Raw genomic sequence first — 56,269 nt, 5'->3', positions numbered from 1 at the left:
CCGCCGCGGCGCACCTCGTGCGCCTCCTCGTCCAGCACGAGGTCGGCCACCGTGTGCCGGCCCGAGGCCGCGTGCCCGCGCGAGCGGCGCAGCAGGTTGCGGATGCGCGCGACCACCTCCTCCAGGCTGAACGGCTTGGTCACGTAGTCGTCGCCCAGGGCCAGGCCGGTCACCTTGTCCCCGACGGCGTCGCGCGCGGTCAGGAACAGCACCGGCGTCGGGCGCGAGGCCCGCAGCCGCCCGGCCACCTCGAAGCCGTCCAGGTCCGGCAGCATCACGTCCAGGATCACCAGGTCCGGCGCGTGCGCGGCCGCGTTGGCCAGCGCCTCGCGCCCGTCGGCCGCGGTGCTCACCGCGAAGCCGGAGAAGCGCAGGCTGGCCGAGAGCAGCTCGCGGATGTTCGGCTCGTCGTCGACGACCAGCAGATGGGCGAGCGGATCCCGGGTGGTGTCCATAGCGAGTCATCCTCGCCCGGGATCCTGAAAGTACTCCACCAACAGACTGGACGGATCCTGAAAGTTCGCCGCCCGCAGCCGTGGTCGGGCCGCCGATCTGCAGCAAGCTTCGATAAATCGGCCAGGAGCAGGTCAGGATGACCGGCTTGACTGCCGCACACGGTCGCACCCGACCGCACATACGCCTGTCACGTGCTGGAAAAGGTGGTTTGCATGCGGATCCTGGTTCTGGGAGCCGACGGGTACCTCGGTTGGCCCACGGCGCTGCACCTGTCCGCGGCCGGGCACGAGGTGGGCGTGCTGGACAACTTCGCCCGCCGGGCCTACGACGAGGAACTCGGCGTGGAGAGCCTGGTCCCGATCGAGTCCTTCGAGACCCGGATCGAAGCCTGGCGCGAGGTTTCCGGAAAGACCCTCACGCCCTACGTCGGGGACCTGACCGACCCGGAGTTCACCACCGCCGCGGTGCGCGGGTTCCGGCCGGACGCGATCGTGCACTTCGCCGAGCAGCGGGCCGCGCCCTACTCCATGATCGACCAGGCGCACGCGGTCTACACCCAGACCAACAACGTCGTCGGCACGCTGAACCTGCTCTACGCCATCGCCGAGGTCGACCCGGACATCCACCTGGTCAAGCTGGGCACGATGGGCGAGTACGGCACGCCGAACATCGACATCGAGGAGGGCTGGCTGGAGATCACCCACAAGGGGCGGACCGACCGCGTGCTCTACCCGAAGAAGCCGGGGTCGTTCTACCACCTGTCCAAGGTGCACGACAGCCACAACATCGAGTTCGCCTGCCGTATCTGGGGCCTGCGCGCGACCGACCTGAACCAGGGCGTGGTCTACGGCCAGCAGACCGAGCAGACCGACCGCGACCCGCGCCTGGCCACCCGCTTCGACTACGACGCGGTGTTCGGCACGGTGCTCAACCGCTTCGTCATCCAGGCCGTGCTCGGCCGGCCGCTGACCGTCTACGGCGACGGCAGCCAGACCCGCGGGATGCTCGAGATCCGCGACACCGTCGAGTGCATCCGGCTGGCCTGTGAGAATCCGGCCGAGCCGGGCGAGTTCCGGGTCTTCAACCAGATGACCGAGTCCTTCCGGCTCGAGGAGCTCGCCAAGACCGTCGCCGAGGCCTTCCCCGGCGACGTCGAGATCGAGCACCTGGAGAACCCGCGGGTGGAGCAGTCGGAGCACTACTACAACGTGGTGCACACCGGCCTGCCCGGCCTCGGCCTGCGGCCGCACCTGCTGTCCAACACCCTGATCGAGTCGCTCTTCCCGATCGTCGAGGCCAACAGCGAGCGGGTGCAGGACGGCGCCCTGCTTCCGAGCGTGCGCTGGCGCGGAGCGCTGCGCGGCTGAGCCGGAGACCGGTGGGACGGGTGTGCGTGTCGATGCGACGCCGCGTGCGGGCGGCGTCGTGTTGACAAGCGGTCTGACGGCGCGGCAGCCTGCAGCCACGATCTAGAACGCAGGAGCCGCCCGATGGCCGTGCCGACCACGACCCCTGACACCGCGCCCGTCCCCGCCACCGTGCCGGGTGTCGTCACGATCACGCGCACGCCCCGGCAGCTGTGGCTGCCGCTGCTGATCCTGGCGTTGATCGCGGTCGTGCGGCTTCCGGCGTGGTTGCAGCACAGCCCCGACCCGGCGGTCGCCCACCAGAACGCCACGGCGCTGCGGTTCTGGTACCTCACGGTCGTGCCGGTGTACGCGATCGCGCTGTGCGTGAACTTCCTGCCCACCCGGATCGAACTCGGCGAGAGCGCCCTCGTGCTGCGCCGCCCGCTGCGCCGCCGCCGCGTGCTGGAATGGCGCCACATCCAGGCCATCCTGGTGGACCCGCGCAGCTCCCGAAGGCGGGTCGCGGTCTACGGCGACGATGCGGACGGACGTCGCACGCTGCTGCCGGTGCCGTTCAGCGCCGTCATGCTGAAGGATCCGGACTTCGAGGAGAAGTTCCACCTCATCGGCCAGGCCTGGCTGGCCCGCCGCGGCGCCGACTGGGAGCTGCTGCCCCCGCCGAGTGTGCGTCAGGGTATGTAGCTCAGGTATCTCAATTCGATCAGCCCAGCGGTACGACGATCTCCGCGCCGTAGGCGCCGTTCTCCGCCTCGTCCAGCATCACGGCGGCGACGGTGGCGGCGGAGATCCGGGGCAGCAGCCCGGTCCGCCGGTAGTCGGCGAGCCGCGCGACGCCGCGCTTCGGACTGATCGGGCCCTTGCCGAGGTCCGGCGCGTGCACCACCGTCGCGCCCGCCGCCAGCGCGATGCCGTCCGCCTCGGCCTTCTCGGCGAGTTCCTTGCCGACGAACATCCGCATCAACACGTGGTAGACCTTGCCGCCCGCACCGGTGGACGCGCCGGAACCCAGCGCGCCCAGCCACAGGGTGCGTATACGCGTGTCGGCCAGCACCCGGGCCCCGGCGATGAGCGCGCCCGGGCCGTCGCCCTTGCTGATGCCGATGGCCGAGACCACCACCTCGACGTCGCCGAGGTCGGGGAAGGCGTGCGGCGCGCGGACGTCCGCCTGGCGCACCTCGATCTTTCCGGCCGCGGGGGCGGTGAACCGGTCCGGCCGGCGCACCAGCGCCACCACCTCGTGTCCCCGCTCGGCCGCCTGCTCGACCAGCAGGCCGCCGACGTTCCCGGACGCGCCGAGTACCGCGATACGCATGAGGATCCATCCCTTAACTAAACAAGTGTTGGCTAGATAAGTAAACAAGTGTTGCTTACCGGCTGTCAAGCTCGGCCGCTAAGCTGGAGCGCTGTTGTCGAAGGGTTCACGCTGGTCGGAAGGGGCTGGTCATGACGGCGCCGCGCGAGCAGGCCCCGGCCCGCCGCCGCAATCCGCGCGGGCAGGGCCAACTGCTCAAGACACAGCTCGTGGAGGCCGCGGCCAGGCTGCTGGCCACGCTCGACCACCCCGAGACGATCACCTTGCGGCAGGTCGCGCGCGAGGTGGGGGTGGCGCCGGCCAGCATCTACGGCCACTTCCCCGATCTCGGCGCGCTGATCGAGCACGTCCTACGGCTGCGTTACGCCGAACTGGCCGAGCTCATGGACCAGGCCGCGAGCCGCGCCGCGGACCCGCTCGGCGACCTCGTCGCCCGCTGCGCGGCCTACGTGCACTGGGGTGTGGAACAGCCCGGCTCCTACCGGACCCTGATCGGCAGCCGCATGCCGGCCGACCTCGTCCCGCACACCGCGCACGGCGCCGGGGCGCAGCTGCTGGAATCGGTCATCGCCTCGCTGGCCGCCGTCACCGAGGGCGAGGCGGAGGGCGAGGCCGAGGCGGACGCCGATATCCACGGCGCTTCGGACCAGGCCGCCGCCCAGCAGCGGCGGTGGCAGGCCGGGCTCATGCTCTGGACCGCGATGCACGGCCTGGTCAGCCTCTACAACGACCACGGCAACCTGCCGTGGCCGCCCCTGGACGACCTGCTCGCCGACCTGCTCGCCCTGCACACCGCCCGCCCGACGCCGGATATCGCAGCCCTCTTGCGGCTCGTAACAAAATGAGCGCGGCTTGGCTGCGCACGGTATTCGCGCGCCACGTCGACGGGGCGGAATTCCCGTGGCTCCGCAGGGCCAAGCTGGGCAGACTTTAGGAATGGACGATCAAGAATCCAACCTCGACACCAGCGTTGCCCAGGATGTTGCCGCGGCTGCGGGATCGATGATGTCTGATGCGATGCGTGCGGCCCGCCGGATGTCGTTCAACGCCGATGCGCTGACCTACCAACGGGGCAGGCCACGCTACCCGGACGCGATCTTCGAGTTGCTGGCAGAGCGGTGCGGACTGCGGCCCGGCGCGCGGGTGCTGGAGATCGGTGCCGGGACGGGCCTGGCGACCGGGCCGTTGTTGGCGGCCGGCGCGCACGTGGTCGCGGTCGAGCCCGGCGAGAGCCTGGCCGCGATCCTCGCCGCCGATCTCGCGTGCGACCGGCTGGAGATCTCTGTCAGCGACTTTGAGTCCGCAGACCTGCCAGGAGGGTTCGACCTCGCGGTGGCGGCGACGGCGCTGCACTGGCTCGACCCGGCCACATCGACCGCGAAGATCGCCGGGCTGGTGCGTCCGGGTGGCTGGCTGGCGCCGTGGTGGACCGAGTTCGGCGACGCCAAGCGGCCGACGATCTTCCGCGACCGGCTCGATGAGGTCTACCGCGACCTGCTGCCCGCCGATTTCACCAGCTACCGGGACAGCCGCTCGCACGTGCTCGACACCGACCGCTGGCGCAGGCAGTTGACCGCTGGCGGCTACTTCGGCGACGTCTCAGTCGAGTTCTTCGAATGGGATCAGATCCTGACCGCGCAGAGCGCGCGGGACCAGTGGTCCACGTTCCCGAACATCGCCGAACTCGCCCCGCCGAACCGCGCGGAGTTCCTCACTCGCCTCGGTTCGCTCGTTGACGAGCTCGGCGGCCAGGTCGCAGACCCGCGCCTGACGGTCATCTACACCGCTCAACGCGTCCACGGCTCGCCGTGATCCAATTGGACGACGGTCCAGAAGAGCGCTGTGACGTGCGCGACGATCTGCGGGCTCCATCGACTGGAGTCACAGCGACGGTTTCAGCCGTCGCCGGCAGATGACGGCACAGCCGAGGTCGTCATCCACCCATTTCAGCGCAGCAATGGGAAGACCACAGGCGCTTCGGCACCGCCGGGCCGGCCAAGACATCAGCCGACCGAGCGAGAGCCACCCTGCAAACCATCCCGAGATGCCCGCTTAGCCGCTATGGCTCAGCGTCTGACTCGGCGGGCGCTGACCCAGGGGCCTGACGCGTCGGGCTAGCGCCGCCCGTGGGCCAGCAGGATCGCCACGGAGTTCACGGTGGTGTACCCGCGCCATTCCAGTGCCGCCGCCTCGGAGTAGCTCTCGAAGTCGACCGCCCAGCCGCCGTCGTCCAGTTGCCCGCGCTCGAGCCGCTCGAGGTCCCGGGTGACGGCGTCTTCGTCGAGGAGCTTGCGGATCGGGCGCCCGGGCGTGGGGGAGTAGTCGAGCAGACGCAGGGTCTCGTCCTCGGCGCCGCCGGCCACCGGGAGCGCGCCGTCGGCGGGGACGAACCGGGCCAGGTGGTGCAGCAACTCGATCGCCTCCGGCTCGGTGTCGGCGGCGGCGTCGAGGAACCGCAGCGCGAACGAGAGCACGTAGGCGAACGGGACCTCATCGATCGCGGCGATCGCGTCGAAGCAGTAGCGGGTCGCCCGCCCCAGCCACGCGTGCCGCAGGATCCGTGTGTCGAACCGGGCGGCCCGGTGGGCCTGGGCCGCGACCGCCGCGGTGATCTGCAACGACGACGTGCCGGAGTCGGCCTCGGCCCAGAACGGCGCGCAGCCGACCGGGTCCGCGATGGGCAGTGCGAACGGCAGGCCGCCGTCCTCGAGCGCGACCCGGTCGAGCCAGTCCAGCAGCCCCAACGTGGCGTCGGTGGTCTCGGGCCCGGCGTCGGCGACGGCTTCGAGCGCGTGCAGCGCACCGGCCGGCTGGCTCTCGGGCGCGCGCAGGTCGGGCTCGATGCCCCAGCCGAAGCCGCCGTCGGCGTTGCGGTAGCCCTCGAGCGCGGCCAGCACCCCCAGCCCGTGCTCTGTCGTCGTCGCACCGACGACCGCCGCGAAACGCCGGCGGTCGAGTACCCGTCCGTGCCGCGTGAGGAACGCCGCCGCCCGCTCGATGTCGAAGCTCATACGTTCACGCTCCCACATCCGCCCGCACCGGGGCGGGAGCGAAACGGCCCCACGCGGGGCCGGGGCTGCGCCGGACGCGCGGCGGCGAACGCGCGGCGCCGAAGTCACAGCGGCGCGCCGCCGTGTCGGTATCCTGATGCGCGGAGGGGGTGGCTGGACGCATGTCCGAAGTGGGACAGGTGGTCGCCGGCCGTTACCGGCTGCTGCGCGTGTTGGGCGCGGGCGGCATGGGACGCGTCTGGCAGGCGCGGGACACCGCGCTGGAGGTGGACGTCGCCGTCAAGGAGGTCCATCTCGAACCGGGCATCGCGGCGCCGGAGCGGGCCCAGCTGCTCTCGCGGGCGCAGCGGGAGGCGCGCAACGCGGCGCAGTTGCGGGACCACCCGAACGTGGTGGCGGTCTACGACGTGGTCATCGAGGACGAACATCCCTGGATCGTGATGCGGCTGATCCACGGCACCTCGCTGGCCGAGCTGCTCGCCCGGCACGGTGCGCTGCCCGCCGACCTGGCCGTTCAGGCGGCGCGTTCGCTGCTCGAGGCCCTGAGCGCGGCGCACAAGGTGGGCATCGTGCACCGCGACGTGAAGCCGGCCAACGTCCTGCTCACCGAGGACGGCAGGGTACTGCTGACCGACTTCGGCATCGCCAAGCGCTCCGGCGACACGGCGATGACCGGCACCGGCTGGTTCATCGGCTCGATCGAGTACATGGCGCCCGAGCGCATGCGCGGCGAGCAGGACCAGCCGGCCGGCGACCTGTTCTCCCTCGGCGCGACGCTCTACCACGTGGTCACCGGCCACTCCCCGTTCCGGCGCGAGTCCCCGGCCGCCTCGATGTCCGCCGTGCTCACCGGCGCCCCGCAGGCGCCCGCGCCCGGCCTGCCGCTGGCCGGCCTGATCATGGCGCTGCTGGCGAAGAACCCGGCCGAGCGTCCCTCCGCCGCACAGGCCCTCGCGTTGCTCGCGGCGCCCGGCACGGTCCTTGCCCCGCAGCAGCGGCAGCGGCCGCAGGTTCCGTCTCGGCCGACGCCGCCGGTGACAGGCGTGGTCGGTGTGGGCCCGACGGTCACCGCGGCCGCCCCCGTGCCCACCCGGCTGGCCCGGACCATCAAGGCGTACAAGGGAATCGCGGTCGCGCTCGCCTTCGCCCCGGACGCCCGCACCCTCGCCGTCGCGGGCACCGACGGCACGGTCCGGCTCTGGGATCCCGGCAGCGGCGCGCTCATCAATACCCTGACCGGTTCCCGCGACCAGGTCCGCTGCGTCGCCTACAGTCCGGACGGCACTCGGCTCGCCGCCGGCGGGCAGGACGCGATCGTGCGGCTGTGGAACCCGGCCAACGCGCGGCAGAGCACGAAGCACGTGCTGTTGACCGGCCACGCCCGCGCCGTCACCGCGCTCGCGTTCAGCCCCGACTCGAAGGTGCTGGCGAGCGGCGGAGCGGACGGCGCGGTACGTCTGTGGGACGCGCGTACCGGTGTCCTCATCAGGGAGCTGACCGACAGGTTCGGCGAGGTCTACGCCGTCTCCTTCGCCCCGGACGGCGTGTCCGTGGCCGCCACCGGCTCCGGCCGCGGCCTGCTGAGCTGGGACGTGAAGACCGGCACCCGGCTGCGCCACGTGCGGTTCGAGGATGCCGACCTGACCTGCTTCGCGCACGGCCCGGCCGGGGAGCTGATCGTCGGCCACCAGCGCGACGGCCGCCACTACCTCGCCGCGCTGCGCCCGGGCCACCCGCCCACGGCGCTTACCGGGCTGGTCAGGGACCTGTGTTGCTCCCGGCTGAGCCCGGACCGCCGCACCGTGGTGACCGGCGGCACCCTCGGCGGGGTCCAGCTGTGGACCGCGGCGACCCACGGCCTGCTCGCCAAGCTCGACGCGCACCGCGACGCCAAGCACCCGAGTTCCGTCCTCGACGCCGCGCTCAGCGCCGGCAACACCCTGCTCGCGATCAGCGGCGGCGAGCGGCTGTGGATCTACGAACGCCCGTCATGACCGTTTCTTCGCCCGTTGCGACCGTTCCCACTGGTCGTCGCTCAACCGGTCGAAGGCGATCCGGAGCCCGAAGAACCAGACGCACAGCAGCAGCGGCAGATCACAGAACCCGAACATGGCGTATGCCGCGAACTTGCCCTCGAGACCCTGGTGCGGCAGGAAGTCGCCGGTGGACGGATCGATCCAGAGCGGCTGGGAGGTCGAGGCGGCCTGGTACTGCATCTGCGACACCTCGTGCCGCACGCCGTGCCACGTCCAGGTGGCGTCGCAGTAGTTCGTGTAGCCGCTGTCCGGGTCGCCGCCGGCGGTGTAGTCGCTCAACGCCACCGTGACCGAGACCGCGTTCGGATCGTTCGCCGCGTACGTGCTCAGCAACTGGGAGAGCCCGAAACCGAAGAAGACCAGCGCGACCACCACTACCTACGCCGCCGCGTGCACCCGCCCCTCCGCGTCCCACCGGCGCCGCTCGCCCTCGTCCTGCCCGGCCGGACGATGCCGCCGCCGGTCGACCGACGCCGCCACCGCGCAGCCGAGCCCGCCCGCCGCGATCAGCGCCCCGACGCCGAAGCCCGCGTCCGGATCCGGCGTGTAGACCGAGCGCACACAGGCGTACCAGAGCCCGACCACGATCGTGGCCATCCCCGCGGTGAACGCGGCGCGGTCCGCCCGCAGCCGCCAGTCGACTCCCCGCACCCGAGTCATGACCCGGTGATGCCCGCCCGACGCGATCGACTCACCGCGATCTATGATCGAACCATGATGAAAGTGAGCCAGCTGCGCGTCCTGGTCGACGATTTCACTGCCAGCTACCACTTCTACCATCACGTGCTGGGCCTCGAGCCGCAGTCCGCGAACCAGGAATCAGGGCCCTACGCCTGCTTCGAAGACCCGGACGGCGGCGCCGACGTCGCGCTGTTCGAGCGCCGCTTCATGGCCGCGAGCATCGGCGCCCCCTACCCCGAGCGCGGCACCGCCGACCACGCGGTGCTGGTCTTCCGCGTGGACGACGTGGACGACACGTACGCCAAGGCCGTCGCCGCCGGCGCCACGAGCGTCGCCGAGCCCACCGCCCGCCCGGACTGGGGCCTGCGCTCCGCCCACCTGCGCGCGCCCGAGGGAACCCTGATCGAACTCTGCGCCTACTGAAGCCGACGGGGGTGGGGCAGACTCTTGGATATGATCAACGCCATACTTCTGCGCGACCGGCTGCACGCCGCGGGATTCACCGACGTGACGGCGGTCGAGCCGGTCGAGGGCGGGATGGCGGCGCTGGCCGGCATCGCCGATCGGGGCGACGGGGCGGCGCTGTTCGTGAAGTCGTTCGCCGAGGTGCCGTCTGACGACCTGTTCGCGGCCGAGGCGGAGGGGCTCGGGGTGCTGCGCGAGCGGGGCGGGCTGACCACGCCCGAGGTCGTGCTCTCGACCCGCGACGTGCTGGTGCTCTCCCTGCTGCGGGAACGCCCGGCGCACGAGGCCTTCTGGGAGCAGCTCGCCCACGCACTCGCCCGCATGCACACCTCGACCGTGCACGACAGGTTCGGCTGGGAGCGGGACAACTGGCTCGGCCGGTACCGGCAGGAGAACACCTGGACCGCCGACGGATACGAGTTCTTCGCCCGGCACCGGCTGCTGCGCTGGCTCCCCGAGCGCCGGGTCGAGGCCGCGCTGGACCGGGAGGACCGCCGCGCCCTGGAACGCCTCTGCGACCGCCTGCCCGACCTGCTGCCGCCCCGGCCCCCCTGCCTGACCCACGGCGACCTGTGGTCCCACAACATCCTCGCCGCCGACGACGGCCGTCCCGCGGTGATCGACCCGGCGGTCTCCTACATGTGGGCCGAGGTCGACCTGGCCCACCTGTGGTGCTCGCCGCACCCGCCGGAGGCGGCCAGGTTCTTCGCCGTCTACGCGGAGCTGACCGGCCTGGACGACGGCTGGCAGGCCCGGATGCCGCTGATCCAGCTGCGCCAGCACCTCGCCGTGACCGCCATGTTCGACCACGACTGGGGCGCCGCGCAGCAGGTGCGCGCCGCACTCAAGCCGTTCCGCCACTGACCGCGAGGCCGCAGGTGACGAGGTAGCGCCTGCGGGCGTGCTCAGGCTCTGGTGAGCAGGTGCTCGATCTCTTCGATTGCCTGGGCGGTGTCCTGATACTTGACCGCATGCAGGCCCGCTTCGCGTGCGCCGGTAACGCACCGGTCTGCGTCGTCGAGGAATACGGTCTCCTCAGGGCGGACGCCGAGCCGCGCACAGACCAGGGCGTAGATCCGCGGATCGGGTTTACTCATTCCGGCTTCGTGCGAATAGACGATCTCGTCGACGAGGTCCTCGAATCCATACGCCGCCTGCTCGTGCTCCCGGGCACCGACGAAGCTGTTGCTCAGGATCCCCGTGCGATACCGCGGGCGCAGCCGACGGGCATACTCGATCAGTTCCGAGTTCGCGGTGCCCAGGTACTCGCGCCAGATGTCGGCCATGAACTGCGTACGTCGCCGTTCGTCCAGCTCGAGGCGATCTGTGATCGCCTGGTGTACCTCGTCCAGAGTGATGGTGCCGATGCTGCCGCCCACCCAGGCGTCGTGCATGCGTGTGTCGAGCTCTCCAGGGGACAACCCCAAGCGGGTCTCCCACAGTCGGGTGACACCGAGGTCCGGGGTGATCTCCAATACGCCACCGATGTCGAACACCACTGCGCGGATCATCATGCCCCTAACTCGGCGCCACCGGCATCGTGTCGAAGTCGTCGAACAGGTACGCGTAGACCTGCGCGAGGTAGAGCGCGAGCTGGTCCGGGGCTTCGAAGGGTACGTACGTGAGGCTGTACCAGGTCTCCGGGGAGATCGGGCGCTGCTGGACCAGGTGCAGCAGGCCGGCTCCGATGCAGGCGCGGTAGTCGGGCCAGGCGAGGTCGAAGGTGGGGCGCAACAGGCCGAGGTCGTCGACCGCTTCGCAGCCGAGGAGGCCGGCGCAGAAGTTGACGAAGCGGCGGTCCACTTCGGGGGCTTCGAGGCCCAGCGCGGCGAGGGGCACCGAGACCGGGTCGAGGTTGCCGGCCGGGTACGGGTAGAGCGTGGTGTTCCACAGCTCCTCGCCGTCGGCCGGGCCGGCGGCGGCGTTGGCCGTCTCGGCGGGGCGGTAGACGCCGTACACCAGGCCGCCGAGGAAGTCCCCGCGGGTGTAGTTGGTGGATCCGTCCTCGTTGACCGGCATCTGGGTGCTGATGCCGATCGCGGTGGCCTTGTCAAAGTGCAGGCCGGGACCGTAGACGGTGGCGAACGGCAGCACCGGGGCGAGGTCGTGGTGTTCGAGGGCGTACGCGCGGGCCGCGTCGTCGGCCGCGATCAGCGCCTCGTCCGAGTCGAAGCGGGTGGCCCAGGGGCCGACCCGGTGCGGCAGGTCGGCGCGGTTCGACGCGTCGGCGGGGGTGGTGGGCTCGCTCATCGGTTCCGGTCCTCGTCCTGGTGCTGGTCTCCGTCCTGGTCCTCGGGCCCGGCCGGGTCTCCGGCCGAAGCCGAAGCCGCCGCTGCCGAAGCCGCCGCCGCTGCCGCCTCATCCTCGGCCGCCTGCTCGGCCACGGTCAGCACGCACTGGCCGCGGTCGGTGCGCTCGTGCGGGCAGACCTCGTCGCTCGGCGGGGGCGGGATGGGCGCGGGCCGGTCGCCGAAGACGTAGTCGTAGAACGCCTGGAGGTACTCGAGCAGCTGCGCGCGGGTGCAGAAGGAGGTGTCGGTCGCCCAGAACCACTCCCGCGTCGTCGGCGGGTTCGCCAGGATCCAGTCGTAGGCCTGCAGGAAGGCCTCGCGGCGGGCCGGCATGGTGCGGGCCTGCTCACGGATGCGCGCCGCGTCCGTCTCGAAGTCGTTGTACGCCTCGACGCTGTGCACCCACAGCGCCACCCAGCGCTCGGTCTCGATGTTCGGGATCCGCTCGTGCCACTTCACGGGTTCACCGCCTTGTCCGGCTCCGGGTAGATCGTCGTCAGGTTCCAATCTCCGCTGGCCGGATCCTGGTCGTACACGGCAGTGATCTTAGCGCCGCCGAAGTTGACGTCCTTGTAGTTCACCTGGGTCCCGGTCATCGGGTTCGCCGGGTCGATGTACTTCCCGCGCAGGCCGGAGACCCCGTCGGCGCCGATCGCGGTGCCCGCGTCGACGGTGACCACCTGGCGTCCGGCGGCCCCGGCCGGGATGCCGGCGCGGGCCGCGGCGTCGGCCTTGACCATGCTCTCCGGGTCGCCGAAGGCGGTGGAGTACTGGCCGCAGCTGTGGTTCATCGGGTTGCCGGCCGCGTTCGTCTTGTACATGTCCTTGTACTTGAGCGGGTCGGTGTCGGCCAGGCCGCCGGCGCCGGGACGGGCCGGGTCGATCTTCTTGGACGAGACGACGTAGCCGTCGGAGTTGAGCTGGGTGCGCGGCGGGTTGCCCTGCAGCACCGGCTTGCCGAGGCGTTCCTCGAGCTGCTTGTCCGAAGCGTCCAGGTGCCGCGCCGGGCCGTGGCCCTGGTTGCGCAGCTCCGCGACCCGCTTCGGTACCGCCGCCTTCTCGGCCTTGCGGGCCGCCTCCTCCGCGGCCGCCTTGTCCGCCGCCTCCTTGGACGCGGCGTCCTCCGCGGCCGTCGAGGACGCCGTGTCCGCCTCCGCGCTCGTCGGCTTCGGGACGGTCGGGGCCGCGTCGTCCGGGTGCAGCGCGGTCACGTCCCCGGCCAGGCCCGCGTCCTTGTCCACGAGCGCCTGCGAGGTCTCCTCGCCGATCGAGGCGGTGTCCTCGTGGAACTCCGCCATCTTGCCCGAGGAGTCCTTGGCCACGCCGCCTATGGTGTCCTTCAGGGCGGTGGCGAGCTTGCGCTGTTCCTCTCCGTCGGCCATCAGAACTCGATCCCGTCGGCCTGGGACTGGAAGGTCTCGGCGTGCGAGCGCATCGTCGCCGCGTGCTGGCGCAGCAGGCTCACGTGCTGGTCGACCACCTCTTTGTCCAGGCTGATGGAGCCGCCGCCGAGCGGATCGGTCCCGCCCGGGGCGTTGGACCAGTCGAGGCCCTGCAGCATCGTCTCCACCTTCGCCACCAGCGGCTTGCTCGCGGCCTCGATCACCTTGCCCTGCACGTACATCTCCAGGTCCTGGATCAGCGAGTTGCCGATCGCCTCGCCGATCTCCTCCAGCCCGGGCAGCGCGGCCAGGCTCGCCCCGAAGGTCTCCGGCGCCGCGGCCAGCGCGGTGGCGTAGGAGATCGCGAGCTCGATCAGCTGGACCAGTGCCTGCCCCTTCTGCACCACCACGTACGCGGCCCACGCGTCGATCGCGACGGCCATCACGTCGCAGGCCGCGACCAGCTCCTCGACGTGGGTGGAGGACAGGTGCGACCAGCCCGAGGACATCGCCTGCGTCGCCGCGCCCTGATACCCCTGGGCGATCCCGGCGACCGCCTGGGTGGCGTCCTGGTGCGTCTGGTCGACCGCCTTGCCGAACTCCCGGGTGAGCGTGGCCAGATGAGACAGTGAATCTTCATTGATATAAGGCCACTTAATGCCGACCGCGTTCAAGAAGGTCACCACCGGCATCGGCAGATCGTCGATGGCCATACTCGTCCCCTCGTACGTGTACTGACACCGCTGCGCGGCCCGTCCGACCCGACGGACGCGGCGTCAGCCTACCGAGCCCGCGCGAGACGGTACAACGCGCGGGCCCGCGCCGCGCGGCGCTCCGAGATCCCCGACTTGCGTGTGTACGGTGCGCGATCTGTCGTATCCTGGCGCGACCGAGTCACGCCTCGATGATCCGCCCTTTCGTCCCCCGCACCGATCCGCCGACGCCCCGCCGGAAGGGGACGAGGATGAGCGCACCAGCCGCCGAGAGCCTCGACGCGCCCGAACGGCGGGCGGACCGGCGCCGGCTGTCCGCGCCGGCGCTGTTCTTTCTGGCCGCGGGCGGGGTGATCGGCTCCGGCTGGACCCTCGGCGGCCTGCTGGCCGACCAGGGCGCCGGGTCCTGGGCGGTGTTCTCCTGGCTCATCGGCGGCGGGCTGATGCTGGTGATCGCCTCGGTCATGGTGATCCTGAGCACCGTGGCGCCGAAGACCGGCGGGCTGATCTTCCTGCCGCTGCAGGCGAGCGGGCCGGTGCTGGCCACCGTGGTCGCGGCCGGGCTCTGGGTCTTCTACGCGATCAATCCGGCCAGCGAGGCGGTCGCGATGACCCGTGCGCTGAGCGGCTGGACGCAGGCGCGGGGCGTGATCCCGGCCCACGGCAACGGGCTGACCGGGACGGGCCTGGGCTGGGCGGTGGCGCTGATGCTGGCGGTGACCGCGGTGAACCTGCTCGGGCCGCGGCTGTTCCTGGTCGTCAACGGCGTGCTGACGGTGTTCAAGATCCTGGTGCCGGTGCTGATCGTGCTGCTCCTGCTCTACGCCGAGCTGCACCCCTCCGGCCGTGCCATCCACGTCTCCGCGGCGCCCGCGCCGCTGCCCACCGCCTCGGTCGCCTCCTCCGGCGCGAGCTCGAGCTCCGGGCACAACGACCTGGCCACGGTGCTCACCACCGTCACCGCCAACGGCGTGATCTACGCCTACCTGGGTTTCCAGGGGCCGCTCGACTTCGCCGGCAGCGTGCGCCGCAGCGGCCGCGGCGAGGCGGCCCGGATGCGCCGGGCCGTGTACGGCACGGTCTGCGGCTCGATCCTGCTCTACGTCGCGCTGCAGCTCGTGGTCGTCTACCTGCGCCACCACACCGGCTCCGCGCAGACGCCGTACACCGACTTCGCCCAGACGGTGGCGCCGTCCTGGGCCGCCCATCCGATGAGTATCCTGATAAACCTGGACCAGGTGCTCTCCCCGGCCGGCGCCGCGATGGTCTTCACCTACGTGCTCACCCGCGAGGTCGCCGCGCTCAGCCGGGCCCACCTGACCCACCGCGGCCTGCAGATGAGCCGCTACTCGGTGATCGCGGTGCGCGGCGCCCGGCTGCGCCGGCTGGTCGGGGAACGCCTCGACGTGTACTGGCTGATCCTGATCGTGGACTTCGTCATCAGCACCGTGGCCCTGCTGTGCATGGACGGGAACTGGATCGTGCTCGGCTCGATCACCACCGTCCTGGCCCTGGTGGTCTACGTGACGCCCAGTGTGGTGCTGGCCGCGCTCGGCCGCGGCGCCCGCAGGGACACGGTGCGCCGCCGGCACCGGGTGCTGGCCGAGGCCGCGTTCGTCTCCATCGCGGTGATCTTCCTGCTGGCCGGCTGGGACCGGCTGTGGCCGGGCATGACCGCATTGACCGTCGGGTGTGTGCTGCTGTTCGGCATGCCCAAGTGGGCAGACGGACGCCGCTGGTACGACGCCCGGCTGCACGCCCCGCAACTGCTGCGGCTCCGCGGCGAGCACGCGAACTCGGCCCGTTCGGCCTGGCTGCTCTACGGATTCTTCGGCGTGATCACACTCGTCTCGCTGCTCAACGAGTTCGTCTGGCCGACGCACCTGGCCGTGCGGCTGGCCACGGCGGTCCCGGTGGCGGCGCTCGCGGCGGTGGTCTTCCGCGCGCTGGTGGACCTGTCCGAGCAGTACATGGCGGTGCACCCGCCCACGCTGCCGGAGCCGATGCGCGCCCGGGACGCCGCGGACGGCGCCGCCATTCACGGTCTCGAACCCGCGCTGCCGGCCCAGTCCTCGCCGAGCAGCGAGACGGCCCTGCCCTCGCAGCCCGCCCAGGCCTCCGGCTGACGCCGATACCGATGCCGACGCCGTTGCTGACGCGCGGTCAGTCCGTGCTCAGTGCACCGTGTTGACGACCGCGTTCTCCTCGGCCAGGTATCCGTGTGCGCGCAACGCCGCGGCCACCTCGTCCCGGCCGCGCTCGTCCGCCCACCGGCCCATGGTGGCGGCGAGCAGCGCGGGCCAGCGCGGATCCTCGGCGAGCGCGGAGTCCTCGCGCACCCGCCGCACGATCGCGGTCACGTGCGCCGGGGTGACCGCCTGCTCGTTCTCCAGGTAGCGCTCGAGCAGGTCGACGGCGATGGCCGGCTGGTCCGCGGTGAACATCCGGGCCGCGATCGCGCCGAGTATCGCCGCGTTGTCCGCCGGCGTACGGGTCCGGCCCTGCTCCGCCTCGGAACGCGGCGGCAGCGGGTCGCCGTGCTTCGGATCGGCCCGTTCGCGCACCGCCCAGAAGGTCAGCGGCGACGCGGCCCGGCCGAGCTTCTGCAGGCCGAGGAGGTAGCGCACGAAGTGCTCGTCGTCGATCTCCTTGCGGCGCAACTGCTCGCTCAACCGCCCGTTGACCACCTGGGCGGTACGCCGCAGATCCCGGCCGTCCACCTCGCCGAGCAACTCCGCCACCACCTCCCCGGACCGGCCTTGTACGTGCTCGGCGATGGCAACCCGCAGCAGCCTGCGACACTCGTCCGGTGCGTTGGAGGTCTGCAGGATCTTCTGCAGCCGCTGCAGGAACGCGATCGGACGCGGCCCCGGCGCCCCGTTCCCGCCGTCCGCGACGATGTCGGCGAGCAGCAGCCGCAGGCTGGGGTTGAGGGCGTCCGCGGTCTGCCAGTCGACGATGAGCCGGTGCAGCGCCTCGTGCGACGTCCGGCTCGCCGCGTAACCCAGCAGCGAGGCGAAGCAGTCCCTTGAGCTCTGCACCAGGATCTTGCACAGCTCGCCGACCTGGCGCACGCTCCATTCCCGCCCGGCGTTCGCGGCCAGCGACTCGGCGCCGGCCGGCTCGGCCACGAGCAGCGCGGCGACGAGCGGCAGCACGACGTCCTCGTTGCCCTCCTTCAACTGCCGCCGGAAGTAGGACTCGACGATCCGGTCGGACGGGCTGACGTGCGTGAACGCGCGGACGATGCCGTCTGGCTCGGGCGCCGGGGACGCGGCGGCGGCTTTGAGCGCGGTGTCCAGGAGAAGTTCGGCGGCATCCTTGCAGCCCTGGTCGGTCAGCGCGATGTACAGCAGGGCCTTGTCGAGGTTGGTGCGCCCGGACGCGGGCCCGGCGAACGCCGTCAGGGCCTTGTGCACGAGCGAGATCTCCGCGGGCGCGCCCGGGTCCTCGGCCTGCTGGCAGACCTGGATGAACACCGCCACCTCGGGCACGGTGCGCTGGGCCATCACGTCGTGCACGATGCCGTCGGTCAGCCGGGTCGGCCGCGTCTCGGGGTCCGTTCCCGTCTCGGGGTCCGCGCCCGGCTCGGCCGCCGATCTGCGGCCCACGGTCTCGGTCTCGGCCAGTTCCCTGCGCCAGCGCCCTATCGCCAGCTGCGCCGCCTCGCCGACCGGGCGGGTGAGCGCGGCCAGTGCCAGCACGGCCAGGGTGTCGAGCCGGTCGAGCCTGCCCTCGCGGGCCGGGCCCTGCGCCGGCTCCATCTCCAGCAGGTCGTCGGTCTCCCGCAGCAGCGCGAGCGCCTGCAGGATCCGCATGGCCTCGGCCGGGTTCGACGGCGTGCCCCCGCGCACGAAGCGCACCCGGTCGAAGACGTAGGCGATGGAGTTGCTCTTGAGCCGGACCCACGCATACGTGCTGAGGTCGAGTTCGGTCATGCGGCCCGCGTTCGCGGCTGGTGGCTCGAGTTCCAGAACCGGGCGAACTGCTCGGCCTCACGGAAGCGTTCGTCGGCGCCGGTCACGATCTGCTCGGCTTTGCGCCGGGCCAGGTCCTCCGGGCGCTCGGACAGCAGCGCGACCACCCGCCCGGCCTTGACCGGGTCGGTCAGCAGCGGATCGAGGTCGACGCCGGACTCCGTCAGCATCAGGTCCACCCAGCCCTCGGGCTCGGACGGGTTGGGCAGCTCGGCCAGCCGCTCCTCCGCCGTGGACTTGTTGGAGAACAGCGGCATGTACTCGCGGGCGTCGTTGAGCACCATCCGCATCGTGTTGCGGTGCCGCTTGCAGGCGATCATGTCGCGTTCCACCGCGTCCCTGATCATGCCGATCGTCAGTACGTCCACATGGTCCGCGGTGCCCTTCTTCAGCACATTGAGCAGGTGCGCGCTGAACGGGGTGCAGCCACGCAGGTTCTCGTCCAGGATCGGGCTGGTGCAGCCGCCCGCCTCCACCCGGGAGTCCTCGTTGGCCGCGGTGAACACGCAGCTGCTGTTGTGCGCGGCCCGCAGCACGCCGGTCATGATCCCGCCGGAGAGCGTCGGCGCCGCGCCCGCGGCCTCGGCCGGGTCGCCGCCGAGGTGGCCGAGCCGGTCGGAGTAGCAGCAGTCGGCGATCAGGACCTTGCGCTTGGCCTCGCTCTTGCGCATCGCGTAGTAGATGTACCAGCTCGAGAGCCAGGTGTACGGCTCGGCCCGGCGGGAGGAGCCGACCGCGAAGTGCACCTCCGCCCCGCCCGGCACGTCGCTCCAGAAGATGCCGTGGCCGATGTAGACGATCAGCAGGGTGCTGTCCGGATCCCGCCCGGCCTCGGCCGCGGCCCGGGTCACCGCGTCCATGACCTCGATCCCCGAGCCGAGCCGGTCCTCGGTGAGCACCTCGACGTTCTCGGCGCCCCAGCGCGGGTCCTGGCCGAGCACCTCGCCGTACATCCGGGCACTGCGGGCGATCGAGGCGTGGTCCTGCAGGCCCGAGTCCGGGCCGTAGCGGGAGGGGCCGATGATCAGGGCGCGCGAGGGCATCTCAGCCCTCTGGTTCCAGCAGCGGTTCGGCGCCCGCCGCGCCGTCCCCGGCGGCCGGGTTCGGCTCTGCCTGGTCCGGATCGACGGAGCTCAGGTCGACCTGCGTGGCGGGCGGGTCGAAGCGGGTGCCGCGGAAGCGGTCGATCGCCTGGTGCACCCGGTCCACGACCCGGTCGATCACCGGGTCCAGCGCCATCTCCACGCCCTTGCCCACCACGGCCGAGATCAGGATCTCGACCAGGCCGCCGGTCAGATGGCCGTCGTCCTCGGCCGGGCTTTTCTGCTCACTCCACTCGACCCCGGTCTGCTGCCGCAGCTCCCTGAGCAGTTCTTCGGCGTCGTCGAGGCCGAGGTCTCCCGTGACGCGCACGGTGATCTGCGTCGCCATCCCTCGTGCCCCCTTCGGCGCCGCTGATCGGCTTGTCACTCGAGCGTAGTAGGGCAGCTGACGGACAGTCAACGTGCGCCGCGCCGGGCCTCACGGCCAGGCGCGACCGGCTGTGCCAGACTGGCGATGTGGCTGATCACGTGGGCACGGAGGCAGACGTGAACGCAGAGACGGACGTGGACGTCGCCGTGGTCGGCGCCGGTCCGGGCGGCGCGGTCGCGGCGTACGCGGCGGCCCGGCGGGGCCTGCGGGTCGCCCTGATCGACCGCGAGAGCTTCCCGCGCGACAAGACCTGCGGGGACGGCATCGGGCCGGGCGCCGTAAGGGTGCTGCGCGATCTGCACCTGGACTCCGTGCTGGCCGGGCGGCGCCGGATCGAGTCGGTCACCGTGTTCGGGCCGGCCGGCGAGCGCAGCGAGAACCCGGTTCCGGTGCTCGCGGGCAAGTCCACCGACGTGTTCGTGGTGCCGCGGGTGGAGTTCGACGAGCACCTGTTCCGGGCGGCGATCGCGGCCGGGGCCGAGGACGTGAGCGGCACCCGCTATCTCGGCATGTCCGGCGACGCGGGCGGACCGGCCCGTGTCCTCGAGCTGCGCGACGCCGCCGGCACGCACCGGCGGCTGCGTGCGCGCCTGGTGATCGGCGCGGACGGCGCGTACTCGGCGGTGCGCAAGGACCTGGTCGGGCAGGACCGCACCAGCCGCAAGTTCGTCGGCGTCGCGATGCGCGCCTACGCCGCGAGCCGGGACTTCGAGGCGGACGGACCGAGCATGCTGTTCGAGTTCAGCCCGCAGCTGCTGCCGTCCTACGGCTGGATCTTCCCGATCGGCGGCGGCACCGTGAACATCGGCGTCGGGCTGCCCATCGCGCAGCTGCGCGAGCGCGGCGTGGATCTGCGGATGCTGCTCGGCGAGTTCGCCGACCGGCTGCGCGAGCGCGGGGTGGAGGTGGGCGAACTGCGCCGGGAGCGCGCGCACCAGCTGCCCGGGGTGATCGGGATGCCGCGGCTGGCCTTCGAGCGCGCCGCCCTGATCGGCGACGCCGCCTCGATGATCAACCCGGTCAGCGGCGAGGGCATCGCCTACGCCATGACCGCGGCCCGCCGCCTGGTCGAGGCGCTGCCCGCGGACCTCGCCGACGGCGCCGCGCTCGACAGGGCCCTGACCCGGTTCGAGCAGGGCTTCCGGGCCGATCGCCGGCTGCACTTCCTGTCCTGCCGGTTCACCATGGCCCTGCTGCGCCACGGCGCCCCCGCCGCCGTGGTCGTGCGCGCGATCCAGAACGACCCGCGCGTACTCGGCGGCGTGTTCGACATGCTCTTCGGCGACGGCCGCCTGCACGCCGGCACGGCGCTGCGCATCGCCAGGCACGCCGTCGCCGCGTGACGCCCGGCCCTCAGGCCCGCGGCCGCCTGGCGATGATCAGCGTGTCCTGTTTGACGACCGGGTACGGGCCGGGGCCGCAGGCCGCGAGCACCGCCTCGCGCAGGGCGTCCTGGAACTCGCCGTAGCGCTCGCCGAACAGGTGCTCGGCCGAATGCGAGTACGAGCGCTGCAGGCCCAGGACGTATTCGAGGTCGTACTCGACGTCCTCGTCGAACGAGTACGGCTCGACCGCGCCGAAGGGGCCGGCCACGAGCAGGTCGGCGTGGGAGACCGCGGGGTGGCTGTAGGTGCCGGAGCCGGCGCGGCGTTCGGTGCCGAGGAAGCGTTCGCGGACCGCGCGGACCGCCGCGTCCCAGGGATAGGCGACGGTGCGGGCGGATCCGAGCAGCACGATCGCCCCGTGCGGCGGCAGCAGGGCGTCGAGCATGGCCACGACCGCGTCCCGGTCCGTCCAGTGGAACGAGCGGCCGAAGACGGCGTGCTCGACCGGGCCCGGCTCGAGCTTCGGCAGGTCTTCGGCATGGCCCTGATGGAACTCGATGGTGCCGATCCCGGCGCGGGCCGCCGCGGCTTGCGCGACCTCGAGCATCTCGGTGTTCGGATCCACCGCGACGACGCCGCCCACGCGTCGGGCCAGCGGGATCGTCGCGGTGCCGGGGCCGCAGCCGAGGTCGGCGATCCTGGTGTCCGCGGTGAAGGCGAGCCTGCGCGCCGTCAGGTCGAACAGCTCGTCCGGATAGCCGGGGCGGTATTCGGCGTAGGCTTCGGCGGCTCCGGCGAAGAGCCGGGCCGCGTCGTCTCGAGGCATGCGGCGGGCGCGTCCTTTCGGGTTCGTGCTCGTATTCGTGCTTGTGCTCGGGCCCCGGCTCGGGAGACCGGTGTGAGGCCTGTCAACCCATGATGGCCCATCGGCCCGTGCAACACCGCCCGCGCCCGTCGGCGGAATATTGCCGAGCAGGTGGGCGCGGTGCCGGGTAGCCTTCCGGGCATGGCACGCGGCGAGCGCGGGGTGACCCCGCAGAGCGAGGACTTCTCCTCCTGGTACAACGAGACGGTGACCAGGGCCCAGCTGGTGGAGCGGGGCCCGGCCAAGGGCACCATGGTCATCCGACCGTACGGCTACCGGATCTGGGAGCTGCTGCAGGCCGAGCTGGACCGGCGGATCAAGGACACCGGCCATGAGAACGCGTATTTTCCGCTCTTCATCCCGGAGTCCTACCTCAAGCGCGAGGCCGAGCACGTGGAGGGCTTCGCGCCGGAGCTCGCCGTGGTCACCCACGCGGGCGGCAAGGAGCTCGAGGAGCCGCTGATCGTGCGGCCGACCTCGGAGACCATCGTCGGGGAGATGATGGCCAAGTGGATCTCCTCCTACCGGGACCTGCCGCTGCTGCTGAATCAGTGGGCGAACGTGGTGCGCTGGGAGCTGCGCCCCCGGCTGTTCCTGCGCACCACCGAGTTCCTCTGGCAGGAGGGCCACACCGCGCACGCGGACGCGGCGGACGCGCTGCGCGAGACGCTGCAGATGCTCGAGGTCTACACCGAGATCGCCCGGGACATCGCGGCGATTCCGGTGGTGCCGGGGGAGAAGACGCCGGGCGAACGGTTCGCCGGCGCGGTCCAGACCTTCTCCATCGAGGGCATGATGCGCGACGGCAAGGCCCTGCAGGCCGGCACCTCGCACTACCTCGGCACCAACTTCGCCAAGGCCTTCGGCATCCAGTACCTGAACCGGGCCGGGACGCAGGAGCTGTGCCACACCACCTCGTGGGGAATGGCGACCCGGATGATCGGCGCCGCCGTGATGGCCCACGGCGATGACAAGGGCCTGGTACTGCCGCCGAGGATCGCCCCGTACCAGGTCGTCATCGTGCCGATCGCGCGCGGCGAGGCGGCCGAGGAGGTCGACACGGCGGCGCGGGAACTGGCCGGCCGGCTCAAGGCCGCGGGCATCCGCGTGCACGTCGACGACCGGCCGCAGGTCTCGCCCGGCTTCAAGTTCAACGACTGGGAGCTGCGCGGCGCCCCGCTGCGCCTGGAGATCGGCCCGCGCGACCTCGCGGCCGGCACCGCGCTGCTGGCCAGGCGCCTGGACGCGCAGGGCGAGGGCGGCAAGGTCGCCATCGCCCTGGACACCGCACCGCAGACGCTGGCCGCGGCGCTGGAGGAGTTCCAGGCGTTCCTGCTGCGCCGGGCGACGGACTTCCGCGAGTCGCGGACCGCCGCCGTCGAGGCGTGGCCGGAGTTCGCGCAGCAGGTCACCGTCGGCTGGGCCAGTGCCCTGCACTGCGGCCGGCCGGAGTGCGAGGACGAGATCAAGGCGGAGACCGCGGCCACCCCGCGCTGCATTCCGAACGCCGCCCCGGTCGAGTCCGGCATCTGCGTACGCTGCGGCGCGCCGTCGGCCTACGGCAAGCGGGTGCTGTTCGCCCGCGCGTACTGACGGCTACGGACGCCTACTGACGCGGCGTCACCACGCTGGGCCGCGCGCAGGCGCTGGGTGAGGAACAGGGTCGCGCGCTCCAGGGCCTCGTCCGCCTCGTCGAGGAAGCCGGCGAACACCTGGAAGACGTGCGGCACGTCGGCGGTCACGTCCAGGACGACGTCGACCCCGGCCTCCCTCGCCCGCGCGGCCAGCCGGGTGGAGTCGTCGAGCAGGATCTCGTTGGTGCCGACCTGGATCAGCAGCGGGGGGAAGCCGGCCAGGTCGGCGTACACGGCCGGGCTCAGCAGCGGCTGGTGCGGGTCGGCCCCGCCGAGGTACATGGCCCCGGTGTACTCGACGGCCGCGCGGGTGAAGATCGGGTCGGCGTCCTCCTTGGCGTCCATGCTCGCGCCGGTGCGGGTGGAGTCGAGGCCGGGGGAGAAGGCCAGCACGGCGGCCGGCAGCGGGAGCCCGGCGTCGCGGGCGGCGAGGCAGGTGGTGACGGCGAGGCCGCCGCCGGCCGAGTCGCCCGCGAACACGATGGCCGCGGGATCCTCGCCGCGCTCGAGCAGCGCGCGGTAGGCGGCCAGTGTGTCCTCGATCCCGGCCGGGAACGGGTGTTCGGGCGCCAGCCGGTAGTCCACCGAGTACGCCCGGACCCCCGACCCGGACACCAGATGACCCGTCAGCGACAGCGCGGTCTCGGGCGAGCCGGAGACCCAGCCGCCGCCGTGGAAGTACAGGATGGTCCCGGGGCGGCGCGTGCCCTCCGGCTCGACCTCGAGCGCCCGCCGCGGGCCCAGCGCCGTCTCGGTGGTGCGCACGTCGGCCGGGACCGGCATCTGCGCCATCAGTGCCTTGAATCCCTCGCGGATCTCCTGGATCGGCCGGGGGCCGGTGGGCGCGGACGTCGGCCGGCGCAGCATCGCGTCGACCTGGGCGCGCTGTTGCCTGCTCATCGGTACACTCTCCTCAGGCATGCCTCGGAAGTATCTGCTAGAGAACTATATGCCAAGGAATCCAAATGGGCGACACCGAACCCTCCGTACTCTCGGGTTTCTTCGCGGACCTGGTCCGGTGCGAGACGCGGCTCTACAACGCGCTCAACGACCGGCTGCGCGAGCAGCACGGCATCGTGACCTCGCAGTTCGAGTTCCTCAACCATCTGCGTGAGCACCCGGGCGCCCGGGTCGCCGACCTCGCCGCCGAGTTCGCCATCGGCATCGGCGCGACCAGCAAGGGGGCCGACCGGCTGGAGAAGCAGGGCTGGGTCGCCCGGCAGCCCAACCCGCTCGACCGCCGCTCCTCGCTGCTCGTGCTGACCGAGGAAGGCGCGCGGCTGGTCGAGGCGGCGCAGGAGACCTTCACCGAGACGCTCACCGACCTCGTCGCGGGCACGCTCGACCCCAAAGCGATAACCGCGGCCGCGCAGACCTTCGCCACGCTGCGTGCCGCACTCGAGGACAGGGAGATCGGCGCCCCGGCCGGCTGACCCCGAACCGGCTCAGCCGCCGGCAGGCCCGCCGGTTCACCCGTCGGAACGCGCCAGCCTGAGCTGAAGCGCGGGAAAGCGGGGCTCGGCGAACCCGAGCGAGCGGTACAGCGCGATCCCGTCGCCGGTGGCGTTGAGGTTGATCACCCTGGCCTCGGTCTCGTCCCGGAACCAGGCCAGCAGCGCGTCCAGGCACGCCCGCGCGTAGCCGCGCTGACGGCACGCCGGATCGGTGCTCATGTTGAACACGAGGCCCTGGACCCCGCCGGGGTTGCCCGGCCCCGGAGCGTGCCGGTCGCACACGCCGGCCGCGCAGCTGACCACCCCGAGTTCCGGGTGCTCGACGACGAACGCGGCGAACTCGTCCTCGGCCTCGAGCCGCTCGAGGAACCAGACCTCAGCCTTCTCCCGCCAGCTCGGATCGCCCCCGGCGTTGAGCGCCCCCATGTCCGCCAGCATGAGCTCGCGCAGGCGGGTCAGTGCCGCGGCGTCCGCCGCTATCGCCCGGCGCACGACGGGCGGCCGTGCTTGCGTGGTGTCCATGCCGCCATGATCCTGGCCGCCCCCGGCAGCGCATCCGGCGGGGCCCGGGATCGCGGTCCGGTTCGGGCGGGGCCCGCTCAGGCGAGTCTGACCAGGCCGGCGATGACGAAGTAAAGGCCTACGACCGTGGCCGCGCCGACGGCGATGGCGCGGCCGTGTACGGCCAGCCAGCCGTTGGCGGCGTGGAGGGCGGCGGCGGTGCGCTCGGGTGCGAACAGGAACAGCAGGACCGGGATCTCCGCGAGTAGCAGCACCAGTGCCGCGACCAGCAGGACTTCCCAGGTCACGGCCAACGCTCCGGGCCGGCTCTTGGAGATCGAGTGCAGCGACGCGAGGTAGAGCGGGGACGGGGAGCCCACGGTCAGTCCGAGCACGATGACGCCCAGGAAGCCGACCTCGCGGCGCGTCTTGCTGGGCTTGGATTTGCGGCGGGCGATGAACACGGCGAAGGCCAGTACGGCCACGCCTACCGCGACGTCGATTCCGGCCGACGGATCGCGGTGTTTGTGCGGGTCGTCGACGCCGGTGCCGCTGAGCGCGAGTACGACCGCGAAGCCCACGGCCAGCGTCAGCGTTCCCGCGCTGATCAGGAAGATCAGCGCGAGTCTGCGCGCGTTCGGCTGGCTGAGCAGGCCCGCGACGACCAGCAGGGTCCACGGCGAGAACGCGGCGACCAGCGCGGTGGTGACCGCCTCCCAGGACATCGCTCACGCCGCCGAGGACGTGCGCCGGTCCGGCTGCGGCGGCAGCGACGGCAGCGGCGGCAGCGGTGAGAACGGAGGGAGGGGAGGGAGCGGCAGTTCGGTACTCCCCACGGCACTCCCTGAGACGGTCGAAGTGGTCGAAGTGGTCGAAGCGGTCGAAATGAGGACGGCGTTCGCCCCTTCCACTATCCGGCTCGCCGCTCGCGCCCGCCCGCCGGATGTGGCACCCGCGTCACCCGGGGCTCGGGGCGTTCACCCGTGCGGACCGTCCGCCCGCCCACCGGGGCGGCCGCCGGGAGACAGTGGACTGGTCATGCGCCCCGGACCAGGGAGGACCCAACCGTGAATCCGGGGAATCCGAAGAAGCCTGAGGCACCGGGCGACGCGCCGCCTCCGGCCGATCCGCTGGCGCCGCTGCGTACCCGGGCCTACGCGGTGCTGCTGATCCTGACCGCGGTGCTCGGGGTGCCGCTCGCGGCCGGAGCGTTCGGCTTCCTCCAGTTGACCGGGCACCTGCAGCACTGGCTCTACAGCTCGCTGCCCGTCGCGCTCGGCTTCCACACGGCGCCGGTCTGGTGGCCGCTGCCGGTGCTGGCCCTGGCCGGGATCGTGGTCGGCGCGTGCATCCGCTACCTGCCCGGCACCAGCGGCCACGAGCCGGCCGAGGGGTTCAAGATGACGGGGGCGCCCGGCGGCGCGGAACTGCCCGGCATCGCCGTCGCGGCGATCGTCTCGATCGGCTTCGGCGCGGTCATCGGGCCGGAGGCGCCGCTGGTCGCGCTCGGCGGCGGGGCGGCCGCGCTGGTGATCCGGCTGCTCAAGCCGGCCGCCGACGCGCGGACGGTCAGCGTGGTCGGGGCCGCCGGGAGCTTCGCCGCGATCAGCACCCTGCTCGGCTCGCCGCTGACCGGCGCGTTCCTGCTGATGGAGGCGTCGGGGCTGAGCGGCGCGACGCTGGAGATCGCGCTGCTGCCCGGTCTCGTGGCCTCCGGGATCGGTGCCCTGATCTTCGTCGGCCTCGGGTCCTGGACCGGCCTCGGGGCCGTCTCGCTGACGATCGCGCATCCGCCGCACGCGTCGAGCCCGACCGCCGCGGAGTTCGGCTGGGCGCTGGTGCTCGGCGTCGGCTGCGCCCTGTTCGGCTTCGCCCTGCGGCGTTGCGCGCTGACGCTGCGTCGGCCGGTGCCGCGCGCGCGGCTGTGGCTGACGCCGGTGGCCGGACTCGCCGTCGCCGGGCTGGCCATCGCGTACGCGGAGGGCACCGGGCACGCCGCGAGCGACGTGCTCTTCTCCGGCCAGAGCGGTCTGAGCCCTCTGATCGCGAACAGCGCGGGCTACTCCGTCGGCGCGCTGGTGCTGCTGCTGGCGTGCAAGGGGCTGGCCTACTCCGTGTCCATGGCGGCGTTCCGCGGTGGCCCGGTGTTCCCTTCCCTGTTCCTCGGCGGCGCCGCGGGCCTGATGCTCTCGCACGCGGCCGGGCTGTCCGAGGCGGCCGGCGTGGCCATGGGCATCGGCGCGATGAGCGTGGCGATGCTCGGGCTGCCGATGACCTCGGTGCTGCTGGCCGCGCTGCTGCTCGGCGGCGCCGGGCTGACCTCGTTGCCGCTGGTCATCGTCGCGGTGGTGGTCAGCCACGTCCTGTCGGTCCGGCTCGCCGCGCCGCATCCGGCCCCGGCGGCCCCGGCCCCGACCCCGGTCAGAAGCGGTGCGCCGTGACCTCGGCGAGGTAGCCGGAGCGGGCCTCCTCGTCCAGGAAGGAGGCCTTGAACGAGTTGGCCGCGAGCAGCCGCAGCGTCTCCGGGTCGAGGTCGAGCGCGGGCTCGGCGGCGAGGGCGTGGAAGTTGTCCGCGACGTAGCCGCCGAAGTAGGCCGGGTCGTCGGAGTTGACGGTGACCAGCAGCCCGGCGTCGAGCATGCGCGGGAGCGGGTGCTGGGCCAGGGTGTCGACGACGCGCAGGCGCACGTTGGACAGCGGGCACACGGTCAGCGGGATCTGCTCCGCGGCCAGGCGCTCGACCAACCGCGGGTCCTCGAGGCAGCGCACGCCGTGGTCGACCCGTTCGACCTGGAGCAGGTCGAGGGCGTCGGTGATGTTCGAGGCGGGGCCCTCCTCGCCGGCGTGCGCGACGCGGCGCAGGCCGGCCTCGCGGGCGCGCCGGAACAGTTCGGTGAACTTGGCCGGCGGGTGCCCGATCTCGCCGGAGTCGAGGCCGATGCCGATGACGGCCTCGCCGAACCAGGGGCGGGCGGCCTCGAACACCGCCAGCGCGTCCTGCTCGCTCTGGTCACGCAGGAAGCACATGATCAGACGGGTGCTCACCCCGTGCCGCTCCCGTGCCCCGGACAGCGCCGCCCGCAGTCCCCTGACCACGGTGTCGAGGTCCACGCCGCGGTGGATGTGGGCCTGCGGGTCGAAGAAGATCTCCGCGTGCCGCACACCCTGCGCCGCGGCCCGGGCCAGGTAGGCCTCTGCGAGCTCGGTGAAGTCCGACTCCGTGCGCAGGACCGCCATCAGCGCGTAGTACAGGTCAAGGAACGACTGCAGGTTCTCGAACCGGTAGGCGGCCCGCAGCTGGTCCGCGTTCGCGAAGGGCAGTTCCACGCCGTTGCGGTGCGCCAGCTCCAACGCCAGCTCGGGCTCGAGTGTGCCCTCGATGTGCAGGTGTAGCTCGGCCTTGGGCAGGGTGGCGAAGGGGCTGGTGGGCGGCATGGCATCAGAGGGGGCGCTGGTCACGGATCGAGCCTAGCTCAGGCTCGAGCAAGGGCTCCGGCTCCCTGGCCAGCACGGCGAGGTCGCGCAGCGCCTCCGAGTAGACGCGGGTGGGGATGGAGCCGAGCGGCAGCGGGATCCGGGCGGAGTTGCCGATGCGGTAGAACCAGGCCGTGTCCAGGTTGACCAGGCCGGCCCGGGTGACGCAGGCGAGTGAGACCGCGAGGTGGGAGTCGGGGAATTCGCGGTAGACGTAGCGCGTGGTCTCCGCGTCCGGCGCGTTGCCGCCCTTCGTGCGAGAGGACCAGCCGATCCGGCGCCGGGCGAGCGTGAGCGCCGACGGGGTGAACCTGAGCCCGAGGCACTGGTCCAACTCCACCGCGTTCGGCTCGGGGGCGACCAGGGTGAAGTCGCGCTCGATCTGCTGGAAGGGCTGGACCAGTCCGAAGACCGGGTCCGCGAGCAGGGTGCGCCAGGCCGCGAGCTCCTCCGGCGGGGCCTCGCTCGGGTGCCACAGCCGCACGGTGACGGGACCGGTGGGCCGGTCGGCGGGCTGCGCCGTGCCGTTCACCGCCCGGATCTGCCCGTCCCAGCTCGGCAGAACGCTCATGGTGCGCTCGCCGGGCAGCCGCCACACCCACACCGTGCGCGAGGCGACCGCGCGGGTGATCGGGTTGCGCAGGTACAGCTGCCGCCAGTCCTCGAGCTCCCAGTCCCGATCCGTGGCCAGCAGCCCCTCGATCCGGGCGACCTCGTCGCGGTACGTGGCGGCCACGGCCCGCGCCTCGGTCCTCGCGGTCTCCTCGGCCATGACGTTCTCCACGTTCGGGGGATGGTCGCGGATCAGCGTGACCTCGCCGTCGGGGGCGATGCGTAGGACGTATTTTCGCCACTTGACGATCAACTCGCGTTCGCCGTCGGCATCGAGTTCGTGCTCGGCGACGCGCAGTTCGGCCAGTCGGCTCGGCGGGGTCTCGTGGCCGATCGAGGCGAGGCTCAGGCTCCAGGCCAGCTGCTCGCGCAGGGCGGAGTTGGACGCCAGCGGGACGGCGGCGCCGAGCTCGGCGACCGCGCGGTGGCCGCCGTCGAGCGCGAGCGCGGTCTGCGCCGCCTCCATGATCCGCGCGCCCGAGTCCAGCGTCCACGGTTGTCTCAGGCTCCTGCGCAGGACGCGGCCGAGCCACGGGAGGACTTCGGGGCCGCCGAGCCGGGCCGCGGCCCAGATCGTGTTGACCGCCCGCGCCGTGTTGGCCCGCCCGACCAGCACCGGGCGCCCGTCGGCCTGCTCGCCCGGCACCTCGTACGGCGCGCCCTCGGCCAGCGCCTCGAGCAGGGCGAACAGCGTGTCGCGGGCCGGGCGGTTCTCCCGCCGTGCGAGCTCTTCCACCGCGTCCTGCCATACCTGGACCCGGTGCGGGCTGCGCCCCCGGTCCTTGTCCAGCAGCTGACTGAGGATCCTGAGCCGCTCCTGGTCCAGGTGCCGCACCCGCGCCGCGCGCGACCAGCCGTCCCCGTACTCGAGCAGCGGGTTGTCCTCGAGCAGTGCGAAACGCTCTTCCACCGCGTCAGCCAGGTCGCGGCGCCGCCGCCCGGGTATGTGCACGATCCGAGGCTACGCCGGGCCCGCGCCGGTCGGGGCGTAGGGTGATCTCGCCAGAGTACGGTCGAGGAAGGCAGGCGGGCATGGGGCGCATCTCCGGGCGGATCGCGGGAATCAGCGAATCGGCGACGCTGGCGGTGGACGCCACGGCCAAGGCGATGAAGGCGGCCGGACGGCCGGTGCTCTCCTTCGGCGTGGGCGAGCCGGACTTCCCGACGCCCGAGCCGATCGTGGAGGCGGCCCGGCAGGCGTGCGCGAATCCGCGCTTCCACAAGTACACCCCGGCCGGCGGGCTGCCGGAGCTGCGGGAGGCGATCGCGGCCAAGACGCTGCGCGACTCCGGGTTCGAAGTCGGGGCCGCCCAGGTGCTGGTGACCAACGGCGGCAAGCAGGCCGTGTACGAGGTCTTCGCCACCCTGCTCGACCCCGGTGACGAGGTCATCGTGATCAGCCCGTACTGGACCACCTATCCCGAGTCGATCCGGCTGGCCGGCGGCGTGCCGGTGTACGTCGAGACCGACGAGACGACCGGGTATCTCGCCTCCGTCGAACAGCTCGAGGCCGCGCGCACGCCGCGTACCAAGGTGCTGCTGTTCGTCTCGCCGTCCAACCCGACCGGCGCGGTCTACCCGCCGGAGCAGGTCGAGCGGATCGGGCGCTGGGCCGAGGAGACCGGCCTGTGGGTGGTGACCGACGAGATCTACGAGCACCTGGTCTACGACGGCGTCGAGTTCTCCAGCGTCGCCACCCTGGTGCCCGGCCTGCGCGACCGGGTGGTCATCGTCAACGGCGTGGCGAAGACGTACGCGATGACCGGCTGGCGGGTCGGCTGGGTGATCGGGCCGGCCGACGTGGTCAAGGCGGCCACCAACCTGCAGTCGCACGCCACCTCGAACGTCGCCAACGTCTCCCAGGCCGCCGCGCTGGCGGCGCTCACCCTCGACCTGAGCGCCGAGATCGAGGCCATGCGCACGGCCTTCGACCGCCGCCGCCGGCTCAGCGTCGAGATGCTGGGCGAGATCGACGGCGTGCTCTGCCCCACCCCGCACGGCGCCTTCTACGTGTTCCCGGCCGTCAGGGACCTGCTGGGCAAGCCGCTGCGCGGCCACCGCCCGGACACCACGGCGCAACTGGCCGACCTGGTGCTGCGCGAGGCCGAGGTGGCCCTCGTGCCCGGCGAGGCCTTCGGCGCGCCCGGCTACTTCCGGCTCTCCTACGCCCTGGGCGATGCCGACCTGGCCGAGGGCCTCGGCCGACTCAAGGCGCTGCTCGGCGAAGTGGAGCGGTAGCGGCCCGGCCCGCTCGGCCCGCCGGCTATCCGGCCGAGTCCCGGGCCAGCGCCGCGCGCGCCTCCTCGACGGTGGCGTACGTGGGCAGCAGCGGCTGCGCGCCGCTGAGCGCGAGCAGCAGCTCGACCTGGCGGGGCGGGGCGGCCAGCAGCAGGTGGCCGCCCGCCTCCTCGGCGCGGCGGCGCAGTCGGATCAGGGCATTGAATCCGGAGGAGTCGCAGAAGGTGACCTCGGACAGGTCCAGGATCAGGCTGTGGTGCTCCTCGAGCGCGTGCGCGCCGCGTTGGTAGAGCTCGGGGGCGACGAGCAGGTCGAGCTCGCCCGCCATGGCCAGTTCCGCCGCGTGCTCCCGGGCCCCGGTGGTCTCCTCGATCCGCGCTGCACTGCTCATGGTGGTACTCCCTCGCTGATTCTCGGCGCTGGTACCCGAGAAAGCGCGATTACCCGACCAGCCGCTTTCCATGCGTCCGCGGCCCCGCCGGGCCCGGTCGGGGGGCCTCCTCTTTCGGGTGAACGTCCCGGTCGGTTGTTTCCCCGCGGCCGCCGCGGGCGCATGCTGGGCACAGTACGCGAGCGAACACGCGGAGTGAGGATGACGGAGCAGGACATGGCGGGCCGCGCGGGCCTGGTGGCGCGGCTCGCGTCGATGGCCGAGGCCGTCGCGGGATGCGCCACGATGCAGGCGGCCGGAGAGCAGATCGTGCACGCGGCCGCCGACGTCGTCGACGGCCGCGCCATGGCGGGTCTGGCCACCGTCACGCATGCCGACGGCATCCGCATCCGCGCCTACACCGACGCCGAGGTGCTCCTGCTGGACCAGGCGCAGTCGCACTACCGGGAGGGCCCTGGCCTGGCCGCCGCGTCCGCGCGCGGTCGGGAGATCATCACCGTCGAGGACATGGCGCGGGAACGGCGCTGGCCCCGCTTCGCCTCGGCCGCCTCCCGACTCGGCATCCAGAGCATGGTGGTGTGCAGCCTCCCGCTGCAGGGCGGCGGCAAGGTGGCGCTGAACCTGCACGCGAAGCAGGCCGAGGCCTTCGACGCCGCCGCGGTGGAACGCGCGGCCCTGTTCGCGCTCTACTCCTCGCTCACCTTCGCCAACGCCCGGCTTGCCGAGAACGCGGCGGCGGCGCTGGCCAGCCGGCAGGCGGTCGGCGAGGCCACCGGCATCCTGATGGAGCGTCACCGGATCCTCGCGGCGGAGGCGTTCGAGCGGCTGTCCCGGGTGTCGCAGGATCTGAACGTGAAGTTGTGGCGGGTGGCCGCGTACGTGGCGCGCACCGGCACCGATCCGGCCGGCATCGCCCTGCGGGATCTGCCGCGGGAGTGAACCGACGGACCGTCAGGCATCCCGGGCCGCTATCCTGCTCCCGCGCGGCCGTGCGGGCCGCGGCGAGTCAAAAAGTCGGCTCGGGCACCCTTCATGCACGTCCGGGAGACGACCATGCCCAAGCCGGCGCCCACCCTCGCCTATCAAACCGCCCCGCTGCACTCACCGCCCGCCCTCGCCCTGACCGTCGCCGCGTTCGCGGACGCCGACGTGGTGAGCGTGTCCGGCGACGTCGACCTGGCCAGCGCGGAGCAGCTCGGCGCCGCCCTCACCGCGGCCCGCCGCCCCGGCCGGGCGCTGGTCGCGGACCTGAGCGGCATCGCGTTCTTCGACTCCGCCGCCGCGCACGCCCTGCTGGAGGCGCAACGCGCCGCCGCGGCGGCCGGATCCGGCCTGCTGGTCGTCCCGTCCCCGGCGGTCGACCGGGTGCTCGGGCTGACCGGCCTCGACGTGCTGTTCCGGCTGTGCGCGGACCTGACCGAGGCGGTGACGCGCGGACGCGCCGCACTGCGCACCTGACGCCGGGTCATCTCGCCACACGATCCGCGGACCCGTCAGGCGGGCACCGGCGCGAAGTGCCTGAACAGGTCCTCGCCCTCGCGCACGACCGCGTAGCTGGACTCGGGCATCTCGGCCCACGCGCCGGGCAGGTCGCCGATGGGTTCGGACACCACAAGGCGCGTCTCGTCGGAGGCCTCGCGCAGGATCTCCCGGTCCGGATACAGCTTCCTGATCTGCGGGAGGGCGTGGGTGATGAACAGCGACCTGCTCTTGTCGCCGCTCGAGTACCGGAACACCCACAGCGTCGTGCCGTCGGTGGTGGCGATGGTGCCCTGGAACGGGTCGGCGATGCCGTGGGCCCGGCCGAGCCGTTCCACCAGCCCGACCGTGCGCGCGACGGCGGCGGGCGGGTCCTGTTCCAGCCCGAAGGTGAGCGCGGTGTAGAACAGCGCCTCGGAGTCGGTCGTGCCCGCGATCGTGGGGAAGAGCGAGGCGTCCATGGCGAACATCAGGTCGCGCTTGACCTTGGCGAACCCGTCGATGAACCCGTTGTGCATCCACAGCCAGTCGCCGTGCCGGAACGGATGGCAGTTGGTCTGCTGCACGGCCGAGCCGATCGCGGCGCGCAGGTGCGCGAAGAACAGCGGAGCGGTGACGTGCGCGGTGATCTCGCGCAGATTCTGGTCGTTCCAAGCCGGCTCGGTGCTGCGGAAGAGCCCTGGCGTCGAGGTCGGCGAGCCGTCGTACCAACCGATCCCGAAACCGTCGCCGTTGGTGGTCTCGGCGCCGAGCTTCGAGTGCAGACTCTGGTCGATCATCGAGTGCATCGGCGTGTAGAGGACGTGCGAGAGCAGGATGGGGGAACCGGAGTACGCGAGCCAGCGACACACGGCTGCCTCCTCGCCGGGGAGGGACCAGGAGCTACCACCCACTCTGCCCCCGTGCGCGCCGGCACGCGACCTCGGCGCCGTCCCCGCACATCGTGCCGCTCAGAGCGCCTGCGCGGCCGCCGCCTGCAGCGCCCCGTCCGCCTCGGCTGCCCCGTCCGCCTCGCCGCGGCGTGCGACGATCTCGGACCGCCCGGTGCACCAGGCCAGCATCCCCGGCCAACTGCCGTACCCGGCGTTCATGTCGAAGTGCCCCTGGCCTGGCACGACCCTGGTCCGCAGGCCGGGGACGCGGGGGAGCGCGAGGTCTTCGGATACCGGACAGTACGGGTCGCCGTCGGAGCGGACCAGCAGGGTCTCGATCGCGGACGGACCCGAGGAGTTCGGGGTTTTCGGCCACATCTCCGGTGCGAACCGCGCGATCTCGCTGGTCTCGCGCAGGAACGTGCGCCCGGGCGGGGCGACGAGCACCACCCGGTACCCCGCGTCGCCGCCGGTCCCGGGCGGCGAGAGCGCCGGGAGTCCGGCCGCGTCGAGAAGCGTGGTGGCGTGCAGCCAGGCGAGGCAGCCGAGGCTGTGGCACACGACGACCCGTTCCCGGGTCTCGAGACGGCCGGCCGCCTTCACGATCGCGGCCGTCCAGTCCTCGAGTTCCGGGTGATCCGGTTCGGGCAGCTGCGGATATTCCACCGGGTATCCCGAGTTGGCCAGTTCCCCGGCCAACCAGTACTGCCAATGACCGGGCGGCCGACGGTTCTGCCAGCCGTGGAGAATGAGAAAGCTGAGATCATATGACTTCATCACGGAACTCACGTGTGTTCCTTCACTGCCGAGACGGTTCATCCGACCGCACTCACACCTGTCGTACACGGGGTCACGCGCGACGCCGACGAGCCGCCATGGCGCACTCCGGCGTGGGGAAAGTTATCAGCTCGCGATCGGTGACCTCTATGCGGACCTCCTGCTTGAGGCTACGCTGCGACCAGAGACCAGGCGTTGCACCCTGGCAGATGTGGGGGGACGCCACGTCGCAGAGGTGATATGTAGGGGGCGGCATTGGCATATCCGACCGACGGCACCATGATAACCCGACACCTGCGCCGGGGGCATGATGATCGAATACAGAGATCGAATACACTGAACCAGTGGCTCGAGCACCCGAGTCATCTCGAACAGATACTCGAACACGTACGCCGGGGCTTTCTTCCGCTCAAATACGCGTACGCCGGAAGCGCGGCGTTCACCCACGACACCCTGGCCCGCACCACCGGCTACGCCTCGGTGATCGGCGACGCGCGGCACGAGGTGGCCACCCTGCGCCGGGCCAGGCCGCAGTTCCTGCCGGAGCAGATCGTCGAGATCGGCCCGGGCAACGGCACCCACACCACGGCCCTGTTCGACACGGCCGACCAGCTGCTGCCCGGACTCGCCCGGCGGCGGCGCTACCTCGGTCTGGACTTCAGCTCCACCCTCCTCGGGCTGGCCGCCGAGCGGCTCGCCGAGTCCCGGCCCGACCTCGACGTGAGCACGGCGCACTGGGACATGGAGAGCGGGCCCACCACGCGGATCGAGGCCTGGCGGCACGGCACGCAGCCGGTGCTCGCCTGCGTCCTGGGCCACATGCTCGGCAACCTCGCCGACCCCGGGCAGGCCTTGCGAAACCTGGCGTTGAGTCTGCGCGCGGGTGACACGCTGTTGGCGAGCCTTACGCTGTACCGATCGGACAGCGGCGAGGACGCCATACTCGATCCGTATCGGACCGAGGCCTTCACCGACGCCGTGCTGGAACCGCTGCGCGCGGCCGCGTGCGCGCAGACGAATCCCCGGCTCACGCTGCGCCTGGTGGGGCGCACCGTGATCGGAGAGGCGCAGACCGATCCGGGCACCACCGTACGCTGCTTCACCTCCATCCGCTTCCTTCCGGAAGAGGCGCTGTCCCTGCTCTCCTCGCCGACCGGCTGGGGGGTCACGCACTGGGCGACGGACGAGGGCGATGCCCACATGGCCCTGGTCGCCCGGTGTCGGAATCTTCGAGGGGTTGACACACCATGAGTTCCTCCGACGTGAGCACCGCGGCGGACTCCGAGGCCGTGGCCTCGTTCGCGCTGCGGGCCGCTCGCTGGGCCCTGACCGTGCACCGGGCCAATTTCGACGGCGCCGACCAGGAGATCGTGCGGGTGCCGGACACGGCGGCCACCGAGCTCGTACGCCAGGTGGCCACCGAGGTGCGCCGGCTGGTCCAGCAGATCATGCCGCTGTCCGCGGCCACCCTGCCGGTCTCGCGCCGGCCCGGAGCCGCGCGCCGCTGGCGGTTCGAACGCGACCAGGCCGGCATCGTGAGCCTGGCCCAGGCCCTCTCGCGCAGCCTGGTGGAGACCGACTGCCGGGTGGAGAGGGTCTACCTGGTCCCTCCCGGAGGCCTGCAACCGGATCTGGTCAACCGTCAGGTGGACGAGGACGCCAGCATCGGCATCCACTCCAAGTGCGTGCAGCTGGCCGGACTCGGGTCGGAGAGCACCACGAAGATCCCGGTGAGCCTGGTCTGGATCGTGGACGAGGACGCCGTGATGTCCCAGGAGCCGACCGAGGACGGCGCGCCGGTCTGGACGGTGAGCGGACGCGACACCGACGTGCACGACGCCGGCGTGATGTGGCGCGACCTGTGGGAGCACGCCTCCGAGCGGCTGGACGTGACCCCGGCCCGCTCGCTCACCGACCCGCTGCTGGAGAGCGCCGAGCAGATGGCCGCGATAGCGCCGGTGGCGTGCGCGGACAACTACAGCGGGCGCAACTGCAGCTGGTACCACGGTGCCTGGCAGTATCTGCGGCTGTTCGGCATGGTCTCCAATCCCGGCTGGCATGCGGACTTCTTCCGCAATGAGCTGATGCGCCTGCTGGACGAGCACGCCTGGCGCAGCAAGCCGGCCGGCGCGGCCGGGGCCGGGACCTCGCAGGAGCCCGACGGCTCCGGGGAGCGGCCGCGGATCCTGATCACCGGCACGGCGGACTACTCGATGCTGGCGTTCGTCATCGAGGCCTGGCAGCGCAGCCGGCACGAGGCCACCGACCGGCGCCCCGATCCGCGGATCGACGTGCTCGACATCTGCCCCACGCCGCTGCTCGCCTGCCGCTGGTACGCCAACCACGTGGTGCCGTTCCAGATCGGCACGCACGAGGCGGACATCCGCAAGGAGTCCACGGTCAAGACGCTGTGCAGCGAGGTCGACGGCTACCACCTGATCGTCACCGACGCGTTCCTCACCCGGTTCGACGACATCGACGCGTCGGTGGTGCTCAACCGGTGGGCGGACCTGCTGGCGCCGGGAGGCCATGTGGTCACCACGGTGCGGCTGCACCCCGAGGACCAGCCCGGCGACGGACTCGACGAGATCACCGAGTTCACCATGCGGGCCCGGGGGATCGCCCGGCGGTGGAAGCCTCAGCTGCGGTCGAGCATCGACGCGATCTGCGACGACGCGCGCGAGTACGCGCGGCGCATCACCAGCACCGATCTCGGCGGCAAGCAGGAGGTGGTAGGGCTCTTCAACGCGGCCGGCTTCGAGATCATGCAGTGCACGCCGAGCGAGCGGCTGCAGGGCGAACTGCAGTCCACCAAGTACCTGCGCGTCATCGCCCGCAAGCGGGAGAATAACGAAGCGAGGCCGGTGTTCGAAGCCGTGTGAGTACCCCCGGCCCGACGCGCCGCTGCTGAGAATCCGACACACGCTGGCGAAAGGTGGACGCGCCCACGTCTCCGACAAACTCCACGCCCCGCTCGGCGCAGATCTTCATTCAGGAGGTGAAGGTCCAGCGCGAGAAGCGGCTGCAGGAGAACAGCTATCCGGCCGAGTACTGGGAGTCCGAACTCGTCTACGACCTGCGGTCCGCGGGCGCCGGCACGGTGCGCGTGACCCTGCTCGGTTCCGACGGGTTCGAGCTCAGCGCGAGCGTGCCCGTCTCCGTGATCGACGAGGCCCGCGAGGCCGCCGAGGCCGAAGCCGAGGCCGAGCCGGCCGCGGGCAACGGCGCCGAGCGCACCTACTGGGCGCTGGACCTGCTCGGCTGCTACCTGGTGCGGGCCGCCTCGGAGCACGGGGTGAACGGGTACCACTGGGCGCACCACAAGATCGGCAACGGGCTGCCGCGGTTCGAGGACGTGGAGGCCTCGCCGCGCCCGCGCGGGCAGCAGCAGAACGGCCCTGACTCGGTCATCATCGCGCATTCGAAGGCCAACGCCATCGAGCAGCGGCTGCGCGACGGCCGTTCGGTGTTGATCGACGGGCGCACCGGTTCGGGCAAGTCGGGGCAGACGGCGCTGATGGCGTACCGGTGCGGGCGGGACGAGAAGATCCAGCGGATCGACCTGGACCTGATGGACACCGACGACGGCCCCGAGTCGGTGCTCTCGGCGCTGCTCACGCTCCCGGCCCCGGAGGCCGGGTGGTATCTGCTGGTGGTCGAGAACATCCATGCGAGCCTGAGTACGGCCAAGGCCGTGTTCGGGCTCGTGGACGCGTTGCGGGGCAAGGGCCTGCGCATCTCGGTGCTGGCCAACGGCTGGGTGGAGCTGAACGCGACCCGGGAGAAGCTGAAGTTCCTGGGCCGGGCGATGCACGTGCAGACCGAGCCGCACCGGGTGGTGGACGTGTGGGCCGAGCGCGCCGGGGTGAGTCCGGACCGGATGGACGCGTTCCGGCGGATGACCGGGGACGGGCAGGACATCACGCTGGCGAGCCTGGCGCTCGACTATTTCAAGGAGTGCGGCGAGATACCCACGGACGCCGCGTTCACCGAATACACGGCGAAGAAGTTCAAGCTGGACGGGGAGCTCACGCCGGAGTTGCGCGCGTGCCTGTACGAGTTCGCGTGCCTGGGCAGCTTCGACATGGAGATCCCGGCGTGGCTGCGGCGCAAGTACGTGGCGCACGCGTGCCCGTTCGGCGAGCTGATCGAGCGCTGGGACACCAGTTACCGGGTCGGCAGCCGGTCGGTGGCGCGCGAGGTGGCCCGCTACTTCCACCAGCACTGGAAGGACGATCCGGACCATCCCCTGCAGCATCCGGCGGTGCGGGCCTCCAACCAGCTCGACGAGATCGGCGACCGGCTCTACCGGGCCCAGCTCGACCGGCTCGACCTGATCAACCTGACCCGGCAGGGCTCGGGCGAGGTGGGCCAGCTGGTCGCCAAGGTCTGGAGCACCCAGCGGCACATGATCGACCTGCTGGTGCACCGGGCCGAGCAGGACCCGGAGTGGGGCGACAACGCCGCCTGCGCCGCGTTCGCGGCCACCGCGCTCTACCGGCTCGGCCTGACCCGGGCCGCGGACGAGTGCGCGCAGCGGGTGCGCGACCGCTGGGACTATCAGGCCTCGCCGATGCCGCGCTGGCGCGGGGACCGGCCCTCGGCCGAGGCGGCGGACTTCGAGCACCTCAAGAAGCGGATGAAGGTCGAGGACGAGCAGCGGGCCGCGGCCGGCGGGGACCGGCAGTGGCGCGAGGAGATGCGGGCCGAGCGGATCGAGCTGCCGAAGCTGCACCGCACCTGGATGCTGGGCGTGCTGCTGTGCCTGGAGGGCGCGGACCCGGTCTTCCACGACGAGCGGGTCGAGATGCTCTACGACGCCGCCGAAGAGGCCTGGCGCGTGGACGGGTGCTTCTATCCGGAGCGGATCCCGTGGATGACCGCGCGGCTGCTGCTCGGGCTGTGCGCGGTGGGCAAGGCCAACAGCCCGCTGGCCGATAAGGCCGTGGAGTGGCTGGTGAGCTGGCACGAGCCCGGCGGCGGGCGGGCGATGGACTGGTCGAGTGGGACCGGCGACTGGAACACCAAGGTCATGACGAACGCCATGTGCCTCACGGCGCTGCTCAAGCAGGGCCGGCCCGGGCGCTACGACCAGCGGATCAGGGTGGCCTACTCCTCGATGCTGGCGGAGATGGAGAAGCAGACCGACGTCACCCGCGCTCCGGTCGACTACGGGCTGATCATCGAGGCGATCCTGCTGCAGAGCAGCGGCGGCGAGGACCGGGCCAAGGCCTACGACAAGCTGTCCGAACTGCTGGCCTGGATCAGCAGCCGGGACACCTGGGCCCCGCGCCGGACCGAGCACATGGCGATACAGGGCACGGTGGAGAGCACCGAGCTGCCCTTCACCGCCTGGCAGGTGGCCGAGTGCGTCTGGAACCTGGCGACCACGGAGCTGGACAAGCTCTACCGCGAGTTCATCGACGGCCCGCCGGACAGCGCGTCCGAGTCGGGCGCCGAGACGTCCGAGCCGGGGCCGACTCCCGGTCCGACGCAGAGCCCGGAGAACGCCGAGGAGCCGGGCGTGCCCGAGGCCTCCGAGCCCGAGGTCTCCGCGGAGGTGGCGCACAAGGTCCGCCGCGCCGTCACCACGATCCGCGCCACGATCCAGGACGACATGGCCGGCCGGCGCACCGCACTGCGCAGCGTGAAGCGGGCCACGAAGAACCGGCCGGGCGAGCACAACCCGCTGGGCGAGCAGCTGGAGCGGTACGCCCAGTACGACCGGGAACTCGACGACCTGGAGCGGATGATAGAGCTGGGGCCGATCACGCTCGACCTCGTGAACGCGCTCGACGAACTCGGCGTGCGCGTCCTCGGCGGCGCCTACGACCGCTGTCTTCCGCCGCTGTCCGGGTAATCGAGGCGTACTTCCGCACGGCCCGGCGGCCTGGCTAGTGTGGTCGCAGCGTTCTTCCTTCCCCCGTCCTCGACCGACTCCGTAAACGGGTGGCCATGATCCCGGTATCGCTGCTCAACTTCCTGTCCGGCCTCACCGCGGGCGCGGGCATCAACCTTCTGACGTCGATCGAGGGCGGCTCGAACGCGTCGCACAGCGAGATCATGGTGGACTCGGCGGTGTGGGTGGTCGTGGCGATCTTCCTCGCCTACGCGGCGCACCTGACCGAGGCGGTGGAGAAGGAGGCCTCGCTCGTCATCGACGGCAGCCTCACCCCCGACGAGAAGCGCCAGGTGCACGAGGCGCACGCTGCCTCGGTGCGCTGGCGCTACCGGATCTCGCTGATCGTCAGCGGCGCGCTGAGCGTGCTCGCGATCCTGCTCATTCCGGGGATCTGAGCCCGTCCGGGGCGCGCTCGGCCTGGGCGAAGTGCGCGGCGCTGCCCAGCACCAGCCCGCGCAGCAGCCGGTCCCGGTGGAACCGGAACGTGGCCGCGCGCAGCCACTGCGCGCGCTCGGTCCACACGTCGAGGCAGGCGCCGTCGACCGGGTCCCACAGCCGCACCGTGCCGTCGCGGGCGGCCGAGGCAAGCACGTCGCGCCCGCCGAGCCGGCCGAGCGCGACGTGGTGCACCCGCTCGGTATGCCCGACCAGGCGACGCAGCAGCGTGCCGGTGGCCGCGTCGAACAGGCGCAGCCCGCCCGCCTCGTCGCCGACGGCCAGCACGGTCGAGACGCCCTGCGCGGCCGGTATGACAGCTCCCTGATCCGATGGGCCGGGAACGGCGATCTCGGCGATCGCGCACGCGGTCGGGCGGGTGCCGCGCGTGCGCGGGACCTCGCACAGCCGCTCGCGCCCGGGCACCGTGTACACGCTGGTGGCGGTCGCCGAGGTGCACGCGAGCAGCACCCCGGCGGTGGTCTCGGCGCAGGCCAGAGCCGTGATACCGGATCCGCCGGAACCCCCGGTCTCCTCGGGCCGCAGCGGCCGTCCGGCCGGCTCCAGGGTGCCCGGCGCCCAGAACTTCACCGTTCCGTCGGCCCCGCCGCTGGCCAGGACTCCGTTCGGCAGGAAGACCAGAGCGTCGACGACGCCGCGGTGCGCGTCGAAGACGCGGGTGTTCTGGGAGCCGCGGTGGCAGACCGCGATGCGCCCGCCCACCAGCCCGGCGGCCGCGGACGCGCCGTGCGCCGCCGCACTCGCGACGCGGCCGGGCAGCTCCCAGGCCAGCAGCCTCCTGCCGTCGAGCCGGCACAGTTCGAGCGTGCCGGACTCGGTGCCCACGACCACGGACGGCTCGTCGCGGTTGTCGTTGAACGCGACCGTGCGCGCGGTCTTGGCCGGGGTGCGCAGGGAGCTGTGTCCCAGGGCCGAGCCGACCGGCTCGGGCGCGGGGTCCCACAGCCGCACGTCCCGGTCCTTGGCGGCGGCGGTGGCCAGCACCGGACGCTCGTCGATCGCGGCCAGGGACACCGCGGTCACCGCCTCGGCCCGCTCCTGCAGCACCAGGGAGCTGCCGGAGACCGGGTCCCACAGCCTGGTCGTGCCATCCGCCGCCCCGGAGGCCAGCAGCAGGGCGGAGCCGAGCGCCAGCAGTGTCAGGGAGCTGACCTGCTCGGTGTGTCCGGCCAGCTCGCTCTCGCCGCGTGCGGCGTGCCAGAGCCCGATACCCGAGCGCGGCCCGTCGAAGGCGAGGACCGGGCCGTCGGCGGCGACCGCGATGGTCAGGGCGCTGATCTCGTGCGCGGCTCCCACCCGGTGCCGCGGCTCGCCGGACGCCGGATCCCACAGCGTGACGCCGGACTGGTCGGCGGTGGCCAGGTACGCCTCGGCCCCGCGCGCGGACCAGGCCAGGGCGCCGACCCGGCCGGTCTCGAGGGTGCGGATCCGGGCGCCGTCCCGCCAGGCGAGTATCAGTACCTTCTCGGCCTGCGCGACGGCCAGCACCTCGCGCTCGCCGATCCGGGCGAATCCGAGCACTGAGACGCCCTCGCCCACCCGCAGCGGCGGCCGGGCGCTCGCGCCGGTGAGCACGTCGACGAACATGATCTGCGCGCCGAGGACGTAGGCCAGCACCGGGGCCACGCGCGAGCCCGCCGCCCCGAGGTCCTCGTGCGTGCGCACGGTGCCGAACGCGGCGACGCCGCCGGTGGCGTGGATCCGGCCCAGGGTCTGCAGCCGCTCGCCGTTCGCCGGGTCCCACACGTTCACCGTCGCGCCGTCATAGCTCGCCACGAGCGGGCGCTCGTCCGCCCGCAGGAACCCGACCAGGGACGGCACCAGCCCGCTCCCGCCGAGCACCCGGTGGAACGGCGTGGGCACCGAGGTGCTGCCGAGCCCGCGCCAGACCAGGCCGGTCAGGTTCAGCCGGGGGAGCAGCTCGGGCTCGTCCCGGCTGGCGCTCTCCTGCAGCAGCGCCAGCCGGTCCCGCGTCGTCAGGGCACGCATACGGTGGGCGACCCGGCCGAACAGGCGGGCGAAGTCCTCGTGCTGCGGATCGACCTCGCCGATCACCGCGCGCAGCCCGTCCGGATCGGCGTACCCCAGGAAGTGCGGATCGGCCACCAGCGTGCGCAGCATCCCGGCCGCGGCGGCATGCGCGGCCAGATGGCGCCGGACGTACGGATTCGCGCGCTCCCAGACCCGCACGCCGTTCTCCTGGAAGGACGCGAGCAGGGTCTCGGTCATCGCGCTCTGCGCCGCGACGGCGTCGGTCCCGGAGCGCAGGAACCGGGCGAACTGCTCGGCGTAGAGCCGGTAGACGGGCTGCTCGTCCTCGCTGGACTCGATCAGGTAGGCCGAAGCCTTCTCGATCAGTGCGCGCATGCCCTCCGCCGGGAGCGCGGGGCCGTCCGCGCGCATCGTGCCTATCAGCGCCGCCCACAGCGGCGCGGGCAGGCCCTTGCCCTCGGCCCAGGCGAGCGGGACCAGCACGTCGCGCACCAGGGCCTCCTCGGACCCGAAGCGAGCGAGGTCCGCGGCGAAGACCCGGTTGACGTCCTGGGAGAAGAGCTCCTGGCTGTCCGCGGTGGCGAGGTCGGGAATCTCCGGCTGGTGCTCGAGCACCTGGCAGAACGCCCGCGCCAGCAGGAAGATCCCGTCCGCGCGGCGCGCGAGCACCAGCCCGGCCTGCTGCGCCGCGTCGGTCCGCCGCAGCCGCGCGTACGGCGAGTCGGCGTGGTCCATCAGCCGGTACCTGATGTACGCCGCGATGTCCGACTCGCCGTCCGGATCGTCGCGCTCCAGCCGCCACACCCGGTCGGCGCCGGGTTCGAGCACGGCCACCGCCGAGGCCGCGCCGCTGCCGTCGGGCTGGGCCTCCGCGCGCACCCCGACCAGCACCTTGGCGTGGCCGATCTCGGCGAGCGGGCGCAGCAGGTCCGCCGCGATGGCCAGGCGGTCGGCCGGCTTCGCCTCGTCGAGGGCGTCGACCATCACCACCAGCTGCCGTTGCAGGGCACTGGAGCGGGCCGCGACCGCCTGGCACAGTTCGCGCGCGTCCTCGGCCATGACGCCGAGCCCGGCGGCGATGCCCGCGACGCACTCGGCGAGCGTCAGGCCCCTGATGTGCAGTCCGACGTCCAGCGGCCCCCGGCCCGCCCCGGTCGGCCGGGCCAGCGCGCCGGCCTCCTCGGCCAGCCGGCGCGAGCGCGGGTCGGAGAGCACGGCGAGCCGGCCCAGCACCGCCGACTTGCCGCAGCCGGGCGGCCCGGTCAGCACGAAGAGCCCGTGCTGCGGCCGGCCGAGCCAGGCGGTGATCTCCTCGAGCGTGCGGCGGCGGCCGGAGAAGTACCAGCCGCGGTCGCCGAGCACCTCGATGCCCCGGAACTTCAGCATGAAGTGCTCGGACAGCTCGCGGTCGATGATCGGGCGCCGGCCCGCGCGCAGCTGGGTGGGGAAGTCGGGCAGGTGCGGCTTGTAGTACGGGTTGTCCAGCGTCGGCTCGCCCACCCCGCTGGAGAGCCGCTCCAGCGTCTGGCGGCGCTCGGTGGTGTCGTCGAGGATCTGCTGCAGCGCCTCGGAGAACTGGTCGACGGTCAGCCGCCGGGAGCGTTCCAACTCGGCGGATCCGGTGTGCGGGCCGTCCACGAAGCGGATCAGCGCGTCGGCGAAGGCGCCCTGCGCGGCCTGCTCGTCGCGCTGCGCCGTACCGAGCACGGCCAGGCTCATCTGCTTGGCCACGGCCGTCGGCAGGCTCTCGCGCTTCTCCCGGTAACCCCTGATCAGCTCGTCGATGCCGCCGCCCTCGCGGTAGGTGTCGACGAACACGATGATCTGCTCGACCCGCTTGGCCGCGAGCAGCGCGCCCAGCATGTCCGCGCGCACCACGGCGGCCGTCTCCGCGCCCGGCTCGCGCGGCGAGTCCCGGCACACCAGCAGCAGCTGCTCGCGGTGCAGCACGCCGTGCCCGGTCCAGTAGAGCAGCAGCGGCCGGCCCGGCCGCGGCGTCCAGGCCTCGAGCCGGCCCAGCACGTCGGCGGACCGGCCGCCGCCGCGCAGATCGGTACCCTGCGTCGCGAAGCCGAGCCGGTCGAGCCGCGGGATCGCGGCCGCGACCCGCTCGGCGGCCTTCTCCAGCGGGTCGAACCCGGGGACGTCGTCGAGCACGACGCAGACCAGTTCCCCCGGCCCGGCCGGAGGCGGTGAATCCGGCATGCCCGCTCCCTTCGGGATCCTTCGCCGTACGGCGCTCGGGCCTCATCATGGCGCAGCCGGCCGGGCGGGCGGAGCGCGCCACGCGGAATGAGTCCTCTGATTTCCATTTCCGGTTCCCATCCGCCGCATCAGCGCCCCATCACGCCGCGATGGGCCGCCATCACCGGGCGAAGTCGGGGCGAGGTCCGGCGGATGGGGCCGGCTGGTGGACTTCGACGTGGTCGCGGCACTCGCCGCGACGTCCTCGCCCGGATTGGGGGAACCGACCATGTCCGTCGACACCGATTCCGTCGACCAGAGCGCCATCACCCGGATCGGGGTGGTGGGTTCCGGCACGATGGGCGCGGGGATCGCGGAGCTGTGCGCGCTGCGCGGTCTCGACGTGCGCCTGTCCGTCTCCCGCGAGTCCTCGCTGACCGCGGCGCCGCGGCGGATCGCGGCCTCGCTCGAGCGGCAGGTGGCTAAGGGCCGGATCGAGGCCGGCGCCCGAGACGCCGCGCTGGCCCGGATCACGGTCGGCATGGACCTGGCCGACCTGTCCGACCGCGACCTGGTGATTGAGGCCGGGCCGGAGGACGAGGCGGTCAAGCTCGAGCTGTTCACCGCCCTGGACAAGGCCACCGCGCCGTCCGCGATCCTGGCCTCCACCACCTCGTCCATCTCCATCACCCGGCTGGCCGGCGCCACCACCCGGGGCGCGCGGGTTCTCGGCGTGCACTTCTTCAACCCGGTCGGCGTGCTCCCGCTGGTCGAGATCGTGCCGACGCTGCTCAGTGCCCCCGAGGTGGTCGACGAGGTGCAGACCTTCGTCGACACCGTGCTCGGCAAGACCTGCGTGCGGGCCGCCGACAGCAGCGGGTTCATCGTCAATGCCCTGCTGATCCCGTACCTGCTCGCCGCGGTGCGGATGGTCGAGTCCGGCCCGTCCACCGCCGCCGAGATCGACCAGGCCATGGAGCTCGGCTGCGCCCACCCGATGGGGCCGCTGCGGCTGTCCGACCTGATCGGGCTCGACGTGGTGGTGGCCATCGCCGAGTCCCTGCACGCCGAGTTCAAGCAGCCGCAGTACGCCGCGCCGGCGCTGCTGCTGCGGATGGTCGAGGCCGGACTGCTCGGCCGCAAGACCGGGCGCGGCTTCTACTCCCATGCCTGATCCACTCCGCCTACCCCATCTCATCCGTGAGGACCCGCCGTGCACGAATACCTGAACGTGAAGAAGTCCGCCGAGATCAGCGACGTGTTCTGGGACGTGACCGAAAAGGCCGGCCTGTTCGACGTGATCGTCAAGGGCCTCGGCGGCGGGCGGCACCGCTCCGTCGAGACCGGCCGTGAGTTCCTGAACATGTCCTCCTACTCCTACCTCGGCCTCGACACCCACCCCCGGCTGGTGCGGGCCGCCGCGGACGCGGTGCTGGCCGAGGGCGCGCTCAACACCTCGACCTCGCGCATGCGGGTGCGCTTCACCTCGCTGCTCGACGCCGAGGAGGCGATGTCCGAGCTCTTCAACGCGGAGGTGGTCACCGTCGCCTCCTGCGCCGCGGCCGCCTGGGCCGCGCTGCCGCTGGTGGCCTCGGGCCTGTTCACCGACAACGAGCCGCCGCTGATGGTCTTCGACCGCACCGCGCACTTCTGCCTCAACGCCATGAAGCCCTCCGTCGCGGACGAGGCCGAGCTGACCACGGTCCGGCACAACGACGTCGAGGCCCTGGAAGAGCTCTGCAAGACGCACAAGCGGGTGGCCTACGTCGCCGACGGCGTCTACAGCACCGGCGGCCAGGCCCCGGTCAAGGAACTGCTGCGGCTGCAGGAGAAGTACGGCCTGTTCCTGTTCTTCGACGAGGCCCACGGCGTCTCCACGGTCGGCGAGTTCGGCCGCGGCGTGGTGCTCAGCGAGATGGGCGAGATCAACGACCAGACGCTCATCATCACCTCGCTCAACAAGGGCTTCGGCGCGTCTGGCGGCGCGGTCTTCCTGGGCCCGCGCGGCTCGCAGCGGCGGCGCACGGTGGCGATCCGCAACGGCGGCCCGATCATGTGGTCCCAGCGCATCAACACCGCCGGGCTCGGCGCCGTGCTGGCCTCGGTGGAGCTGCACCGCACGGCGGAGCTGACCGAACTGCAGCAGCGGCTGCAGCGCAACATCGCGCTCTTCGACAGCCACATCGAGACCGAGCAGCACGGCGACGGGCTGCCCATCCGGCACGTGAACCTGGGCGACGAGACGCTCACGGTGAAGCTGGCCGAGGCGCTCTACCAGGAGGGCTTCTACACCTCGCCGATCTTCTTCCCGGTGATCGGGCGCGGCAAGGCCGGGCTGCGGCTGATGATGCGCGCGAACATGGAGACGGCCGACATCGAGCGCTTCTGCCTGCTGCTGGCGAAGCTGCGGGCGGAGCTCGACTGACCGTGGCCGCGCTCAGTACGTACATCGACCCGCGCTCGGAGGCCTTCCGGCGCAATCTCGCCGACTTCGACGAGCGCCGCCGCTCGGTGGCCGAGGCCCGCGGCGCCGCCCTGGCCGGCGGCGACGAGCGCTCGCACCGGCGGCACGCCGAGCGCGGGAAGCTCACGGCCCGTCAGCGCCTCGCGCTGCTGCTCGACCCCGGCTCGGCCTTCCTCGAGGTGGGGCAGCTGGCCGCGCACGAGGTGTACGAGCAGCCGGTGCCCTCGGCCGCGCTGGTGACCGGGATCGGCGTGGTGGCCGGGCGCCTGGTGATGGTGTTCGCCAACGACGCCACGGTCAAGGGCGGCTCGTACTTCCCGCTGGGGGTGCAGAAACAGTTGCGCGCCCAGGAGATCGCCCGGCAGAACGGGCTGCCCTGCATCTACCTGGTCGACTCCGGCGGGGTGTACCTGCCGCTGCAGGCCGAGATCTTCCCCGGCCCGAACACGCTCGGCACCATCTTCCGCAACATCGCCGAGATGTCGGCGCTCGGGCTGACCCAGATCGCCGCCGTGATGGGCTCGTGCACGGCGGGCGGGGCGTACATCCCGACCATGTGCGACGAGACCGTCATCGTGCGCGGCAACGGCACCGTCTTCCTCGGCGGCCCGCAGCTGGTCAAGGCGGCCACCGGCGAGGTGGTGGACGCCGAGACGCTCGGCGGCGCCGACCTGCACACCCGGGTGTCCGCGGTGGCCGACCACTACGCCCTCGACGACGAGCACGCCCTGGCCCTGGTGCGCGAGATCGTGGCGCGCAACCCGGGGCCGCGGCTGGCCGAGCCGCCGCGCGAGCCGAGCCCGCCGAAGTACGACCCGGCCGAGCTGGCCGGGATCGTCAGCGCCGGCCTGCGCGAGCCGATCCCGGCCAGGGAGATCCTGGCCCGGCTGCTCGACGGCAGCGAGCTGGCGGAGTACCGGGCGCGCTACGGCACGACCCTGGTCTGCGGCACCGGGCACATCGGCGGCTATCCGGTCGGCGTGCTGATCAACGACGGGGTGCTCTTCTCCGAGAGCGCGCTGAAGGCGGCCAACTTCATCGAGCTCTGCGTCCAGCGCGACATCCCGCTGCTGTTCCTGCACAACATCAACGGGTTCATGGTGGGCGCGCAGTACGAGGCCGAGGGCATCGCCAAGCACGGCGCGAAGCTGGTCAACGCGGTGGCCACGGCCCGGGTGCCCAAGTTCAGCCTCGTGGTCGGCGGCAGTTTCGGCGCGGGCAACTTCGCCATGTGCGGCCGCCCGCTTGGCCCGACGCTGATGGCGATGTGGCCGAGCGCGAAGTCCACCGTGGTCGGCGCGGAGCAGACCGCGACGGTGATGGCGCTGCTGCGGGCCGAGCAGCTGGCCAAGCAGGGCCTCGAACTGTCGGCCGAGGAGGAGGAGTCGATCCGCCGCCCGATCATCGAGGCCTACGACGAGCAGTCCCGCCCGGTGTACTTCGCCGCGCGGCTGTGGGTGGACGCGGTGATCGACCCGGTCGACACCCGGTCCTGGCTCACCCTCGCGCTGGCGATGGCCGCGACCTCCCCGAGACAGGACACGCAGTTCGGCGTGTTCAGGATGTGATGGCGATGCTCAAGCGAGTCCTGATCGCGAACCGCGGCGAGATCGCCCGGCGGATCGCCCGCACGTGTGCCCGGCTCGGCGTCGAGTACGTGGCCGTGCACTCCGAGGCCGACACCGAGGCCGAGCACCTGTTCGGCGCCTTCGCCCGGGCCCCGATCGGCCCGGCCCCGGCGGCCGAGAGCTACCTGAACATCGACGCCCTGGTGGACGCGGCGGTGCGGCACGGCTGCGACGCGGTGCACCCGGGCTACGGATTCCTCTCCGAGAACCCCCGCTTCGCCGAACGGGTGCTCGCGGCCGGGCTCACCTTCGTCGGGCCGCGGCCGGAGACGATCGCCGCGATGGGCGACAAGTCCACCGCAAGGGCCCTGATGGCCGCGGCCGGGGTGCCGGTGCTGCCGGGCTCGGCCGAGGCCACCGAGTCGGTGGACGCGCTGCTGGCCGACGCGCGGCGGATCGGCTACCCGCTGATCCTCAAGCCCACGGCGGGCGGCGGCGGCAAGGGCATGCGGGTCGTGCACGAGGAGGCCGAGCTGGCCGACGCGGCGGCCGAGGCGATCCGGCTCGGCCGGGCCGCGTTCGGCGACGGCCGGGTGCTGGCCGAGCGCTACGTGGCCCGGCCGCGGCACATCGAGGTCCAGGTGTTCGGGGACGTGCACGGCGCGGTGGTGCACCTGTTCGAGCGGGACTGCTCGCTGCAGCGGCGGCACCAGAAGATCGTGGAGGAGGCCCCGGCGGCCGGACTCGACCCGACGGTGCGGGCGGCGCTGCTGGATGCGGCCGTGCGCGGCGCCGAGGCGCTGAAGTACGTCAATGCAGGTACATTCGAGTTCATCCTCGGCCCGGCCGGCGACTTCTACTTCCTCGAGGTCAACACCCGCCTGCAGGTCGAGCACCCGGTGACCGAGGAGATCACCGGCCTCGACCTGGTGGAGTGGCAGCTGCGGGTGGCCGCGGGCGAGCCGCTGCCGCTGGCCCAGGAGGAGATCTCGGCCACCGGCCATGCGGTCGAATGCCGTGTCTACGCCGAGGACCCGGCCGCGGGCTTCCGTCCGGCGCCGGGCCGGGCGCTGCTGGCGCGCTGGCCGGAGTCGGTCCGGGTGGAGGCGGCCTTCGAGGACGCGGGCGCGGCGCCGGAGCACTACGACCCGCTCGTGGCCAAGCTGATCGCGCACGGCCCGGACCGCGCCACCGCCCTGCGCCGGCTGCGCGCCGCGCTCGGCGCCACCGCCGTGCTCGGGCTGACCACGAACGTGGGCTTCCTGGCCCGGCTGCTGGACGAGCCGCGGGTGCGGGCCGGCCGGATGGACACGCACCTGGTGGACCGGGTGGTCGCGGACGGCGCGGCCGAGCCGGAGGAGGCCGCGGTGGCCTGCGCCGCGGCCATGGCCGGGCTGGGCGGCCCGTACCCCGACTCGCCCTGGTTCGGCGGCCTCGGCCCGTTGGACCGCGCCGCGCTCGACCCGGCCGCGCCGCTGGGCCGGATCGCGGTGCGCCGCGGCGAGCGGGAGCGGGTGGCCCGGCTGCTCTCCCGCTCCGGCCGCGGACTCGTGGTCGCGGTGGACGAAGTGCCCTTCGATGTCTCCGGCGCCGCCCGCGGCCGGCTCTGGCACGGCCGCGTCGGCCCGCACACCTGGTTCGGCCTGCGCACCGGCGAGGGATACGAACTCGCCGTGGACGGGTACCGGATCGCCCTGGCCGAGCACGTGTACGGCCTGGAGAATGATCAGAACACGGATAATGTGCTGCGGTCGACCCTGCCCGGCACCGTGGTCGCCCTGCCGCACGCGGCCGGGGACGTGGTGGAGGCCGGGGAGACCGTGCTGGTGCTCGAGGCGATGAAGATGGAGCACCGCCTGGTCGCCCCGGCCAGGTCGGTGATCGCCTCGCTCGGCGCCGCCCTGCACGACGCGGTGGCGGCCGGGCAGGTACTCGCCGTCCTCGAACCCGCCGGAGACGATCTCGTCGAGGACCACGCCGGCGCACCGATCGCAGCCGCTCAACTCGAGAACGAACGGACGGACCATGGGAACTGACACGGAATCGGACACCCCGACGCTGCTGCTGGTGGGCGGCGCCCGGGCGGTGAGCCTGAGCGTGGGCATGGTGGGCGACGCGCTCGCCCAGGCCGCCGCGCACGGCCTGGCCACCCACGTGACCGGGCCGGCCGCCGCGCTGGCGGCCACCCCGACGGTGATCGACGCGGCCGACGCGGTCTCCGCGGTGGAGTTCGCCGACCCGGCGGCCACCCGTGCCTGGGCGGCCCGGCAGGCCTGGCGCGGGCGCGGCTTCGACCTCGTCTTCGCGCTGCAGGAGATGGCGCAGGTGGCGGTGGCCGAGGCGGCCGAGGAGCTCGGCGTGGCCGGGAACCCGCCGGACGCGGTGCGCCGGATCCGCACCAAGGACCTGTGCCGCAACGCGCTGGCCGAGGCCGGATTCGTCCAGCCGCGGGTCCGGCTGTGTACGGACACCGACGAAGCGCTGGCGTTCGCGGCCGAGTTCGCCGGACCCTGGGTGATCAAGCCGCGCGACGCCATGGGCAGCATCGGGGTGAGCCTGGTGCGGGACGCGGCGCTGCTGGCCGAGGCGGTGGGCGAGCTGCCCGAGCCCGACCGCTTCCTGATCGAGCAGTTCGTCTCAGGGCCGGAATTCAGTGTGGAGGGCGTGTTCCTGGACGGGGAGCCGCGCGTCTTCGCCGTGACCGCGAAGGACAAGGCCGAGCCGCCCTACTTCGTCGAGATCGGCCACACCCTGCCCGCGGGGCTGTCCGAGACCGACGAGGCGCGGGTGCGCGAGACCGTCACCTCCGCGCTGCGCACGCTCGGCCTGCGCGTCGGCGCCTTCCACGTGGAGCTGTGGCTCACCGACGAGGCGGTCGTGCTCGGCGAGGTGCACGGCCGCTACGGCGGCGACTGGATCCACCGCATGCTCGAGTACGCCTTCCCCGGCCTCGAGCTCTACGGCACCGTGTTCCAGGACATGCTCGGCCGCTATCAGGGTCCGAAGGAGTTCGTCGCGCAGCGCGGCGCGGCGGTGCGCTACCTCACCCCGCCGCCCGGCCGCCTGGTGCGGATCGAGGGCTGGGACGAGGTCGCGGCCCACCCGGCGGTGATCTACTCCGAGCTCTCCGCGCGGCCGGGCGCCACCCTCGGCCCGCTGCGCAAGTCGAGCGACCGCGCCGGCCTCCTGGTGGTCGGCGCCCAGGATTCCGCGGCGGCCGAGAAGCTGGCGCGCGAACTGGTCGAGGCGGTCCGGTTCACCGTGGAGCCGGACGCGCCCGACACCGACTGACGCCCGGGCGCCGCGACGCCCGCTTCCCCCAAGGACGGACAGCAGTCATGACCGCGATCGCACAGCAGCAGCCCATCGGCATCCTCGGCACCGGCTCCTACCTGCCGGCGCGGGTGGTGTCCAACACGGAGATCGCCGGCCCGGCCGGCGTGGACGCGCAGTGGATCGAACGCAAGACCGGCATCCGGGCCCGGCACCGGGCCGCCCCCGACCAGGCCACCTCCGATCTCGCGGCCGAGGCCGGCCGGCGCGCCCTTGCCGCGGCCGGGGTGAGCGCGCACGAGCTCACCACCATCGTCGTGGCCACCTCCACCCCCGACCAGCCGCAGCCGGCCACCGCCAGCTTCGTGCAGCACCTGCTCGGCGCCGACCAGGCCGCCGCGGTCGACGTCAACGCGGTGTGCAGCGGCTTCGTCTACGCGCTCGCCATGGCCGGCGGGCTGCTGCGCTCGGCCGCCGCGGACGGCCTCGCGCTGGTGATCGGCGCGGACGTCTACTCGCGCATCCTGGACTATCAGGACCGCAAGACCGCGATCCTGTTCGGCGACGGCGCCGGGGCGGTCGTGCTGGGCCCGGCGCCGCGCGGCCGCGGCCTGTACGCCGGGCGGCTGCGCGGATTCGGCGCGGAGCACGGGCTGATCGGGGTGGAGGCCGGCGGCAGCCGGCGGCCGGCCTCGGAGGGCACGGTGCGCGAGGGCGGGCACTACTTCCGGATGGACGGGCGCGGCGTGCGCGAGTTCGTCGCGGCCCAGGTGCCCAAGCTCGTACACGGGCTGCTGGACGAGGCCAGGCTGCGCCCCGAGGAGCTGCGCCACCTGGTCCCGCACCAGGCGAACGGCGTGATGCTGCGGGAGCTGGCCGACCTGCTCGAGCTGCCGGACACCCGGATGCACCTGAACGTCGAGCACTACGGCAACACCGGCGCCGCCTCCATCCCGATCGCGCTGGACGAGGCCTGGCGGGCCGAGGCGATCGGCGCCGGGGAATCGGTGCTGCTGGCCGGATTCGGCGGCGGGATGAACTGCGGCCTCGCGCTGCTCGAGCGATAACCTGAACAGGGATCTGATTCAGGTCCACGGTGAACGAGGCCCGCGCCCGACGGCGCGGGGGAGGGGGTGGCGGCCGTGACGGCCTGGCTTCCCGAGGGCGCGGCCCGGCGGCTGCTTGCGGCCGCGACGCTGCTGACCATGCTGGGCTACGGCATCTACCTGACCGCGGGTGTGCTCTACCTGACCCAGGGGCTGCACCTGCCCGCGGCCGAGGTCGGCCTCGGCATGAGTGCGGCCGGCGCGGTCTCGCTGGCCGCGGGCGTCCCGATCGGCCACCTGGCCGACCGGCTCGGCGCCCGCGGCGTCTACAGCGTCACCCTGCTGCTCGGCGGCCTGGCCATGGCCGGGCTGTGTCTGAGCCGGGCGTTCTGGCCGTTCCTGCTGTGCGCCACGGTCAGCGCCGTCGCCCAGTCCGCAGGCCCGGCCGCGCGCGGTCCGCTGGTGGCCAAGTACGGCGGCGAGCGCCCGGCCGAGTTCCGCAGCTATCTCAGGGCCGTGACGAACCTGGGCATCGCGGTCGGCGCCCTGGTCGCGGCCTGGGCGGTGGAGCGCGACACCCAGGACGCGTACGTGCTGGTGATCGCGGCCAGCGCGGTCTCCTACGGCATCGGCGCGGTGACCGCGGCGCTGATGCCGAGCGTGCCGCCGCGCCTGGCCCGGCCCGGGCCGCGCTGGATCGCGCTGCGCGACCGGCCCTACGTCGCCCTCACCGTGCTGGACGGCCTGATGGCGGTGCAGTACCGGGTGCTGACCGTCGCGGTGCCGCTGTGGCTGCTCGAACGCACCACGGCGCCGCGCTGGTCGGTGTCCGCGGTGATGCTGCTCAACACCGCGATCGTGGTCTGCCTCCAGGTGCGCGCGAGCCGGCGCATCGACTCGGTTCCGGCCGGCGCGGCCGCGTTCCGCCGGGCCGGCTTCGCCTTCCTGCTCTCCTGCGTCGCGGTCTCGCTGGTCTCCGGCGCCCCCGGCTGGCTGGTGCTCGTGGTGCTGCTCGCGGCCGTGGCCGTGCACACCTTCGGCGAGATGTGGCAGGCCGCGGGCGGATTCGAACTCTCCTTCGCGCTCGCCCCGGACGACGCGGTCGGCCAGTACCAGGGCCTGTTCGGCATGGGCCTCGGCCTCGGCATCACCATCGGCCCGAGCGTGCTCATCGCGCTGTGCATCGACCTGGGCCGCCCCGGCTGGTGGATCGTCGGCATCGGCTTCGCGCTGACCGGGCTCGCCGTGCCGCCCACCGCCCGCTGGGCACAGCGCGAACTGGAACATCGCGCCGTGCCGCAGCCGGGCGTGGTGGAGCCGCAGCCGAGCCCGGGGGTCTGAAGGGTCTGATCCCCGGTGTCAGTGTCCGACGACGGCGCCGTTCCCGGCCAGCTCGAGCCCGGCGAGCTCGAGCCCGGCCACCGGGATCCGCAGCGGCATCCGGTTCACCTCGAAGCGGGACCGGGCGACGCGTTCGAGGGCGGCGGCCCGCTCGTGCGGATCGTCATCCTCCATCAGCCGTTCCAGCGCGAAGCTGCGGCTCGCGCCGCGGAACCGGCAGGTCGCGCAGCCGCCGACCGGATCCACCTCGATCCGCACGAAGTGGTGCTCGGCCAGTTCCCCCATCAGGTCCTCGGCCTGGCGCTGCCCGACCTGCAGCAGCGGCACGCCGATGTGCGAGGGGAAGCCGTCCGCGGTGATCAGCGCGAGCCGGCGCAGCAGCCTGCGGGCGTCCTCGGAAAGGTGCTGATACGACCCGGCGATCGAGGCGCGCACGCTCACCTCGCTGTGTTCGAGCTCGTCGAGCAGCCGGACGTTGTCGCGCAGCCGCTCCGCCATGGCCCGTAGGCTGATGTGCGGCCGCGCGGCGAGCCGGGAGCCGACCGCGCGCAGCGCCAGCGGCAGCCCGTCGGTCAGCCGGTGCAGGTCGGAAAGGGCCTCGGGCTCGGCCGTGGTGCGGGCCTGCCCCACGTACTGCGCCAGCATCGTCGAGGCCTGCTTCGAGTCGAAGCCGGTCAGCTCGCGCCGCCAGGCCGCCGGGATCCAGGTCGGGCGGGTGCGGCCGGTCAGCAGCACCGCGCAGCCGCCGTGCCCGGGCAGCAGCGGCAGCACCTGCTGCTCCGAGTCGGTGTCGTCGAGCACGACGAGCATCCGGCGGCTGCCGAGCAGATGTCGGAACAGGTCGGAGCGGCTCTCGGTGTCCGGCGGCAGCGCGGCCCCGACCACGCCGAGCACCCGCAGGAAGCGGCCGAGCACGATCGCCGGGTCGAGGGCGACGCCGTCGTGGCTGAGCCGGGCGAAGAGCTGGCCGTCGGGATAGTACGGGGCCAGCCGGTGCGCCGCGTGCACGGCCAGCGTGCTCTTGCCGCAGCCACCGCGCCCGTACACGGCCAGCGTCGGCACCACCGGCGCCGCGACGTCCCGTGAGCGTCCGAGGGTGTCGGTGATCCAGCCGAGGGTCTCGTCCCGGCCGATGAAGTCGGCGATCGCGGGCGGCAGCAGCCGCGGCACCGGTAGACCGCGCTCCGGCGCCGGGGTCGGCGCGGGGATCGACGCGGGCGGCGGCGCCGGTGCGGCCGGGACGGGGGCGGGAAC

50 protein-coding genes (1 of these 50 cut by a window edge) are annotated in these 56,269 nt (G+C 72.5%); 26 read left to right on the top strand and 24 right to left on the bottom strand.

Features of this window, described 5'->3' with window-relative positions; genetic code table 11:
• Window positions 1-455 carry the 5' portion of a response regulator transcription factor gene (locus KDL01_RS06520; protein WP_212527431.1) on the bottom strand. Its footprint begins 247 nt before the window's first position, so the window shows 455 of its 702 coding nt (coding positions 1-455); it begins with the start codon at window positions 453-455; its stop codon lies beyond the left edge, outside the window.
• Between the two features lie 213 nt (window positions 456-668).
• On the opposite strand from KDL01_RS06520, the gene KDL01_RS06515 reads away from it, so the two are divergent.
• Together KDL01_RS06515 and KDL01_RS06510 are read left to right on the top strand one after the other, a co-directional pair.
• Window positions 669-1,823, top strand: a complete 1,155-nt coding sequence (locus KDL01_RS06515) for an NAD-dependent epimerase/dehydratase family protein (protein WP_212527430.1) — start codon at window positions 669-671, stop codon at window positions 1,821-1,823.
• 123 nt (window positions 1,824-1,946) lie between these two features.
• Window positions 1,947-2,507, top strand: a complete 561-nt coding sequence (locus KDL01_RS06510) for a hypothetical protein (protein ID WP_212527429.1) — start codon at window positions 1,947-1,949, stop codon at window positions 2,505-2,507.
• 19 nt (window positions 2,508-2,526) lie between these two features.
• Here KDL01_RS06510 and KDL01_RS06505 read toward each other — a convergent pair whose 3' ends face one another.
• Entirely contained in the window at window positions 2,527-3,138 is a 612-nt protein-coding gene (locus KDL01_RS06505) for an NAD(P)-dependent oxidoreductase (protein ID WP_212527428.1), read from the bottom strand.
• A gap of 131 nt (window positions 3,139-3,269) precedes the next feature.
• Here KDL01_RS06505 and KDL01_RS06500 point away from each other — a divergent pair, with 131 nt between their 5' ends.
• Entirely contained in the window at window positions 3,270-3,983 is a 714-nt protein-coding gene (locus KDL01_RS06500) for a TetR/AcrR family transcriptional regulator (RefSeq protein ID WP_212527427.1), read from the top strand.
• 55 nt (window positions 3,984-4,038) lie between these two features.
• Window positions 4,039-4,950 (top strand): class I SAM-dependent methyltransferase, encoded by a 912-nt coding sequence (locus tag KDL01_RS06495; protein ID WP_212527426.1) that lies wholly within the window; start codon window positions 4,039-4,041, stop codon window positions 4,948-4,950.
• A gap of 302 nt (window positions 4,951-5,252) precedes the next feature.
• Here KDL01_RS06495 and KDL01_RS06490 read toward each other — a convergent pair whose 3' ends face one another.
• Window positions 5,253-6,149 (bottom strand): hypothetical protein, encoded by an 897-nt coding sequence (locus tag KDL01_RS06490; protein WP_212527425.1) that lies wholly within the window; start codon window positions 6,147-6,149, stop codon window positions 5,253-5,255.
• 161 nt (window positions 6,150-6,310) lie between these two features.
• Between KDL01_RS06490 and KDL01_RS06485 the strand changes: the two genes are divergently transcribed.
• Window positions 6,311-8,143 (top strand): WD40 repeat domain-containing serine/threonine protein kinase, encoded by a 1,833-nt coding sequence (locus tag KDL01_RS06485; protein WP_212527424.1) that lies wholly within the window; start codon window positions 6,311-6,313, stop codon window positions 8,141-8,143.
• Here KDL01_RS06485 and KDL01_RS06480 read toward each other — a convergent pair.
• Both KDL01_RS06480 and KDL01_RS06475 read right to left on the bottom strand, forming a co-directional pair.
• Entirely contained in the window at window positions 8,138-8,557 is a 420-nt protein-coding gene (locus KDL01_RS06480; RefSeq protein WP_212527423.1) for a hypothetical protein, read from the bottom strand. The genes KDL01_RS06485 and KDL01_RS06480 overlap by 6 nt on opposite strands.
• Window positions 8,558-8,563: 6 nt before the next feature.
• Window positions 8,564-8,845, bottom strand: coding sequence for a hypothetical protein (locus tag KDL01_RS06475; protein WP_212527422.1), 282 nt, complete (start codon window positions 8,843-8,845; stop codon window positions 8,564-8,566).
• 54 nt (window positions 8,846-8,899) lie between these two features.
• Here KDL01_RS06475 and KDL01_RS06470 point away from each other — a divergent pair, with 54 nt between their 5' ends.
• Complete coding sequence (locus KDL01_RS06470; RefSeq protein ID WP_212527421.1) at window positions 8,900-9,289, top strand: VOC family protein; 390 nt, start codon at window positions 8,900-8,902, stop codon at window positions 9,287-9,289.
• A gap of 30 nt (window positions 9,290-9,319) precedes the next feature.
• Window positions 9,320-10,195 carry a fructosamine kinase family protein gene (locus KDL01_RS06465; protein WP_212527420.1) on the top strand — a complete coding sequence of 292 codons (876 nt, stop codon included), beginning with the start codon at window positions 9,320-9,322 and terminating at the stop codon, window positions 10,193-10,195.
• A gap of 41 nt (window positions 10,196-10,236) precedes the next feature.
• Here the strand turns inward: KDL01_RS06465 and KDL01_RS45130 are convergent, their stop codons facing one another.
• Genes KDL01_RS45130 through KDL01_RS06440 form a run of 5 tightly spaced genes read right to left on the bottom strand, consistent with a single transcriptional unit; the run spans window position 10,237 to window position 13,717 of the window.
• The gene (locus KDL01_RS45130) at window positions 10,237-10,830 is read right to left on the bottom strand and encodes an HAD family hydrolase (protein ID WP_212527419.1); all 594 of its coding nucleotides are present in this window, start codon (window positions 10,828-10,830) and stop codon (window positions 10,237-10,239) included.
• A 19-nt stretch (window positions 10,831-10,849) separates the two neighbouring features.
• Window positions 10,850-11,581 (bottom strand): hypothetical protein, encoded by a 732-nt coding sequence (locus KDL01_RS06455; RefSeq protein ID WP_212527418.1) that lies wholly within the window; start codon window positions 11,579-11,581, stop codon window positions 10,850-10,852.
• Window positions 11,578-12,081 (bottom strand): hypothetical protein, encoded by a 504-nt coding sequence (locus tag KDL01_RS06450; RefSeq protein WP_212527417.1) that lies wholly within the window; start codon window positions 12,079-12,081, stop codon window positions 11,578-11,580. The genes KDL01_RS06455 and KDL01_RS06450 overlap by 4 nt, the downstream gene beginning before the upstream one ends.
• The gene (locus KDL01_RS06445; RefSeq protein WP_212527416.1) at window positions 12,078-13,004 is read right to left on the bottom strand and encodes a hypothetical protein; all 927 of its coding nucleotides are present in this window, start codon (window positions 13,002-13,004) and stop codon (window positions 12,078-12,080) included. The genes KDL01_RS06450 and KDL01_RS06445 overlap by 4 nt, the downstream gene beginning before the upstream one ends.
• A complete protein-coding gene (locus KDL01_RS06440; RefSeq protein WP_212527415.1) occupies window positions 13,004-13,717 on the bottom strand; it encodes a WXG100-like domain-containing protein in 714 nt (237 codons plus the stop codon). The genes KDL01_RS06445 and KDL01_RS06440 overlap by 1 nt, the downstream gene beginning before the upstream one ends.
• A gap of 251 nt (window positions 13,718-13,968) precedes the next feature.
• Between KDL01_RS06440 and KDL01_RS06435 the strand changes: the two genes are divergently transcribed.
• Window positions 13,969-15,843, top strand: a complete 1,875-nt coding sequence (locus tag KDL01_RS06435) for an APC family permease (RefSeq protein ID WP_212527414.1) — start codon at window positions 13,969-13,971, stop codon at window positions 15,841-15,843.
• A gap of 48 nt (window positions 15,844-15,891) precedes the next feature.
• On the opposite strand, the gene KDL01_RS06430 is transcribed toward KDL01_RS06435, so the two are convergent.
• From KDL01_RS06430 to KDL01_RS06420, 3 genes are read right to left on the bottom strand one after another with little or no spacing between them, the layout of a single operon-like run.
• The gene (locus KDL01_RS06430) at window positions 15,892-17,655 is read right to left on the bottom strand and encodes a hypothetical protein (protein WP_212527413.1); all 1,764 of its coding nucleotides are present in this window, start codon (window positions 17,653-17,655) and stop codon (window positions 15,892-15,894) included.
• A complete protein-coding gene (locus KDL01_RS06425) occupies window positions 17,652-18,737 on the bottom strand; it encodes a hypothetical protein (protein ID WP_212527412.1) in 1,086 nt (361 codons plus the stop codon). The genes KDL01_RS06430 and KDL01_RS06425 overlap by 4 nt, the downstream gene beginning before the upstream one ends.
• Before the next feature lies 1 nt (window position 18,738).
• Window positions 18,739-19,125 (bottom strand): hypothetical protein, encoded by a 387-nt coding sequence (locus KDL01_RS06420; RefSeq protein WP_212527411.1) that lies wholly within the window; start codon window positions 19,123-19,125, stop codon window positions 18,739-18,741.
• 158 nt (window positions 19,126-19,283) lie between these two features.
• Here KDL01_RS06420 and KDL01_RS06415 point away from each other — a divergent pair, with 158 nt between their 5' ends.
• Window positions 19,284-20,510 (top strand): NAD(P)/FAD-dependent oxidoreductase, encoded by a 1,227-nt coding sequence (locus KDL01_RS06415; protein WP_212527410.1) that lies wholly within the window; start codon window positions 19,284-19,286, stop codon window positions 20,508-20,510.
• Between the two features lie 10 nt (window positions 20,511-20,520).
• Here KDL01_RS06415 and KDL01_RS06410 read toward each other — a convergent pair whose 3' ends face one another.
• On the bottom strand, window positions 20,521-21,318 hold the full coding sequence (locus KDL01_RS06410) for a class I SAM-dependent methyltransferase (protein WP_212527409.1): 798 nt from the start codon (window positions 21,316-21,318) through the stop codon (window positions 20,521-20,523).
• Between the two features lie 180 nt (window positions 21,319-21,498).
• On the opposite strand from KDL01_RS06410, the gene proS reads away from it, so the two are divergent.
• Complete coding sequence (proS, locus tag KDL01_RS06405; protein ID WP_212527408.1) at window positions 21,499-22,950, top strand: proline--tRNA ligase; 1,452 nt, start codon at window positions 21,499-21,501, stop codon at window positions 22,948-22,950.
• On the opposite strand, the gene KDL01_RS06400 is transcribed toward proS, so the two are convergent.
• A complete protein-coding gene (locus KDL01_RS06400; RefSeq protein ID WP_212527407.1) occupies window positions 22,914-23,891 on the bottom strand; it encodes an alpha/beta hydrolase in 978 nt (325 codons plus the stop codon). The genes proS and KDL01_RS06400 overlap by 37 nt on opposite strands.
• Window positions 23,892-23,956: 65 nt before the next feature.
• Here KDL01_RS06400 and KDL01_RS06395 point away from each other — a divergent pair, with 65 nt between their 5' ends.
• Window positions 23,957-24,424, top strand: a complete 468-nt coding sequence (locus KDL01_RS06395; protein WP_212527406.1) for a MarR family winged helix-turn-helix transcriptional regulator — start codon at window positions 23,957-23,959, stop codon at window positions 24,422-24,424.
• A gap of 36 nt (window positions 24,425-24,460) precedes the next feature.
• Here the strand turns inward: KDL01_RS06395 and KDL01_RS06390 are convergent, their stop codons facing one another.
• Window positions 24,461-24,967 carry a GNAT family N-acetyltransferase gene (locus KDL01_RS06390; protein ID WP_212527405.1) on the bottom strand — a complete coding sequence of 169 codons (507 nt, stop codon included), beginning with the start codon at window positions 24,965-24,967 and terminating at the stop codon, window positions 24,461-24,463.
• Window positions 24,968-25,044: 77 nt separating this feature from the next.
• Complete coding sequence (locus KDL01_RS06385; protein ID WP_212527404.1) at window positions 25,045-25,671, bottom strand: GAP family protein; 627 nt, start codon at window positions 25,669-25,671, stop codon at window positions 25,045-25,047.
• A 342-nt stretch (window positions 25,672-26,013) separates the two neighbouring features.
• On the opposite strand from KDL01_RS06385, the gene KDL01_RS06380 reads away from it, so the two are divergent.
• Complete coding sequence (locus KDL01_RS06380; RefSeq protein WP_212527403.1) at window positions 26,014-27,387, top strand: chloride channel protein; 1,374 nt, start codon at window positions 26,014-26,016, stop codon at window positions 27,385-27,387.
• Here the strand turns inward: KDL01_RS06380 and KDL01_RS06375 are convergent.
• Entirely contained in the window at window positions 27,368-28,381 is a 1,014-nt protein-coding gene (locus KDL01_RS06375; protein ID WP_246576041.1) for an adenosine deaminase, read from the bottom strand. The two genes, KDL01_RS06380 and KDL01_RS06375, sit on opposite strands and share 20 nt — an antisense overlap.
• A gap of 4 nt (window positions 28,382-28,385) precedes the next feature.
• A complete protein-coding gene (locus KDL01_RS43085; RefSeq protein WP_212527401.1) occupies window positions 28,386-29,984 on the bottom strand; it encodes a DUF4132 domain-containing protein in 1,599 nt (532 codons plus the stop codon).
• Window positions 29,985-30,064: 80 nt separating this feature from the next.
• On the opposite strand from KDL01_RS43085, the gene KDL01_RS06365 reads away from it, so the two are divergent.
• Entirely contained in the window at window positions 30,065-31,270 is a 1,206-nt protein-coding gene (locus KDL01_RS06365; protein WP_212527400.1) for a pyridoxal phosphate-dependent aminotransferase, read from the top strand.
• Window positions 31,271-31,295: 25 nt separating this feature from the next.
• On the opposite strand, the gene KDL01_RS06360 is transcribed toward KDL01_RS06365, so the two are convergent.
• Window positions 31,296-31,661 (bottom strand): STAS domain-containing protein, encoded by a 366-nt coding sequence (locus KDL01_RS06360; RefSeq protein ID WP_212527399.1) that lies wholly within the window; start codon window positions 31,659-31,661, stop codon window positions 31,296-31,298.
• A gap of 201 nt (window positions 31,662-31,862) precedes the next feature.
• On the opposite strand from KDL01_RS06360, the gene KDL01_RS06355 reads away from it, so the two are divergent.
• Window positions 31,863-32,600, top strand: a complete 738-nt coding sequence (locus KDL01_RS06355; RefSeq protein ID WP_212527398.1) for a GAF and ANTAR domain-containing protein — start codon at window positions 31,863-31,865, stop codon at window positions 32,598-32,600.
• A gap of 114 nt (window positions 32,601-32,714) precedes the next feature.
• On the top strand, window positions 32,715-33,119 hold the full coding sequence (locus tag KDL01_RS06350) for an STAS domain-containing protein (protein WP_212527397.1): 405 nt from the start codon (window positions 32,715-32,717) through the stop codon (window positions 33,117-33,119).
• A gap of 35 nt (window positions 33,120-33,154) precedes the next feature.
• Here the strand turns inward: KDL01_RS06350 and KDL01_RS06345 are convergent, their stop codons facing one another.
• The gene (locus tag KDL01_RS06345) at window positions 33,155-33,991 is read right to left on the bottom strand and encodes a class II glutamine amidotransferase (protein ID WP_212527396.1); all 837 of its coding nucleotides are present in this window, start codon (window positions 33,989-33,991) and stop codon (window positions 33,155-33,157) included.
• 99 nt (window positions 33,992-34,090) lie between these two features.
• Entirely contained in the window at window positions 34,091-34,801 is a 711-nt protein-coding gene (locus tag KDL01_RS06340) for an RBBP9/YdeN family alpha/beta hydrolase (RefSeq protein WP_212527395.1), read from the bottom strand.
• A gap of 267 nt (window positions 34,802-35,068) precedes the next feature.
• Here KDL01_RS06340 and KDL01_RS06335 point away from each other — a divergent pair, with 267 nt between their 5' ends.
• The 4 genes from KDL01_RS06335 (at window position 35,069) to KDL01_RS06320 (ending at window position 41,086) form a co-directional block, all read left to right on the top strand.
• Window positions 35,069-36,040, top strand: a complete 972-nt coding sequence (locus tag KDL01_RS06335; protein WP_212527394.1) for an L-histidine N(alpha)-methyltransferase — start codon at window positions 35,069-35,071, stop codon at window positions 36,038-36,040.
• A complete protein-coding gene (locus KDL01_RS06330; protein ID WP_212527393.1) occupies window positions 36,037-37,671 on the top strand; it encodes a hypothetical protein in 1,635 nt (544 codons plus the stop codon). Before KDL01_RS06335 ends, KDL01_RS06330 begins: the two co-directional genes overlap by 4 nt.
• Before the next feature lie 53 nt (window positions 37,672-37,724).
• Window positions 37,725-40,649, top strand: coding sequence for a prenyltransferase/squalene oxidase repeat-containing protein (locus KDL01_RS06325; RefSeq protein WP_212527392.1), 2,925 nt, complete (start codon window positions 37,725-37,727; stop codon window positions 40,647-40,649).
• A gap of 95 nt (window positions 40,650-40,744) precedes the next feature.
• The gene (locus KDL01_RS06320; RefSeq protein WP_212527391.1) at window positions 40,745-41,086 is read left to right on the top strand and encodes a hypothetical protein; all 342 of its coding nucleotides are present in this window, start codon (window positions 40,745-40,747) and stop codon (window positions 41,084-41,086) included.
• Here the strand turns inward: KDL01_RS06320 and KDL01_RS06315 are convergent.
• Window positions 41,070-45,344, bottom strand: coding sequence for a hypothetical protein (locus KDL01_RS06315; protein ID WP_212527390.1), 4,275 nt, complete (start codon window positions 45,342-45,344; stop codon window positions 41,070-41,072). The two genes, KDL01_RS06320 and KDL01_RS06315, sit on opposite strands and share 17 nt — an antisense overlap.
• Before the next feature lie 268 nt (window positions 45,345-45,612).
• Here KDL01_RS06315 and KDL01_RS06310 point away from each other — a divergent pair, with 268 nt between their 5' ends.
• The 7 genes from KDL01_RS06310 to KDL01_RS06280 all read left to right on the top strand — a co-directional run bounded on the left by KDL01_RS06310 (window position 45,613) and on the right by KDL01_RS06280 (window position 55,015).
• Complete coding sequence (locus KDL01_RS06310) at window positions 45,613-46,497, top strand: 3-hydroxybutyryl-CoA dehydrogenase (protein ID WP_212527435.1); 885 nt, start codon at window positions 45,613-45,615, stop codon at window positions 46,495-46,497.
• Between the two features lie 39 nt (window positions 46,498-46,536).
• On the top strand, window positions 46,537-47,748 hold the full coding sequence (locus KDL01_RS06305) for an 8-amino-7-oxononanoate synthase family protein (protein ID WP_212527389.1): 1,212 nt from the start codon (window positions 46,537-46,539) through the stop codon (window positions 47,746-47,748).
• Window positions 47,749-47,750: 2 nt separating this feature from the next.
• On the top strand, window positions 47,751-49,355 hold the full coding sequence (locus tag KDL01_RS06300; protein ID WP_212527388.1) for a carboxyl transferase domain-containing protein: 1,605 nt from the start codon (window positions 47,751-47,753) through the stop codon (window positions 49,353-49,355).
• Window positions 49,356-49,360: 5 nt separating this feature from the next.
• Entirely contained in the window at window positions 49,361-51,391 is a 2,031-nt protein-coding gene (locus KDL01_RS06295) for an acetyl/propionyl/methylcrotonyl-CoA carboxylase subunit alpha (RefSeq protein WP_212527387.1), read from the top strand.
• Window positions 51,381-52,646 carry an ATP-grasp domain-containing protein gene (locus KDL01_RS06290; protein WP_212527386.1) on the top strand — a complete coding sequence of 422 codons (1,266 nt, stop codon included), beginning with the start codon at window positions 51,381-51,383 and terminating at the stop codon, window positions 52,644-52,646. The genes KDL01_RS06295 and KDL01_RS06290 overlap by 11 nt, the downstream gene beginning before the upstream one ends.
• A 47-nt stretch (window positions 52,647-52,693) precedes the next feature.
• Window positions 52,694-53,695 (top strand): 3-oxoacyl-ACP synthase III family protein, encoded by a 1,002-nt coding sequence (locus KDL01_RS06285; protein ID WP_212527385.1) that lies wholly within the window; start codon window positions 52,694-52,696, stop codon window positions 53,693-53,695.
• Between the two features lie 75 nt (window positions 53,696-53,770).
• Window positions 53,771-55,015: an MFS transporter gene (locus tag KDL01_RS06280; protein ID WP_212527384.1), complete on the top strand. Its 1,245-nt coding sequence runs from the start codon at window positions 53,771-53,773 to the stop codon at window positions 55,013-55,015.
• 18 nt (window positions 55,016-55,033) lie between these two features.
• On the opposite strand, the gene KDL01_RS06275 is transcribed toward KDL01_RS06280, so the two are convergent.
• The coding region (locus tag KDL01_RS06275; protein ID WP_246576034.1) for an NB-ARC domain-containing protein at window positions 55,034-56,269 on the bottom strand (1,236 nt) is incomplete at its 5' end.

It is taken from the genome of Actinospica durhamensis (genome assembly GCF_018139695.1).
Classification (GTDB): Bacteria; Actinomycetota; Actinomycetes; order Streptomycetales; family Catenulisporaceae; genus Actinospica; species Actinospica durhamensis.
This window is presented reverse-complemented; position numbering and strand designations above follow the sequence as displayed.

What these genes read in the sequence shown, in the direction of transcription:
- KDL01_RS06515 (WP_212527430.1), top strand. Translation starts at nt 669, where the DNA reads ATGCGGATCCTGGTTCTGGGAGCCGACGGGTACCTCGGTTGGCCCACG.
- KDL01_RS06510 (WP_212527429.1), top strand. Translation starts at nt 1,947, where the DNA reads ATGGCCGTGCCGACCACGACCCCTGACACCGCGCCCGTCCCCGCCACC.
- KDL01_RS06505 (WP_212527428.1), bottom strand. Translation starts at nt 3,138, where the DNA reads ATGCGTATCGCGGTACTCGGCGCGTCCGGGAACGTCGGCGGCCTGCTG.
- KDL01_RS06500 (WP_212527427.1), top strand. Translation starts at nt 3,270, where the DNA reads ATGACGGCGCCGCGCGAGCAGGCCCCGGCCCGCCGCCGCAATCCGCGC.
- KDL01_RS06490 (WP_212527425.1), bottom strand. Translation starts at nt 6,149, where the DNA reads ATGAGCTTCGACATCGAGCGGGCGGCGGCGTTCCTCACGCGGCACGGA.
- KDL01_RS06485 (WP_212527424.1), top strand. Translation starts at nt 6,311, where the DNA reads ATGTCCGAAGTGGGACAGGTGGTCGCCGGCCGTTACCGGCTGCTGCGC.
- KDL01_RS06475 (WP_212527422.1), bottom strand. Translation starts at nt 8,845, where the DNA reads ATGACTCGGGTGCGGGGAGTCGACTGGCGGCTGCGGGCGGACCGCGCC.
- KDL01_RS06470 (WP_212527421.1), top strand. Translation starts at nt 8,900, where the DNA reads ATGATGAAAGTGAGCCAGCTGCGCGTCCTGGTCGACGATTTCACTGCC.
- KDL01_RS06465 (WP_212527420.1), top strand. Translation starts at nt 9,320, where the DNA reads ATGATCAACGCCATACTTCTGCGCGACCGGCTGCACGCCGCGGGATTC.
- KDL01_RS06455 (WP_212527418.1), bottom strand. Translation starts at nt 11,581, where the DNA reads ATGAGCGAGCCCACCACCCCCGCCGACGCGTCGAACCGCGCCGACCTG.
- KDL01_RS06445 (WP_212527416.1), bottom strand. Translation starts at nt 13,004, where the DNA reads ATGGCCGACGGAGAGGAACAGCGCAAGCTCGCCACCGCCCTGAAGGAC.
- KDL01_RS06440 (WP_212527415.1), bottom strand. Translation starts at nt 13,717, where the DNA reads ATGGCCATCGACGATCTGCCGATGCCGGTGGTGACCTTCTTGAACGCG.
- KDL01_RS06435 (WP_212527414.1), top strand. Translation starts at nt 13,969, where the DNA reads ATGAGCGCACCAGCCGCCGAGAGCCTCGACGCGCCCGAACGGCGGGCG.
- KDL01_RS06430 (WP_212527413.1), bottom strand. Translation starts at nt 17,655, where the DNA reads ATGACCGAACTCGACCTCAGCACGTATGCGTGGGTCCGGCTCAAGAGC.
- KDL01_RS06425 (WP_212527412.1), bottom strand. Translation starts at nt 18,737, where the DNA reads ATGCCCTCGCGCGCCCTGATCATCGGCCCCTCCCGCTACGGCCCGGAC.
- KDL01_RS06420 (WP_212527411.1), bottom strand. Translation starts at nt 19,125, where the DNA reads ATGGCGACGCAGATCACCGTGCGCGTCACGGGAGACCTCGGCCTCGAC.
- KDL01_RS06410 (WP_212527409.1), bottom strand. Translation starts at nt 21,318, where the DNA reads ATGCCTCGAGACGACGCGGCCCGGCTCTTCGCCGGAGCCGCCGAAGCC.
- proS (WP_212527408.1), top strand. Translation starts at nt 21,499, where the DNA reads ATGGCACGCGGCGAGCGCGGGGTGACCCCGCAGAGCGAGGACTTCTCC.
- KDL01_RS06400 (WP_212527407.1), bottom strand. Translation starts at nt 23,891, where the DNA reads ATGAGCAGGCAACAGCGCGCCCAGGTCGACGCGATGCTGCGCCGGCCG.
- KDL01_RS06395 (WP_212527406.1), top strand. Translation starts at nt 23,957, where the DNA reads ATGGGCGACACCGAACCCTCCGTACTCTCGGGTTTCTTCGCGGACCTG.
- KDL01_RS06390 (WP_212527405.1), bottom strand. Translation starts at nt 24,967, where the DNA reads ATGGACACCACGCAAGCACGGCCGCCCGTCGTGCGCCGGGCGATAGCG.
- KDL01_RS06385 (WP_212527404.1), bottom strand. Translation starts at nt 25,671, where the DNA reads ATGTCCTGGGAGGCGGTCACCACCGCGCTGGTCGCCGCGTTCTCGCCG.
- KDL01_RS06375 (WP_246576041.1), bottom strand. Translation starts at nt 28,381, where the DNA reads ATGCCGCCCACCAGCCCCTTCGCCACCCTGCCCAAGGCCGAGCTACAC.
- KDL01_RS06365 (WP_212527400.1), top strand. Translation starts at nt 30,065, where the DNA reads ATGGGGCGCATCTCCGGGCGGATCGCGGGAATCAGCGAATCGGCGACG.
- KDL01_RS06360 (WP_212527399.1), bottom strand. Translation starts at nt 31,661, where the DNA reads ATGAGCAGTGCAGCGCGGATCGAGGAGACCACCGGGGCCCGGGAGCAC.
- KDL01_RS06355 (WP_212527398.1), top strand. Translation starts at nt 31,863, where the DNA reads ATGACGGAGCAGGACATGGCGGGCCGCGCGGGCCTGGTGGCGCGGCTC.
- KDL01_RS06350 (WP_212527397.1), top strand. Translation starts at nt 32,715, where the DNA reads ATGCCCAAGCCGGCGCCCACCCTCGCCTATCAAACCGCCCCGCTGCAC.
- KDL01_RS06335 (WP_212527394.1), top strand. Translation starts at nt 35,069, where the DNA reads ATGATAACCCGACACCTGCGCCGGGGGCATGATGATCGAATACAGAGA.
- KDL01_RS06330 (WP_212527393.1), top strand. Translation starts at nt 36,037, where the DNA reads ATGAGTTCCTCCGACGTGAGCACCGCGGCGGACTCCGAGGCCGTGGCC.
- KDL01_RS06320 (WP_212527391.1), top strand. Translation starts at nt 40,745, where the DNA reads ATGATCCCGGTATCGCTGCTCAACTTCCTGTCCGGCCTCACCGCGGGC.
- KDL01_RS06315 (WP_212527390.1), bottom strand. Translation starts at nt 45,344, where the DNA reads ATGCCGGATTCACCGCCTCCGGCCGGGCCGGGGGAACTGGTCTGCGTC.
- KDL01_RS06310 (WP_212527435.1), top strand. Translation starts at nt 45,613, where the DNA reads ATGTCCGTCGACACCGATTCCGTCGACCAGAGCGCCATCACCCGGATC.
- KDL01_RS06295 (WP_212527387.1), top strand. Translation starts at nt 49,361, where the DNA reads ATGCTCAAGCGAGTCCTGATCGCGAACCGCGGCGAGATCGCCCGGCGG.
- KDL01_RS06290 (WP_212527386.1), top strand. Translation starts at nt 51,381, where the DNA reads ATGGGAACTGACACGGAATCGGACACCCCGACGCTGCTGCTGGTGGGC.
- KDL01_RS06285 (WP_212527385.1), top strand. Translation starts at nt 52,694, where the DNA reads ATGACCGCGATCGCACAGCAGCAGCCCATCGGCATCCTCGGCACCGGC.